The sequence below is a fragment of the Fictibacillus phosphorivorans genome, assembly GCF_001619875.1.
Classification (GTDB): Bacteria; Bacillota; Bacilli; order Bacillales; family Fictibacillaceae; genus Fictibacillus; species Fictibacillus phosphorivorans_B.
The window spans coordinates 1-57,671 of sequence record NZ_LRFC01000034.1; the positions used below are offsets into that span (position 1 = coordinate 1).

Sequence of the window (57,671 nt, forward strand, 5' to 3'; positions counted from 1 at the left end):
GTCTCCCCCTGTTAGAGTAGGACGTCGCTAGGCAAAGAAGGTGGGACGAACTTTATGTTCGTTCCATCTTTTTTTGTGTTTTAAAAAATAAAAATGAAATACTTATTTATTAGACTTACTCGAATCGCTTTTATAACGTAATAAGCAGCAGAATGACTTTCATACAATCAGAAAAGCCTTCATATTACTGCTCGTCCTCCTAAAAAACTTAATCCTATTTTAAATGCCTCATTAGCTGCAGCTACTTCCATCAAAATGCTAGGTAGGGTTCTTAACAATACCAACTAGCTGAACCTATCAAAATCGACTATAAACAAAGAGAAGGCGGAATATTACTAAAGGATAGCATTATAACTAGATATGTAACTGATTTTAGAAAGACAGATTTTTGTCTGGTGATTTCTTATTATTCTTATTCACTTAAAGCACCCGATTATAGAAATTACTACAACATCCTGTTTTACGGTACATGTTCTTTTATTTATTACACTTTCGCTCAATTGAATGGGGTTTTCGCTCAGTCAGGGGCCTGTTTCGCTCACAAACTTGCCATTTCCGCTCACAACACAGCTGTTTTCGCTCAATAACTTAAAATTGTTCTTTTCAACTAATAATGACAGGTTAATTACCAGTGAATTGCATACCAACTCGCAGCATGACAATAGTTAACGGCAATTTGCGAAAATATGTACGAAATAGGGTGATAATTAAGGTAATAAAAGTGGTGTTTTTTTAAAAAATCTTTTGCAAAGCAATAAAAAACGCAACGAATACCCATTGCGTTTTATAGTGCTAATTGTTATGGAATTTGGCTTGTACATTCTCCCTCAAAAGAACTCTCCCTCAAAAGAGAACCTTTAGAACATACCGCCTTCCGCCTGCTTCATTTACCTTTTTTATATCCTAAATCACTAGTTATTCAGGTCACTCAAGCCTGGACTATGCTCATTTGGCATATCTGGCATAGTTGGAACTGGATACCCTTTTGGTGGAGGTACCACTTGGAGCGTACCGCCGTCACGGCTTGGGGACTCTCCTTGGAAGACTTCTCCGATCAATGTGTCATCCAGCCTAAAGTTGAACTGGGCGTTATGAAAGCCCATATCTACATACTTCTTACATTCCGGGTATTTATTTAGATCGTAATTAGGTATAGGGAAAATTTTGCCCCAATCCACACCTAATGTTTCTAGAGCTTTTGCAAAGGCATTCTGATGCGCGTTGTCACGAACAATCAAGAAAGCAATCGTTTCACGCAAAGTTTTGTTTGAGCTCATCTCGTAGATCCTAGATTTTTGAAGAACACCTGTTGATTCCAAAACCACGTTATTTAAAAGATCCGCAACAAGGTTGCCGTGTGCATACACCCAAGAACCATTCCATGGATTACCTCCTGCATCAACAGGGAGCGATGCTTGTGCGCCCATGATATAGTGATGCGGGTTACCCGTCTTAACTGGATCATCTAAAGGTGCGCCGTCTGGGCTTGTATTTCCTGCCCCGCCATCTCCTGAGCCATTTAATAATTGGTTAATCGTACTTTGAACCAGTTCTACGTGGCTTAATTCCTCTAAAAAGATGCCACGGATTAAATCGCGGTATTTTTTATCTTTTCCGCGATAATTAGCACTTTGGAAAGAGAACTGCATCATTGTACGCATTTCACCAAATTGTCCGCCAAGAGCTTCTTGAAGGACTTTTGCAGCCTCGGGATCTGGCTTGTCGGGTTGTATTAAATTGATTAAATCTTCTCTGTAAAAATACATGTTGTAACCTTCTTTCAGTAAAATTCAATACATTTAATAGGTTTTAGCAGAGTGAAAGGTTTTATCCAGTTATCATTTGGCAGGATAACAAACCCCAGATGGGATTCACCATGGAAAAAGGGAAAATTCTTCAGGTTTCCAACTTGTCCAAAAAGTGTTATTCTTAACGAAGTATTTTTCACCTGGGGAGGCTTTCCATCATGTTAGATAACGCATTTGTTATGGTTGGGATTATCTTATTGATCAATATTGTGTACGTTTCGTTCTTTACGATCAGGATGATCCTGACGCTTAAAGGACAAAGGTACTTGGCTGCTTTTATTAGTGTGTTCGAGGTTATCATCTATGTGGTAGGCCTTGGGCTTGTTTTGGATAACTTAAACGAGATTCAAAATCTAATTGCGTATGCGGTTGGGTATGGAATCGGTGTTTTAGTCGGAATGAAGATTGAAGAAAAGCTTGCACTTGGATATACTACGGTTAACGTTATTACAACTGATCTTGCAGGCGGATTGCCGAACGAGCTTCGCAACAAAGGGTATGGAGTTACAAACTGGCTTGCAGAAGGTCGTGAAGGACAGCGTTTGATGATGGAGATCTTAACATCGCGAAAATCTGAAATGAACCTATATAACACCGTTAAAGATTTAGATCCAAAGGCGTTTATTATTTCACATGAACCGAAAGCGTTTCATGGCGGGTTTTGGGTCAAGGGCATCAGGAGGTAACAGATGGATAAGAAGCCTTCTAAGAAGAAGTTTTCTGTTGAAGCAGGGGAAACCATTTCCGATTGTCTGGATCGTATGGCCAATGAGGGTTATACACCAGTACGCCGTATGGAAGAGCCTGTTTTTCATGAAGTGAAGCGCAACGGAAGAATGGAACCAGAAGTTAAAGAACAACGAATCGTTTTTGAAGGTAAACGGATTAAATAAGAGCAAAACACGAACATTAACTATTTTATTATACATAATGTTCGATTTTTGTTGACAAAACAAAACATCCATTGCTACAATAAAATCAGAAGAATAAAGCCCTCATATAATTTCGGGAATATGGCCCGTAAGTCTCTACCTGATGACCGTTATTTCATCAGACTATGAGGGAAAGCATCTTTCTGTCTATTTTTATCGGATATGTATGTCCAGTTGGCTGCTTTCTCTCATATTTAGGGAGAAGCATACTAACTGGACTTTTTTATTTTTTCTGACAATAAGGAGGCTGCCATGGCTAAAGTTGGCGTGATCATGGGAAGTGTTTCAGATTGGGAAACAATGAAAGAAGCGTGTGACATATTAGATGAACTTGATGTAGCCTACGAAAAAAAGGTGGTTTCTGCGCATCGTACACCAGATCTTATGTTCCAGTACGCTGAAGAGGCGGAACAAAGAGGCATTGAAGTAATCATTGCTGGTGCTGGCGGTGCAGCTCACTTGCCGGGTATGGTTGCAGCGAAAACAATTCTGCCTGTAATCGGTGTTCCGGTTCAGTCAAAAGCGCTGAACGGCATGGATTCACTGTTATCCATCGTTCAGATGCCAAAAGGTGTCCCAGTTGCGACCGTTGCCATTGGCAAAGCCGGTGCAGCAAATGCAGGACTATTAGCTGCGCAGATGGTAGCGGTACATGATGAAGGGGTAAAACAGCGATTAAAACAACGCCGTGCATCAGCACAACAAATGGCGATTGAAAGTAGTGAGCAGCTTGTATAAAACAATACGACCACAACAAACAATCGGAATATTAGGCGGAGGACAGCTCGGCCGTATGATGGCTTTAAGTGCAAGAGAAATGGGCTTACAAGTCGTTGTGTTAGAGCCAGGTGAAAATTCACCATGCGGTCAAGTCGCAGATCAACAGATCATCGCAGCATATAACGACAGAGAAGGCATTAAAAAGCTTGCAGAACAAAGTGATGTAGTCACATACGAGTTTGAAAACATAGATGCAGTGAGTGCAAAATGGCTTGAAGAGAACGCGAACTTACCGCAGGGAAGCCGTCTTCTTGCTGTCACCCAGCACCGTTTAAGAGAGAAAGAAACGCTTCAAAAAGCGGGTGTACCTGTAGCTCCTTATCGACCAGTGAACGATTTTCATTCGTTAGAAACTGCGGTGGAAGAGTTGGGTTATCCTTGTGTTCTCAAAACGTGCAGAGGCGGTTACGACGGCAAAGGACAGTTTGTGATCAAGCAAGAAAGCGAACATGAGATTGCAGCAGCACTTTTAGAGAAAGAGACAGATTGTGTGCTGGAAGCTTGGGTTGACTTTGAAAAAGAAATATCTGTGATTATCACGAGAAGTGTGAGCGGTGAGGTTAAATCGTTCCCAATCGCAGAGAATATACACAAAGAGAATATTCTGCATAAAACGATTGCACCAGCACGCATCACAAAAGAAACAGTGGATCAAGCAAAGCTCCTAGCGGGGTCAATCGCAACGGAACTTGAGCTTGTTGGTACGCTTGCCGTAGAGATGTTCGCGGCAAAAGACGGTACGATTTATGTGAACGAACTCGCGCCGCGTCCGCATAACTCGGGGCACTACACAATCGAAGCGTGTGAGACATCACAGTTCGACCAGCATGTGCGCGCAGTGTGTAACTGGCCGCTTGGCAATACGGAATTAATAAAACCAGCCGTGATGATCAACATACTAGGGGAACATCATGAGACTGTGTTACGTGAGATAGGAAATTTAGGAGAAGCGAAACTTCATCTGTACGGTAAGAAAGAAGCGAAAGCGAAACGAAAGATGGGGCATATCACGGTTTTAGGTGATACCATTGAACAGGCACTAGAAAAAGCAGAAAGAGTGTCTGCACTATTTTTAAGTGATAACAAAACGGAGGTAACACAATGATTGAACGCTATACACGCCCTGAAATGGGAGCGATTTGGACGGACGAAAACAAATACCAAGCGTGGCTTGAAGTAGAGATCCTAGCATGTGAAGCTTGGGCAGAGCTAGGCGACATTCCAAAAGAAGACGTGAAGAAGCTTCGCCAAAATGCGTCATTTGATATCAACCGAATTCTAGAGATTGAAGAAGAAACACGCCACGATGTTGTTGCGTTCACTAGAGCGGTATCTGAAACACTTGGTGAAGAGCGCAAATGGGTGCATTACGGCCTTACTTCTACTGATGTAGTGGATACAGCACTTTCTTACCTTTTAAAGCAGGCAAACGATATTTTAGCGAAAGACCTTGATCGTTTCGTTGAGATTCTTGCAGAAAAAGCGAAGGAACATAAATATACAGTTATGATGGGACGTACGCACGGGGTTCATGCTGAGCCAACAACGTTCGGTTTAAAGCTTGCTCTTTGGCACGAAGAGATGAAGCGTAACGTAGAACGCTTCAAGCAAGCGGCTGATACGGTTCGTTTCGGAAAGATTTCTGGAGCGGTAGGAACGTATGCAAACATTGATCCTTTTGTTGAAAAATATGTGTGTGAAAAGCTTGGACTTGAAGCTGCACCGATCTCCACACAAACCTTGCAGCGTGACCGTCACGCACACTACATGTCAACGTTGGCACTCATCGCAACAAGCATCGAGAAGTTTGCTACAGAAGTGCGCGGACTTCAAAAGAGTGAGACGCGTGAAGTGGAAGAGTTCTTTGCAAAAGGTCAAAAAGGATCGTCTGCAATGCCGCATAAACGCAACCCGATCGGATCTGAGAACATGACAGGATTGGCGCGTGTAATCCGCGGATATATGATGACAGCTTATGAGAACGTATCACTTTGGCATGAGCGTGACATCTCCCATTCATCTGCTGAACGCGTGATCTTACCAGATGCAACGATCGCATTGAACTACATGCTGAACCGTTTCGGAAACATCATCAAGAACTTAACTGTGTTCCCAGAAAACATGAAGCGCAACATGGAGCGCACATATGGATTAATCTACTCGCAGCGCGTTCTGCTTAAACTGATCGACAAAGGCATGGCACGTGAGGAAGCATACGACACGGTACAGCCAAAAGCGATGCAAGCTTGGGAAGAAGGCGTTCAGTTCAGAACATTAGTAGAAGCTGAACACAAAATCACAGAAAAATTAACACCTGAAGAAATCTCTGAATGCTTTGATTACAGTTATCATCTGTCACACGTAGACACGATCTTCGACAGATTAGGGCTTTAAAGGGTTTTATATAAAAAGAATTGCTTTTATAAATGGTTAGTTGTAAATCTTTTATGTTTGAACATCACTGAAAAGTTGATTGTAGTGGAAGGTACGAGACTCCTGGGGGACGAGCGGGGCAGTCCGAAAAGCGAAAGCGGCTCGTCCAGCCCCGACAAGCAAAAGGCGAATGGGCTAAGAAGGCGTTTTTTGCCTTCATGACCGTTTGACTTTTGACCTCGAGGGGCTAGCCGCTGTAGCTGGACAGGTGAGACTCTTAACAGCGCAGAGCGCTAAGAGGCTCACCGCACGCCCCCCGGAAAGCGAGTACTTGGAGCAGAAATCAACCTCTTTCAAGCTACAAAGATTAAACAAGCTTATTTGCAGGACTTCAACTAAAAAGAGAGTGATATATCGAGCTCTCTTTCTCTTTGCCTTTTTTAAAAGATTGAATATTGGTAATCTTCACATAACGGAGGGGTCAGGATGGAGAAGTTAGAGCAGCTGTACGAAGGAAAAGCAAAACGCATCTACCGCACAACAGACGAAGAAGTGGTCTGGGTAAGCTACAAAGACTCAGCAACAGCATTCAACGGTGAAAAGAAAGCAGAAATCGCAGGAAAAGGCAGACTGAACAACGAGATCTCTTCTATTCTTTTTGAACTCTTGAAAGAAAAAGGCATTGAGTCTCATTTTGTAAAACGAGTATCCGAAACAGAGCAGCTCGTTAAAAAGGTGACCATCATCCCCTTAGAAGTGGTTGTTCGCAACATTGCTGCCGGTTCCTTATCAAAACGCACCGGGATTCCTGAGGGTCAGATCCTTCCACGAACAATCATCGAGTTTTATTACAAAAACGATGATCTTGGAGATCCGCTTATTACAGAAGAGCACATCGATATCATGAATTTGGCGTCGAAAGAACAGCTCAATCAGATAACAGAACAAGCTATACAGATCAACGAAGTGTTAACATCCTATTTTGCTCAGAAAAACGTAAAGCTCGTAGATTTCAAGCTGGAGTTCGGAACAGATGCAAACGGACACTTAATGCTCGCTGACGAGATCTCGCCTGACACATGCCGATTATGGGATGCAGAGACGAACGAGAAACTTGATAAAGATGTATTCCGCCGTGAATTAGGAAGTTTAACTGATGCTTATGAAAAAATACTACAACGTCTAGGAGGCCTATCATGTACAAAGTAAAGGTGTATGTAACATTAAGAGAGAGTGTATTAGATCCACAAGGTAAGGCAGTTATGAGCTCGCTTCACAAAATGGGACAGTCTGAGGTTGAAGATGTACGTATTGGTAAGTATCTGGAGTTAACACTTCAAAAAGGAAACTACGATCTAGATGAGAAAATCGTGAACATGTGCTCTAAACTTTTATCGAATCCGGTTATTGAAGACTACCGATACGAGGTGGAGGAGGTTGTCGCACAGTGAAGTTTGCTGTAATCGTTTTTCCAGGATCGAACTGTGACACAGATATGTATCATGCGGTAAAAGATGAGCTTGGTGCAGAAGTTGAGTACGTATGGCATGATACAACGAACTTAGATCAATTTGACGGTATTTTATTGCCTGGCGGTTTCTCTTATGGAGATTACCTTCGTACAGGCGCTATCGCACAATTCTCGAACGTGATGACAGAAGTGGTCAAAGCAGCACGTGAAGGAAAACCAGTTCTTGGTGTTTGTAACGGATTTCAAATCTTACTGGAAACAGGACTTCTTCCAGGAGCGATGCGCCGTAATGAATCATTAAAATTCATTTGTCAGCCTGAAGAGCTTGTCGTTGAGAACGCAGCGACAACCTTCACATCTCAGTACGAAAAAGGAGAAGTGATCTCCGTTCCAGTCGCACATGGTGAAGGCAATTACTATTGCGATGAAGAGACGTTAGAAGAATTAAAGGCAAACAATCAGATCGTGTTCACGTATAAAAATAATCCGAACGGATCGGTTGAAAACATTGCTGGCATCACAAATAAAGAAGGCAATGTACTTGGCATGATGCCGCATCCGGAACGCGCGGTTGATGAGCTTTTAGGAAGCAAAGATGGACTTAAATTATTTCAATCTATTGTGAAGAGCTGGAGGGAACGTTATGTCGCTGCAACATGAGCCAACAAGTTCACAAATTAAAGAGCAAAAATTATACCGTGAAATGGGTTTAAGTGATTCAGAGTTTGAACTCGTAGAAAAGATTATCGGCAGATCTCCTAACTGGACAGAAACAGGACTGTTTTCTGTTATGTGGAGTGAGCACTGTTCTTACAAAAATTCAAAGCCTGTTCTAAGCAAGTTTCCGACAAAGGGTGAGCGTGTACTTCAAGGTCCTGGTGAAGGTGCTGGAATCGTGGATATCGGTGACGGTCAAGCGGTTGTTTTCAAGATCGAATCACATAACCATCCTTCAGCGATCGAGCCTTACCAAGGAGCTGCAACAGGTGTTGGTGGGATCATTCGTGACGTCTTCTCGATGGGTGCACGTCCGATTGCGATGCTGAACTCCCTTCGTTTTGGGGAGCTAGAGTCACCACGCGTGAAATATTTGTTCGAGCAAGTGGTAGCAGGTATTGCAGGCTATGGCAACTGTATTGGAATTCCGACTGTTGGCGGGGAAGTTCAATTCGATTCTTCCTATGAAGGCAATCCGCTCGTTAACGCGATGTGTGTTGGTCTGATCGATCATAAGGATATTAAAAAGGGTCAAGCAAAAGGTGCAGGAAACTCTGTCATGTACGTTGGGGCGAAAACGGGCCGTGACGGAATTCACGGTGCAACGTTTGCATCTGAAGAGCTATCTGAAGCATCAGAAGAGAAGCGTCCAGCCGTTCAAGTTGGAGATCCTTTTATGGAAAAGCTTGTTATGGAAGCGTGCCTTGAGCTTATTCACAATTGCGATGCACTTGTTGGAATCCAAGACATGGGTGCAGCAGGTCTTACAAGTTCATCTGCAGAGATGGCGAGTAAAGCAGGAATGGGTATTGAAATGAACCTTGACCTGATTCCACAGCGTGAAACGGGAATGACAGCCTATGAAATGATGCTTTCTGAATCTCAAGAGCGCATGCTTTTAGTCGTTGAAAAAGGCCGAGAGCATGAAGTGGAGGCGATCTTCGCAAAATGGGACTTGGATTGTGTAACGGTTGGGACGGTAATCGAAGAAAAAGTACTGCGCCTCACTCATCAAGGTGAGATCGTAGCAGATGTACCGGTAGATGCACTTGCAGAAGATGCGCCAGTTTACCATAAACCTTCAAAAGAGCCAGCTTATTATGGCGAGTTCCAAGCACAAGAAGATTATATTCCAGAGATTACTAGCTTCAAATCAACTTTGCTGTCATTGTTGAAGCAGCCGACAATCGCGAGCAAAGAGTGGGTTTACAACCAGTATGACTACATGGTGCGCACGAACACGGTTGTAGCGCCTGGATCAGACGCGGCAGTTGTAAGAATAAGAGGGACAAAGAAAGCCCTTGCTATGACAACAGACTGTAACTCTCGCTATCTATACCTTGATCCTGAAGTGGGTGGCATGATTGCGGTCGCTGAAGCAGCTCGTAATCTCGTATGTTCTGGTGCACAGCCGCTTGCTGTGACAGATTGCTTAAACTACGGAAATCCTGAAAAGCCAGAGATCTTCTGGCAGCTTGAGAAATCAGCTGACGGTATGAGTGCGGCATGCAACAAGCTTGCAACGCCAGTAATCGGCGGAAACGTGTCTCTTTATAACGAAACAAATGGTGTAGCGGTTTACCCGACACCAGTAATCGGTATGGTTGGCTTGATCGAAGACACGAAGCACATCGTGACTCAAAGCTTTAAAGAAGCAGGCGACATCATCTATCTAATCGGTGAAAGCAAGCTTGAATTTGGCGGAAGTGAGCTTCAAAAGATGAAAGAGGGACGTATTTTCGGTAAAGCGCCTCACATCGACCTTGAAGTTGAAGAAACAAGACAGCGTGAGCTATTATCAGCGATTCAAAAAGGATTGATCGCATCTGCTCATGACGTGGCAGAAGGCGGGTTGTCTGTAGCACTTGCTGAGTCTGTGATGGACGGTAAAGTAGGAGCGAGCGTTACACTGACAGATGAGCCGATCGGAAGCCTATTCGGAGAATCTCAATCCCGTTTCTTAGTTACTGTAAAACCAGAACATCAAGATGAGTTCCAACAGTTAGTTAAAGACGCAAAAATCATAGGTTTTGTTCGTTCTGAGAGCGGTCTAGCGATCGATAATGAGCAGGGTGAAGAACTGTTATCCTGTACGCTCCAGGAGATGCAAGACGCCTGGAAAGGAGCGATTCCATGCTTGCTGACATCAAAGGCTTAAACGAAGAGTGTGGTGTGTTCGGGATCTGGGGTCACCCAGATGCCGCACAGCTAACGTATTATGGTCTGCACAGCCTGCAGCACCGCGGACAAGAAGGAGCAGGAATCGTTGTAACAGATGGTGAGCGTTTACGCATTCATAAAGGAAGCGGTTTAGTAAACGATGTGTTCAGCAAAGGTGAACTAGAAGGATTGATCGGACATGGTGCAATCGGCCATGTCCGGTATTCAACGGCTGGCGGCAATGAACTTGCGAACGTGCAGCCATTATTGTTCCGTTCCCAAACGAGTTCACTTGCACTTGCTCATAACGGTAATCTCGTAAATGCGAACGCGTTAAAGCATCAGCTTGAATCGCAAGGAAGCATCTTTCAGACAACATCTGATACAGAAGTTCTTGCTCATCTGATCAAACGGAGCGGTTATTTTACACTAAAAGAGAAAGTGCAAAACGCATTAACGATGCTAAAAGGCGCGTATGCATTCTTAGTGATGACAGAAAACGAGATGATGGTAGCACTCGATCCGAACGGATTGCGTCCATTATCACTAGGTATGCTTGGTGACGCTTATGTTGTCGCTTCTGAAACGTGTGCTTTTGATGTAGTCGGCGCGACATACGTGCGTGACGTGCAGCCAGGAGAGCTTCTCATCATCAACGAAGACGGTCTTACGGTTGATACGTTCTCAACGTCTGTACAGCGCTCGATGTGTTCGATGGAATATATTTATTTTTCACGACCAGACAGCAACATTGAAGGAATTAACGTTCATGCGGCTCGTAAAAGCCTTGGGAAAAAGATGTATGAAGAAGCTCCGATTGAAGCAGATGTTGTAACAGGTGTTCCTGATTCTAGTATTTCAGCCGCAATCGGTTATGCAGAAGCTTCTGGTATTCCATATGAAATAGGTTTAATTAAAAACCGCTATGTTGGCCGAACGTTTATACAGCCTTCTCAAGAGCTTCGCGAACTTGGTGTGAAGATGAAGCTTTCACCTGTTCGTGGGATCGTAGAAGGCAAGCGTGTCGTCATGGTGGATGATTCGATCGTACGTGGAACGACGAGCCGTCGCATTGTTAAAATGCTGCGTGCCGCGGGCGCGACAGAGGTTCATGTGCGGATTACCGCACCGCCGATCGCCCATCCGTGCTATTACGGCATCGATACATCAGAGCGTGCAGAACTGATTGCATCTAAGCATTCGGTTGATGAGATCCGTGAGATTATCGGAGCTGATTCTTTATCTTTTATTTCAGTTGAAGGGCTGATGGAAGGAATCGGGCGCTCCAATGAAGAGCCAAACTGCGGACAATGTTTAGCTTGTTTTACAGGACGATATCCAACGGAAATTTACCCGGATACCGTTTTACCATATGAAAAAGAGCTTGTTTAAAGGGGGAGAAGACGATGGCAGAAGCATATAAGCAAGCAGGAGTGAACATCGAAGCAGGTTATGAAGCGGTCGATCGCATCAAGAAGCATGCGCTCAGAACAAAGCGTCCAGAAGTGCTGGCAGGACTAGGCAGTTTTGGTGCGATGTTCGATCTATCAGGCTTCTCGCATAAAGAGCCTGTGCTCGTTTCAGGAACAGATGGTGTAGGAACAAAATTGATGCTCGCATTTGCTGCTGATAAGCATGACACGATTGGTGTTGATGCCGTTGCAATGTGTGTGAACGACATCGTAGCGCAAGGAGCGGAGCCGCTTTATTTTCTGGACTATATTGCTTGCGGCACACTTCTCCCTGAGAAGATTGAGCAGATTGTAAAAGGAATCGCAGATGGCTGCGAGCAGGCAGGCTGTGCACTCATCGGCGGTGAAACGGCGGAAATGCCTGGCATGTATAGCAGTGAAGAGTATGATCTTGCAGGATTTACAGTGGGGATTGCAGAAAAATCAAAGCTTATTAACGGGTCTTCAATCTCTGAGAACGATGTATTGATCGGACTTGCTTCAAACGGTCTTCATTCAAACGGTTTTTCTCTTGTTCGTAAAGTTTTATTAGAGGACGCTGGTCTTGACTTGAACGAGCAGATCGAGGGCTTCTCTAAGACACTTGGTGAAGAGCTTTTAACACCGACGCGTATTTATGTTAAACCATTGCTTGAAGTATTTAACCAGTTCGAAGTAAACGGTGTTGCACATATTACTGGCGGAGGTTTTATCGAGAACATTCCGCGTATGCTTCCTGAAGGTCTTGCAGCAGAAGTCGATTATGGTTCATGGCCGGTTCCTGCAATTTTTGATCTGATTGAAGAAAAAGGTAATCTGACACGTAAAGAAATGTTTACGACGTTTAACATGGGAATCGGTATGGTGCTTTCGGTTTCAGAAGAAAATATGCTTCCGATCATCCGTCTTTTAGAAGAAACAGGTGAAAAGCCTTATATCATCGGCCGTGTTAAACAAGGTGAAGGTGTGATCTTTGGTGGAGGAAGTATCGAATGAGAAAAATAGCTGTATTTGCTTCTGGAAGCGGAAGTAACTTTCAAGCGATCGTTGATGCGGTTGTTGCTGGAGAGCTTCAGGCAGACATTCAACTTTTAGTGTGTGATAAACCAGGAGCAAAAGTAGTGGACCGTGCACGAAAGCATGGCATTCCTGTTTTTACGTTCCTGCCAAAAACCTTTGCATCAAAAGCTGATTTTGAAAAAGAAATCGTAAGTGAGCTGCAAGCGTATGGGGTGGAGTTCATCGTATTGGCAGGCTATATGCGACTGATCGGAGAGGTTCTATTAGGCGCTTATGAAGGCAGAATCGTCAATATCCACCCTTCCTACCTGCCGGCTTTTCCTGGAAAGAATGCTGTTGGACAGGCGCTTGAAGCCAATGTTGCAGAAACAGGTGTGACCGTTCATTATGTAGACAGTGGGATGGACACAGGACCTATTATCGAACAAGTGAAGATTCCGGTCTTGCCTGGAGATACAGAGACAACGCTGCAGGAGCGTATACAGAAAGCAGAACATCAATTGTACCCAGCCATCATTAATAAACTAGTACAAAAAGACATCGTAGGAGGCATCGTACAATGACGATTAAACGAGCACTCATTTCCGTATCAAACAAAGAAGGATTACTTCCCTTTGCAGAAAAACTAGCAAGTCACGGTGTAGAGATCATCTCTACAGGTGGAACGAAAAAAGCGTTAAAAGAAGCTGGTATTCCTGTAATCGGTATTTCTGAAGTGACTGGTTTTCCTGAGATCATGGACGGACGTGTAAAAACACTTCATCCTAAGATTCACGGAGGCCTGCTAGCTGTTCGTGACAATGATACACATAAAGCCGCGATGCAAGAAAACGAGATTTCTCCGATTGATCTTGTTGTCGTGAACTTATATCCGTTTAAAGAGACGATCGCCAAAGAGGGAACAACTTTTTCTGATGCGATTGAAAACATTGATATCGGCGGACCGAGTATGCTTCGTTCTGCAGCAAAGAACCATGCCTATGTAACGGTTGTTGTAGATCCAAAAGATTACAGTACGGTCGCGAGTGAACTTGAAAGTGCAGGTGCTGTGAGCGAAGAGACACGCCGCAGACTTGCAGCGAAAACATTCCGTCATACTGCAGCATATGACGCGCTGATTGCTGAATATTTAACAACTGCAGTTGAAGAAGAGCATCCTGAATCCTTCACCGTAACATATGAAAAGAAACAGGATCTTCGTTATGGTGAGAACCCTCATCAAAAAGCAGCTTTTTATGCAACACCTTTGAGCTCAACCCTTTCCTTAACTGACGCTGAACAGCTTCATGGAAAAGAGCTCTCCTATAACAACATCAATGATGCGGATGCAGCTCTTTCTATCGTAAAAGAATTCACTGACCCTGCTGTTGTTGCAGTTAAGCATATGAATCCATGTGGAGTGGGAACAGGCACAACCATTCTTGAAGCTTATACAAGAGCTTTTGAAGCAGACCCTGTTTCAATCTTCGGAGGTATCATTGCCGCTAACACTGAAATTGATGCCGAAACAGCTCAGAAATTAAGCGAGATCTTCCTAGAAATCATTATTGCTCCATCGTTTACAGATGAGGCGTTAGAGATTCTGACGAAAAAGAAGAACATCCGTTTATTAAAATTAGATTTTACTGCTGGAAATGGCATCGCGAAAAAAATAACAACCGTTTCTGGCGGAATGCTCGTACAAGATGAAGATGTTTTCGGATTAGACGATGCAAATGTAACGATTCCTACAAAGCGTCAACCGACAGAACAAGAGTGGAAAGATCTGAAGCTTGCTTGGAAAGTTGTAAAGCATGTGAAATCAAACGCGATCGTTTTAGCGAAAGATGAAATGACAGTAGGCGTTGGGGCAGGTCAGATGAACCGTGTTGGAGCAGCTAAGATCGCTATCGAACAAGCGGGCGATCGTGCAAAAGGATCTGCACTTGGCTCAGATGCTTTCTTCCCAATGGATGACACCGTCGAAGCGGCGGCACGTGCTGGTGTAACGGCGATCATCCAGCCAGGCGGATCAATTAAGGACGAGGATTCGATCAAAAAAGCAGATGAACACGGCATAACGATGGTGTTCACGGGTGTAAGGCACTTTAAGCATTAATTCTTTACAGAAGGTTCTTTAGCTGAAAGTAGTTGATTTCCGCTTCAGGTTGCACGCTTTCCATGGGGCGAACGGTGAGCCTCCTGCCGCTTTGCGCCGTTAGGAGTCTCCACCTGACCGCTCGTCCCATAGGAGTCGGCAACCTTCCGCTACAATCAACTTGCTAGAAGAAGAAAAGAAAACACCTTAAAAGTATAAAAATTTTAGAATAGAGCTTTTTCTTTTCTTCGAAGATGGGTTGAATGGAGTGAAAGGTGCGAGACTCCTGCGGGACAGGTGGGCAGGTGAGACACTTATACGTGAAACGTACGAATGTGGCTCACCGTCTGCCCCGCGGAAAGCGAGTACCTGTAACGGAGATCAACAGCTTTCAAGAGCATCCTGCAGTTGTTTTAGATATTTTAAAAAGGAGGTAGCATCCATGAACGTTCTTGTAATCGGAAAAGGTGGACGTGAACATGCACTTGTGTGGAAGTTTGCGAACAGCCCGAGTGTTACACAAGTGTTTGCTGCACCAGGAAATCCAGGCATGGCAGAACAAGCAACGTGTGTTTCTATAAAAGAAAACGACATCGATGAGCTTGTATCTTTTGCAAAAACAAACACCATCGGATTGACTTTCGTTGGACCTGAAGTACCTCTTCTAGACGGTATCGTAAACCGTTTTACAGAAGAAGGTCTTGTGATTTTTGGTCCGTCAAAAGAGGCTGCGCAGATCGAAGGCTCAAAATCGTTTGCGAAAAACCTCATGAAAAAGTACGGCATCCCAACAGCGTCTTCTGAAACGTTTACGGATTACGATATGGCACTTTCTTATGTGCGGGAAAAAGGTGCTCCGATCGTATTAAAAGCGGACGGGCTTGCGGCGGGTAAAGGTGTTATCGTAGCTGCAACATTAAAAGAAGCTGAAGAAGGACTTTACGAATTAATGGTAGACAAACGCTTCGGCGCGTCGAGTGAAAAAGTCGTTGTTGAAGAATTTCTTGAAGGTGAAGAGTTTTCATTAATGTCATTCGTACATGATGAAATCGTACTGCCGATGGAAATTGCGCAAGATCATAAACGTGCCTATGATGGTGACAAAGGTCCGAACACAGGGGGAATGGGGGCATATTCTCCTGTACCGCAAATTCCTGAATCCGCTGTTCAAAAAGCGATTCAAGAAATTGTACAGCCAACGGTTTCTGCCATGAAACAAGAAGGAACACCGTTTACTGGAATTCTTTATGCAGGTTTGATTTTAACAAAGGAAGGTCCAAAGGTGATCGAATTTAACGCGCGTTTTGGTGATCCTGAAACACAGGTTATCCTGCCTCGCCTAGAAAACGATTTAGCGGAGCTTTTATTATCACTGTTAAACAACAATAATCCGGAACTTCAATGGTCTGAAGAATCCGTACTTGGCGTTGTTCTGGCATCTAACGGATATCCTGTCTCATCATCAGAACCAGAAGTGATCGAAGGACTCCAAAACATGCTGAACGAAACGAGCGTATTTCATGCAGGTACGAAATCTGCAGGTGATTCTCTAAAAACAGATGGCGGCAGAATACTATTAGTTGCTTCTAAAGGAAAATCGCTAAGTGAAGCACAAGAAAAGGTATACGCCGAAATGAAGAAGATTACGTGCGAAGGATCATTTTACCGAAAAGATATCGGGTTTAAAGCTATTTCACACGTTTCTTCTTAATAAAAACATACGAGATGGCGACAATACCGCCAATAAGCAAAATATAAAGAAATGCAGTGTCCATTAAGTATTCTGAGCTCATGGTTCTCTTGACCTCCTTTTTTAATTTTTGGCTGACTAACAGCGGACCTCAAACCCGCTTGTTTGTCAGCCTTCTTCTATTGGATTAGGATGTGATGTTGCTGCATCAATATTTGGCGCTGCTGTTGGTGTTAGTTTAGGCGGCTGGATGATGGACAATGGTTTCCAGCGACGCAACAGCTGCATGCCAACGAAGATTCCAACACCGGCTATAGCGTAAGTTACATAAGGTACGGCACTTTGACCGCCATCAGCAAATTCAAACAACCTGCCTCCTAAAGAGTTTCCGATCGCTTCACCAATACCAGTAAAAACACTTGCTAACCCAAAGAACATCCCAAGAAACTTCGCTGCTGCAAGCTGAGAAATAGAAGTATCCAATGTCGGCATGATCAGCATCTCACCTGTGATGAAGATTAGGCCGGCAAATACGAAGAAAAACAGTGTATTTGCAAAGTACAAACTTCCAAGTGATAAACCGATGCAGACCGTTCCAAGACCTACTGCAGTTAATGGGTGGATGTTTCGGATGATGTTTTTGGTAATAAGGGTCTGCACTAAGATAACCGTGATGCTATTAATGGTCCAGATAATGCTGATAGCCTTTCCATTTGCTAGCACATTTTCTGCTCGAAGCGGAAGCACTAAAGCGAACTGAACGTAAAGTGCCCAAACAAAGATCGTTGCGATAACAAACATGAGAAAGGGTATGTTTTTTAACGCTTGCCGGTATTCATTCCATTTCACCTCACCGCAATTTTCATCCCCGCAGCCCGCCGGTAAGAAGAACCAGCTGATCATGCTCGCGCCTAAATAGATAACAGCTGCCGTAATAAAAATTAGTCTCGAATTATTCGTAAACAAAGCAAACACGGTTAATCCTGCAATGGCCATACCGATATTTGCAAAAATACCCCGTAGTGAAAATGCAGTAGACCTCATGTCGGCTTTCACGAGGGATGAGATGAATGCTTTCGTTGAAGGGGCGTTAAGACCAAGCCCTAAACCACTAACCGCAGCAGTTAACAGAATAAGAGAGTATGTTGAAAAATAGGCGAAACCAATCAAACCACCGGCTCGTATAAGAGCACCTAAGGCAATGATAAAACGCCTGCCAGTACGGTCAGCGGATACGCCGCCAACCACACTTCCCACCTGCATGAAAACGGAGATAACTGCTAGCGTAAACCCGATCTGTGCCGCAGTTAAGCCAGTTTCTACTTTTAATAGGATGGGTAATACAGGCAGAACAAGATAAGAACCTAGGTGAGTAATAAAGACAACAACCAATAAGCTAAGAAGCGGCTTGTTGCCTTTTAAAATAGAATGAGTTGGCATATTGTGCCTCCTTCCGTTTAAGAAGGATTAAAAGGTGAACCTTCTTTTGCGATATTGCCTAGATCCATATCATTCATTTCTTTGCTTTTGTGAAGCAGATCTGTCATAGGGCAGTAGCGGACGATTCCTTCTGCTACTTTCATCGCCGCCATTAAAATCATTAAGATGTACGATTCTTTGTATGGTTTGCGAGTAAGTTTTGCCGTATATACCGATAACAATGTTAAGCCGGCAATAATTCGAATCATGCTATTAACTAAACCAATATTTTGTCTCATAAAGATACTCCTTTCGAATTTCACCAATTTGCTTGATGAATATGGTATTCTTGAAAAAACGAAATTTTCAGAGAAGACAGGTGATCCAACATGAACCAACACATCGCGTTTTGGACAAAAGCGCAAATGCGCAAACAAGTGGCTGTCATTCAAGGTGAATTGGCACCGTCACTTGTCTTAACAAACGCCGTTTATTTAAACACAGCCTTAAAAAAATGGGTAAAGGCTAATATTTGGATACTTCAAGACCGCATTGTCTATGTAGGCGATAAGCTGCCTGCAAAAGACTCCGGAACGGAATTTACGGATCTGGAAGGTAAGTTTGTTGTGCCTGGATATATTGAACCGCATTGTCATCCGTTTCAACTTTATAATCCCCAGACGCTCTCCCGATATGCATTGCAACGCGGTACATCTGTATTCTTAGCAGATAACTTCATGCTGCTTTTTGAAATGAGTATTTCGAAAGCGCTTTCTTTTATGGAAGATGTGAACGATATGCCGTCTAACTTCTTTTGGTGGTGCAGATATGACGCACAAACCGAGCTTTTAGAAGAAGAGAATCAATTCTCTGAAAAATCGGTAAGACAGCTCCTTGAAAGCCCCTATGTTCTTCAAGGCGGAGAATTAACGAGCTGGCCGCGTGTGCTGCAAGGTGATGATACGCTTCTCCATTGGATGCTGAAGACGAAGAAAGCGGGTAAAAAGATCGAAGGCCATCTGCCGGGTGCATCAGAGAAAACGTTAACGGCAATGACTTTGCTTGGGGTAGATTGCGATCACGAGGCGATGACAGGTACAGAAGTGATGGACCGGTTGAACGCTGGGCTTCAAGTATCGCTTCGCTATTCTTCGATTCGTCCAGATTTGCCTAAACTTTTGCGCCAGATGAAGGAAGAAGGCATCACGAACTTTGAACGGATTTTTTTCACAACGGACGGTTCAACTCCAGCATTTTATGAAGAAGGTGTAACAGATAAAATGCTGGAGATCGCACTCGACGCAGGAATCGATCCAGTTGATGCGTATATGATGGTTTCGTATAATGTGGCGAGATATTATGGACTTGATCACCTTTTTGGAATGGTGGCTCCTGGGCGCGTGGCGCATTTAAATATTTTGGATGATCCAAAAAATCCCCTTCCGGTATCTGTTTTGGCTAAAGGGAAATGGATGAAACAAAACGGTGAAGATGTTAGTGATGACAAAGATTTTGCGTTTGATTGGGAAGGGCACGGCATCCGAAAAAGAGAGATCGAATGGGATCTACATGATGAGGATTTTCAGTTTTCAGGGCTCGTTGGTATAGAAATGTACAATAGTGTCATCACTCGGCCATATAATGTATCGATCAATCCTTTTTCTGAAGAGATTAACGAAGAATCGGATGAGTGCTTCTTAATGCTGATCGATAAAGATGGAAAGTGGAGAACGAATACCATCGTAAAGGGATTTGCCAAAAATCTGTATGGCTTTGCGAGCTCCTATTCCAACACCGGAGATTTGCTCATAATTGGTAAGAGCAAAAAAGATATGGCAGTGGCGTTCGAGCGATTGAAAGAAGTGGGCGGGGGCATCGTACTCGCTGAGAAAGGCGAGATCGTTGCTGAAATAAAACTTCCTTTAGCGGGAGGAATGTCGAATCTTGGTATAGAAGAACTAGTGCAAGAAGAAAAAAGACTGACAAATGCCCTAAGAGAACGCGGGTATCAGTACGAAGATCCGATCTATTCTCTTCTGTTCTTTTCTTCTACACACTTGCCATACATCCGCATTACGCAAAGAGGCATTTACGATGTTAAAAAGAAAGGGTTACTCTTTCCTTCGATTATGCGTTAATATAGAAAAGGATTGGGCAAAATAATACGATACAAAGGTAGTGAGCCCAATGAAAAAGTGGTACATCATCTTGATGGCGATCATCACAGTATTAACGCTGTCTGCCTGTAAAGACGCAAAGAATAAGGTGCTAGAGGACGGTAAAGTAGATAAAGCCGAAGCATCTGATTCAAAAAAAGATAAACCAAAAGAAACGTACACTTCTGTTTTTCCACTGACTGGATTAGGAACAAATAACGAGGTCGACCACCGAGCGGTTGCTGTTATGGTAAACAACCACTGGAAAGCAAGACCTCAATCAGGACTTCATAAAGCAGACATTGTGTACGAAGTATTAGCTGAGGGAGAACTGACTCGTTTTCTAGCGATTTTCCAAAGTGAGATGCCTGACGTGGTTGGTCCTGTCCGGAGTGCAAGAGACTATTATATTGAACTCTCAGAAGGCTATAACTCGTTATTCGTAGCACATGGCTTCAGTCCAGAAGCAAAAGAGATTCTTTATAGCGGCAGAGTCGACCAATTGAACGGAATGGACTATGATGGCAGTCTTTTTAAACGGGCCGACTTTAGAAAAGCACCTCACAATTCTTACATCACCTATGAAAATATCGTAAAAGGGATGCAGAAAATTGGAGCTGAAGAATCTGATGATCTAGACATGCTTCCGTTTCTTACGAGTAAGAGTGCTTCAGATATAGAGGGGAAATCAGTCAATGAAGTAACGATTTCGTATAAAGGTGGAGAAACGGTAGGTTTTACGTACTCTGATAAAAAGAAGACGTACGCGAGAAGCAGCAACAATGAGCCGACAATAGACCGCGAGACCGAAATGCCAATCACAGTCAGCAATGTATTCATTGTTGAAGCAGCGCACAAGGTAATTGATGATGCCGGCAGGCGAGAAATCAATTTAACGTCTGGCGGAGATGCTATTCTGATTCAGAATGGTGTCGCACAAAACATTTCGTGGAAAAACGAAAACGGAAGGATCGTTCCTGACGGCGGAGCGTTTGTTCCGGGTAAAACATGGATCAACATCGTACCCATTGGTATGGCTGATTCGGTTAAGATGCAATAAAAAGGAGTGCATGTTACATGCAAATTGATAAACTGCGAGGAAAAGCGCTAGATCAGCTGTTTGAATCTGTTCTATCGCTAAAGGATATGGAAGAATGCTATCGCTTTTTTGATGATCTTTGTACCATGAACGAGATTCAATCTCTGGCGCAAAGACTTGAAGTTGCACGCATGCTTCGTGAAGGAAAGACGTATCACAAGATCGAGAGTGAAACAGGAGCAAGCACAGCAACCATCTCACGCGTAAAACGCTGTTTGAATTTCGGAAACGACGCTTATGCAATGGTGCTCGATCGCGTTCATGAAGAGGAAGAAGCGAAATAATGAAAAAAACCTGCCTGCGGGCGGTTTTTTTTCGTTTTGGTGGTCGGTGACTGACTGGTGTAAGTGCTGTATTGTTTGGAAGGTTGGATCGCGGTGTCGATAGGTGTCGAGGATTGTAGACTCGTGGTTAAATGGCCCAAATTTGTGGATTGAAGGCCGAAACTCGTGGATTGAACAGTAAAACTCGTGGATTCAACGCCAAAACTTTTTGATTCACGACTTAAATTTATGGATTCAAGCTCTATACGCTAGTTTCAAACCCTGTAAAGCTACTTAAACGAATGATAATTAAGCTTGGCATCAGCCAAGCTACCTAATTTGCTTGTAGTTGAACTACCATTACAGCTTATATTTTTTTACGCTGTTTTTTAGCGGAAAGTGTTCAGATCGTTGTATTTTTATTGACTTCTTACTCTACAAACACTATAGTTGTATGTACAAACAACAATTAAAACGTAAAAGAGGTGCTACATATGCCCGAAAAGTATCTAGAAAACTGCTTATATTTTACCGTGAACAAACTATCTCGCGTTATCACGAAAATGGCAGAGGAATCGTTTAGGCCGACTGGGATATCTCCTACACATGGTTTTCTGATGATGCTTGTGAACAACAAGCCTGGAATTACACAATCGGAACTGGCGGAGGAACTTCACATGACACCTAGTACGATTACGCGTTTTGTAGATAAGCTTGTCGTTAAAGGACTTGCAGAGCGCAAAGTGCAAGGAAAGATGTCTCACATCCATCCAACAGAAGCTGGCACTGAGATCCAGAGAGAACTCGAAAAAGCGTGGAAGGACTTATTCCGAAACTACTCGGATATTTTAGGTGAAGAAGAAGGAAAAGCACTAACAAAAGCTACGCATCTTGCAGCAGGGCAGCTCGATTCTTAAATGAGCTCTCTTTACAGTTATAGTTGTTTGTACAACCAAATGTAATTACTACTAAATAATTATTTCATAAAGGAGACTTACAAATGAAAAAAACACTAGTTATCATCGCGCATCCAAACCTTGAAACATCAACGGTAAACAAACGCTGGGCTGAAGAAATCGAAAAGCAAGAGCATGTAACAGTACGCAAACTTTATGATCTATATCCGGATGGAAAAGTAAATGTTGAAGAAGAACAGCGCATGCTTTTTGAGCACGATCGCATCGTACTTCAATTTCCGTTCTACTGGTACAGCTCACCGTCACTATTAAAAGAATGGCAAGATGCAGTGCTTTTATATGGATGGGCATATGGTCCAGGCGGGGATAACCTTCACGGAAAAGAGTTTGTCATTGCCATTTCTACGGGAGGTCCAGACTTCTCTTATCAAGCAGGTGGCTACAATCATTATACGATTAGTGAGTTGCTGCGTCCTTTTCAAGCGACTTCTAATTTAATCGGAACGCGTTACATTACTCCATTCGTATTTCATAGTGCAATTCGCGCATCAGAGGATTCAGTGCAACAAAGCGCAAAGAATTACGTTTCTTACGTTTTAAATCCTGAAATCTAATTTAATTAAATTCATTTTTCATCAAGCTCATTTGGACTTGGTCGCGGCAGTTTCCGCGAATCCATTCAGCCTGCCGGACTACGCCTTCTGCCTGAAAGCCTAGACGGTGGGCGAGCTTGATGCTTTTTTCATTTTGAACGGCTGCCCTGAGCTCTATGCGGTTCAGCATTAACGTATAATACGCATACATAAGCATTCCTCTTACTGCACGCTGAGCGATTCCGTGCCCCTCAAACCCTGCGCCGACCCAATAACCGAGCATGCCTGACTGGTTGTGCCATTTTATATCATACAAAGCGACAGATCCTGCTACTTGTCCGCGATACCAAATAAACAGAACTACATCTGTTTGTTCTTTCATCTTTTTATTTACTGTTTTAATAAACTGTTTCATTTCACTTTGTGACTGTGTATAATCCACCCAGCTGATCCACGGGCCAAGATGCCGCCGAGAATGCTCGAGCAGTCTATAAATGTTCGCTGATTCTTTAATGTCTGCTTGCTTTAGCATGATTTCATCGTCAATATGCCACATAAGCACAGGCATTCCTCCTAAAAACGAGTATGAACTTCACAATCTTTCCACATGATGAATCATAGAGTGAGAACTTTATTTTTGATATAATGCAGAAGTACAGAATCGGCCTGTTGTAATAGCAGGCACGGGTTGTTTTAAATAGGAAAGGAAGAACACAATGTTTGATTATCAAAAATGGAAGCATGTGTTTAAGCTTGACCCAGATAAAGAGCTCTCTGACAGCGACCTTGAATTGATTTGTGAGAGCGGAACAGATGCTGTTATCGTTGGCGGATCTCTTGGGGTTACGCTTGATAATACTTTGGACCTTATGTCTCGCATACGCAGATATGCGGTTCCTTGTGTGCTTGAAGTCTCCAACATTGAATCACTTACACCAGGATTCGATTTTTACTATATACCTACTGTATTAAATGCGAAGGATCCTAACTTCATAACAGGTCTTCACATGCAGGCGTTAAAAGAATTCGGTGACATTATGAACTGGGACGAGATCCTTACTGAAGGATACTGCATCTTAAACCCGGATTGTACGGCAGCTGAGCGTTCGAATGCTGATGCGAGTCTATCAGCAGATGATGTTGTAGCATATGCCCGCTTGGCCGAGAAAATGTTTAAGCTTCCGATCTTTTATTTGGAATACAGCGGTACGTATGGTGATGTTGATCTTGTAAAAAAAGTTAAGCGCGTGCTTGAACATACGGTTCTCTATTATGGCGGCGGAATCACATCAGCTGAGCAAGCGGGTGAGATGGCAGAATACGCTGACACGGTAGTTGTCGGAAACATCATCTATGACGATCTAAACGCAGCTATTGAAACGGTTCATGCAGTTAAGGATAAAAGTTGATAAAAACCCCAAAATGAGTGAAAATAAAATAAGAATATACGTTCGGGCGGTGAAGAGGAAATGAGTATGCATCAAATGATTGAAAAGCTGTTAACAGGACTGAATCCTGAGCAAAAAGCAGCGGTAAAACATACAGACGGGCCATTGCTATTGATGGCTGGAGCGGGAAGCGGCAAGACGAGAGTGTTAACTCATCGCATCGCTTATTTAATGATGGAAAAAGAAGTGGCACCATGGAACATCTTGGCAATCACGTTTACGAATAAAGCAGCACGAGAGATGAAGGAAAGGGTTGCGAAGATCACTGGACCAGTAGCAGAAGAGATTTGGATCTCTACGTTCCACTCCATGTGTGTTCGTATTTTACGACGCGATATCGATCGAATCGGAATTAACCGTAACTTTACGATTTTGGATGCAACAGATCAATTGTCCGTTGTAAAGGCGGTGTTGAAAGATCTTAACTATGATCCGAAAAAGTACGAGCCTCGCGGGATCTTAAGTGCCATCTCCTCACTAAAAAATGAACTGAAAACGGCAGCGGATTTTGCAAAGGTGGCAAACGGCCATTTTGAGGGTGTTGTGAGTGAAGTTTATGAAGGCTATGAAAAGCGTTTAAGAAAGAATCAGGCCTTGGATTTTGACGACCTGATTATGACAACGATCCACCTTTTTGCAAAAGTTCCTGAAGTGCTTGAGTTTTACCAGCGCAAGTTTCAATATATCCACGTGGATGAGTATCAAGATACGAACCGCGCGCAATATATGCTTGTTAAGATGCTCGCTGACCGATTCCGTAACCTTTGTGTTGTAGGGGACTCTGATCAGTCGATCTACGGCTGGCGCGGTGCTGATATCGCGAACATCCTATCGTTTGAAAAAGATTACAACGATGCTGAAGTGATTCTTTTAGAGCAAAACTATCGTTCTACAAAAAAGATACTTCAAGCCGCAAATAAAGTAATCGAAAACAATATGAACCGTAAGCCGAAGAATCTATGGACAGATAATACGGATGGGGCGAGTATCACGTATTATCAAGGTGACGATGAACAAGGCGAGAGCTATTACGTAACAGGCAAGATTCGTGAAGCTGTAACTTCTGGTAACCGCTCGTATAATGACATTGCCATTTTGTATCGTACGAATGCTCAGTCCCGTGTTATCGAGGAAGTTTTGATCAAGTCAAACATTCCTTACAACATCGTCGGCGGCACAAAGTTCTATGACAGAAAAGAAATCAAAGATATCTTGGCCTATCTGCGTCTTATTTCGAATCCTGACGATGACATTTCACTTCAGCGTATCGTAAATGTACCGAAACGTGGTATTGGTGCATCCTCCATGGATAAAGTGGCGCAATATGCAGCAAATAATGATTTATCCATGTATCAAGCCTTGCAAGAAGTCGAGCAGATCGGTTTAAGTGCTCGTGCAACGAATGCTTTACGAGAGTTCTCTGAATTTGTAACGAACTGGACACGTCAGCAGGAGTATCTATCTGTAACAGAACTGACAGAAGAAGTGCTAACGAAGACTGGCTATCGTGACGCACTAAAAGCGGAGAAAACGATTGAAGCACAAAGCCGTCTAGAGAACATCGACGAGTTTATTTCCGTAACACAAGACTTTGAAAAAAAGCAGGAAGACAAATCGCTGATTGCTTTCTTAACAGACTTAGCACTTGTTGCGGATATCGATAAGCTTGATGAAGATGCAGCAGATGATAAGCCTAAGGAATCGGTTGTGCTTATGACCCTTCACTCGGCAAAAGGTTTAGAGTTCCCGGTTGTTTTCTTAATGGGACTTGAAGAAGGCGTATTCCCTCATAGCCGTGCACTTTTTGAAGAAAATGAGATGGAAGAAGAACGCCGCCTAGCTTATGTTGGAATCACGCGTGCCGAAGAAGAGCTCTTCTTAACCAATGCTAGAATGCGTACGCTCTATGGTCGTACGACGACGAATCCGGAATCCCGTTTTATCGCTGAAATTCCTAGCGATCTTATTGAGTCAGAAGTAAAAGAAAGACCTTCTGTTCCTTGGGGTGCCGGTGCCCGCTCAGGCGGAGGATCAACGCCTTCATTCATGGCACCAAAAAAGAAAATGGTTACACCTGTCTACCAATCTTCTGGAGGGGAAAAACTGGAATGGAGAGTAGGCGACAAAGTCAAACACCGTAAGTGGGAAACAGGAACGGTTGTGAGCATGCGTGGTGAAGGCGACTCACTCGAACTTGATATTGCATTCCCTCAACCGGTTGGTGTGAAAAGACTGCTTGCTAAATTTGCCCCGATCGAAAAAGCATAAGAAGAGAAGGAGTGGAACGGGTTGAACGAAGAACATGCAAAGAAACGCATCCTGGAACTCCGGGACATGCTTGAAAAATACAATTACGAATATCATGTACTCGACAAACCGTCAGTACCTGATGCTGAATATGATCAGCTGATGAAAGAGCTGATCGAACTTGAAAACAATCATCCAGAACTTCATGACGAGCATTCGCCTACATCCCGTGTAGGCGGTGCTGTTTTGGACTTTTTTGAAAAAGTGGAGCATACGGTACCCATGTTGAGTCTCGGCAATGCCTTTAACGATCAGGATCTTCGTGATTTTGACAGACGTGTGCGAGATGGCGTTGGTTCTAATGTTTCCTATGTGGCTGAATTGAAAATTGATGGATTAGCCGTTTCTCTTACTTATGAAGATGGCCGATTTATAAGAGGTGCTACGCGCGGTGACGGCACAATCGGTGAGGATATTACGAATAACTTAAAAACGATCCGCTCTATTCCCTTTAAGCTGAAAGACCCGGTGATGCTTGAAGTGCGCGGTGAGGCCTTCATGCCGAAAAAGTCTTTTCAAAAGCTGAATGCCCACAGAGAAGAAGAAGGACAAGAGCTTTTTGCGAACCCAAGAAATGCCGCAGCTGGCTCATTGCGTCAGCTTGATCCAAAAATTGCTGCAAGCCGTAACCTTGATATTTTTCTTTATGGTGTTGGAAGACTCGAAGGCCATTCGGTCGATTCGCATGACGAAAGCTTAACGTACTTAAGCCAATTAGGTTTTAAAACAAACCCTGAGTGGAAAAAGTGTAATACTATTGAAGAAGTGATTGAGTATGTGAACAGCTGGCAGGAGAAGCGTCCAGACCTTCCGTATGAGATCGACGGGATCGTAATTAAAGTCAATTCATTGTATCAGCAAGAGGAATTAGGCTTTACTGCGAAAAACCCGCGATGGGCGATTGCGTATAAGTTTCCTGCTGAAGAAGTGGTGACTAAGCTTGAAGGAATCGAGTTGAATGTCGGCCGAACAGGTGTTGTAACCCCGACTGCATTGCTGCAGCCTGTTTTAGTAGCGGGAACGACGGTTAAGCGTGCTTCCTTACATAATGAAGACTTGATTCGCGAAAAAGATATCAAGATCGGTGATTATGTAGTCGTAAAAAAAGCAGGAGACATCATACCTGAAGTCGTTAATGTGATCACGGAGCGCCGTACGGGTGAAGAAACTGACTTTAATATGCCGACAGAGTGTCCAGAATGCGACAGCAAACTCGAGCGATTAGACGGTGAAGTAGCATTGCGATGCTTAAATCCACAGTGTCCGGCACAGATTCGAGAAGGATTTATCCATTTCGTTTCCCGCAATGCGATGAACATTGACGGACTTGGTGAAAAGGTAGTCGCACAGCTTTTTAAAGAAAAATTAATTGAGAACTTTGCAGATTTATTCAAGCTAAAGCGAGATAAACTGTTAGAATTAGAACGTATGGGTGAGAAGTCAGTTGACAATCTGCTTGCTGCCATTGAAAAGTCGAAGGAAAACTCTTTAGAGCGCCTTCTTTTCGGCCTAGGGATCCGACATGTTGGAGCAAAAGCCGCAAAAACAATCGCACAGCGTTTTGAATACATGGATGCTTTGATGACAGCTTCTAAAGAAGAGCTTCTAGCAGTAGAAGAGATCGGTGAAAAGATGGCTGACTCGATTGTCCTTTATTTCTCAAAGCCCGAAGTAAAAGAACTGATGGAAGAATTGCGTGACCTCGGCATGAACATGGAGTATAAAGGGCCAAAGCTCGTAAAGGTTGAGGATTTGGATACACCGTTCGCGGGGAAAACAGTCGTATTAACAGGTAAGCTTTCGATATTAACCCGTAATGAGGCGAAGGAGCAACTAGAGCGATTAGGAGCAAAAGTGACCGGAAGCGTAAGTAAGAATACAGATATGCTGATCGCTGGAGAAGATGCAGGTTCTAAGCTTGATAAAGCGAAGACACTAGGCATTGAAATATGGGATGAGCAAAAATTGGTGGACGAGCTTAACAAATAAGATTGGCGAGAGCTAACCAACAATATTAGAGGAGTGTCCGTAATGATGAAACGGGTTGGACTCCTTTTCTTAAGCACTGTACTTGTTTTAACTGGCTGTTTGGGGAAAGATGAGCTGGAAAAAGAAGAAAAAGTCGTGCAGGAAAAGGGGAAGAAAGAAGAGAAAGCGATTATTACAGGGGAGATTAACACTGGTGAAAAGTACTATCGCAGTATTTTTCCGTTCGAACCAGGTGGAGCCCGTGGTGTAATTCGCTTTGGTGTTGATAACCGTCTAGATATTAACGAATTTGAAATGGGCTTAATGCGCATCGCACAAGACACGTTCAACACGGACAAATATTTTTTCCAAGAAGGACAGTTTCTCAATGAGCCAACAGTAACAAACTGGCTGAGAAGAGCTGATGAGAAACCAGGCAAAAGCAAGAGCGAGTTTGAGCAAGAGGGTCTAAATCCTAAACTAAGTGCAAACGTGGACGAAAGTGATAGTGCATATGTGGATAAGATGCTTGAAGCAAACAAAAATAGCCCAAAGTATCTTTCTTATGTGCTTGAGCATAATTATCTTGTTCAAAGCGGTGACGGCAAAGTTAAGCTTGGCGGTGTCGTGATCGGTTTGTCGTTTAACTCAACGTATTATTACAATGTAAACAAAGATGGCTTGATCTATCCTGGTGAAATAAAGCTAGAACGGGCAAAGGTAAAACAAGAAGCGCAGAAGATTGCTGGACAAGTGGCTAGCCGTTTGCGTACAGATCCAAAATTAAAGGATGTGCCGATCGTTTTTGCTCTTTATCAAGAAGAAGAGCGTGACTCTGTAACTCCAGGAAACTTTTTTGCCTCAGGTGTTGTGAAAAAAGGAAGCAGCTCGATCAGTTCATGGGAAGACGTGGATGAAGACTACGTGTTATTCCCGTCAGATACGGCTTCTAAAAAGAAACGAAATGACTATGAGAAGTTCACGACTTTTAAATCAAAAGTTCAAGAATACTTCCCGAACTTTATCGGTGTAATCGGAAAAGGATTTTACAAGAACGGAAACTTAGAGCGTATGACGATCGAAATTCCCGTCCAGTTCCGCGGTAAGGCAGAAATTATCTCCTTTACCCAGTTTGTTGCCACTTCCGCGCTGGGAGAGCTGCCGAACGTTCCAGTAGAAGTGTATATTGGCTCAGCTGTTGATCAGCCAGAAGCACTTATCGTGAAAGATCAATCAACGCAAGAAGAGCCGTTCGTGCATATTTATCGTAAATAAGTTTATGGAAAGCCCGCTGATCTAGAGGTCAGTGGGTTTTCTAATAAGCAGATGATTCCCCATGGTGCATGAAAAACACCTGGATGTGCGTACAACCTTTATACAGCTTGGCGAATGTGTAACAAATAAACGATCTTTTCTAAAAGATTGTTACTTTCAAATGTTGTCTTCAATGATTAATGATTGTAGTGGAAGGTGTGAGACTCTCGGCTAGGACAGGCGGGCAGGTGAGACACTTATACGTGAAACGTACGAATGTGGCTCACCGCCTGCCTCGCGGAAACCGGCAGCCTGAACGGAAATCATTCACTGTCAAAAGAAGTTGCAATGTAAATTGGCAAAAAACTTCCCATAGAAGGCAATTTATATTTATTCGTCCTTCACCTCAAATTTCATCTTAAAACGCACAAAAATATACTAATCATTCATCATAAAGAAAGAAGATGCAAAAGGGGTCTCATCCGTTGAAAATAAAGAATTCTGACTATTGTCAGTTTGTTTGAACTATACGTCATGTTCATGTAGAATGAACGTGGGAAACCCAATAATGAAAACGCTTTAATAGGAGGGGAATTTATTATGACACGTGAATACCGTCATGAACCATTTATGGATTTTTCAGTTTCTGCAAACAAGGAAGCTTATGAAGCAGGCTTAAAGCTTATTAACTCAAAGCTTGGTACAGAGTTTCCACTTGTTATCGGCAGTGAAAAAATCACAACAGATGAGAAGATTGTTTCTATAAATCCAGCTAACAAAGAAGAAGTGATTGGATCTGTTTCTAAAGCGACTCAAGATCATGCTGAGCAAGCGATGCAAGCTGCATTAACTGCTTTTGAATCTTGGAAAAAGTGGGATCCTGAGCACCGCGCGAACATCTTGTTCCGTGCAGCAGCGATCATCCGCCGCCGTAAATATGAATTCTCCGCTATGCTTACAAAAGAAGCAGGTAAGCCATGGAAAGAAGCAGACGCTGATACAGCTGAAGCAATCGACTTTTTAGAATACTATGCACGCCAAGCGATCAAGCTTAAAGCTGGACAACCAGTAGTAAGCCGCGAAGGCGAAATCAATAAATTTAACTATATTCCACTTGGAGTAGGTATCGTTATCTCTCCATTCAACTTCCCGTTTGCCATTATGGCAGGTACAGCGGCAGCTGCGTTTGTTTCTGGTAACACAGTATTGTTGAAGCCAGCAAACTCAACTCCAATTATCGCAGCGATGTTTGTTCAAGTTATGGAAGAAGCAGGACTTCCTGCAGGCGTACTTAACTTCGTACCAGGAAGCGGTGCAGAAATCGGTGACTACCTAGTAGACCACCCGAAAACACGTTTCGTATCCTTCACAGGTTCTCGTGAAGTTGGCTGCCGTATCTATGAGCGTGCAGCGAAAGTACACCCTGGCCAAATCTGGCTGAAGCGTGTAATTGCTGAAATGGGCGGAAAAGATACAGTTGTGGTTGACCGTGATGCTGATCTTGAACTAGCAGCTAGCTCAATCGTTTACTCTGCATTTGGATTCTCTGGACAAAAATGTTCTGCTGGATCTCGTGCAGTTATCCACCAAGACGTGTATGACGAAGTGTTAGAAAAAGCTGTAGCTCTTACTAAGACTTTAACAATGGGCAACCCTGAAGAAGTTGGAACTTACATGGGGCCAGTAATCGATCAAGCTTCTTTCAACAAAATCATGAAATATATTGAAATTGGTAAAGAAGAAGGCCGTCTGATGACTGGTGGAGAAGGCGACGACTCTAAAGGTTACTTCATCCAGCCGACAATCTTTGCAGATGTTGATGAAAAAGCTCGCTTGATGCAAGAAGAAATCTTTGGACCAGTTGTAGCTGTGTGTAAAGCGCGTGACTTCGATCACATGATGGAAATTGCGAACAACACAGATTACGGTCTTACAGGGGCACTTCTTTCTAACAACCGTGAGCACATCGAACGCGCACGTGAAGAGTTCCACGTAGGTAACTTCTACATCAACCGTGGATGTACGGGTGCGATTGTTGGATACCAGCCGTTTGGCGGATTCAACATGTCTGGAACTGACTCAAAAGCAGGCGGACCAGACTACCTGACACTGCACATGCAAGCAAAAACAACTTCAGAAACACTTTAATTGCAAAATATGTGGCCCTTTCTCGACTGAGAAAGGGTTTTTTATGTGGAGAAACTTTATTTATAACTCTTCTTCAGAATTTATAAGTCTTGAAAACATTTTATAAGTCATGAAATTTGTTTATAAGTCCTCAAAAATATTTATAAGTCTTCACCCAATCGGCAAACAAAAAATGGATTATACAGCCCGCTTCAGGAGAAGTTAATCGTATAACGATATGGAAGCAGGTGTGAAGATGTCAAAAGATAAAAAGCAAAAGAAGAGTCTTCCCGAAGTCGATCTTGATGAAACGATGCCCCATCAGATCAGTTCTCCAGACTTCAAGGAGACAGATATGAAGATGCAAAAGCCTTTTATAAACGAACATGGTGTAGTAATCGGAGATAGCTTCTACGATTCGTCTAACTCTCCTCTAAACAACTGGAGCACGGACACGGATCCTGAAGTTATGGCAGGTGAAGAGTGGGTGCATCCGACCAACGATATCGGCTGGAACACGAACATGAACCGCGATCTCATTGAGAAGAAGGCACCGCCAAAAGAAGCCATGCTCCGGCATCCGACAAAAGATTCGAGCTACGGAAAAGACTAAAGCATTCGGTCAAGCTACCGGGTGTTTTTCTTTTGGTGTTCCACACGATGTAGTAAGATGAACATAACAAATAAGGAGGGAACACACATGGGATATTTTGCAGCAATTTTACATATGGAAAAGCCTGAGCTTAATCAAGAATTTCGTCAGGCACACCTAGATTACTTAGCGGAACTTGTGGCACAAGATAAGGTTCACTTAAAAGGACCATTCTTAGACGGAGCAGGCGGCATGGTGGTTTACAAAGCAGAGTCACTGGACGAAGCCCAAAACCTAGCACAAGAAGATCCCTACGTAAAAGAAGGAGTTCGACGCTTAGAGCTTCATGAGTGGGGAATTTAAGTACATTTAGAAAGAATCTGCTATTATGAGTAGATTCTTTTTTCATTCCCCATAAAAACCACCTAAAAATAACTCAATTCCGTGAATCTTTCCTCCTCAAGTTGCTTACAGGGCAAGCTTTTTGTTATCATCAGAATAATACTTTTCGTATAAGAAAGTCTTGGAGGTGGCATGCTTGTCTCGAATTTCAAAAGAACAAGTGAAGCACGTGGCTCATTTAGCCCGGTTGGCCGTTACGGAAGAGGAAGCCGAACTGCTGACTGAACAATTAGATAAAATTATCGGGTTTGCCGAAGAATTAAACGAACTTGACACAGATAACGTGGAGCCGACTACACACGTATTGGAACTGAAGAATGTCCTTCGTGAAGATGAAGTAAGAAATTCTGTATCTGTAGATGAGGCGATGAAAAATGCGCCAGCACAAAAGGACGGCCAGTTTAAAGTTCCGAACATTTTGGAGTAGGAGGAAAGACCACGTATGTCGATTTTAGATAAAAAGATCTCAGAACTGCATCAGTTATTACATACAAAAGAATTGAGTGTAACTGACATTTTGGATGCAACATTTGATCGCATTCATCAAGTAGATGGCAAGGTAAAAGCATTTTTAACATTAAATGAAGAATACAGCCGCATTAAGGCTAAACAATTAGATGAGAAGCTTGTTTCCGGTGCTGACAGAGGACTGTTATTTGGTATGCCGATCGGAATTAAGGATAACATCGTAACAAAAGGAATCCGTACAACATGTGCGTCTCGAATTCTAGAAAACTTTGAACCCATTTATGATGCAACCGTTGTTGAGCGTCTAAATCAAGCAGACACGATCACGATCGGGAAATTGAACATGGACGAGTTTGCGATGGGATCATCGAACGAAAACTCAGGATTCCACCCGACACATAACCCATGGGACCTCTCTTGTGTACCAGGCGGTTCTTCAGGTGCGTCTGCGGCGTCCGTTTCTGCGGGAGAAGTTCTTTTCTCACTAGGGTCTGATACAGGCGGATCCATCCGTCAGCCAGCTGCATTCTGTGGTGTTGTTGGATTGAAGCCAACATACGGACTTGTTTCTCGTTACGGATTAGTCGCGTTTGCGTCTTCTCTAGACCAGATCGGTCCGGTAACGCGAAACGTTGAAGACAATGCATACTTGCTGCAAGCTATCGCAGGAAATGACCCGATGGATTCGACTTCTGCAAAAGTAGATATTCCGGATTACCTTGCTTCTTTTACAGGTGATGTAAAAGGGCTTAAGATTGCTGTGCCAAAGGAATATCTTGGGGAGGGTGTAGAGCCTGGCGTTAAAGAACGCATCATGGAAGCGTTGAAGGTGCTAGAAGGGCTTGGTGCAACATGGGAAGAAGTATCTCTTCCGCACTCGCGTTATGCACTTGCAACGTATTACTTGCTCTCATCATCTGAGGCATCTGCTAACCTTTCTCGCTTTGATGGTGTTCGTTATGGCTTGCGTTCAGACAATAGCGATAACTTGATCGAGATGTACAAGCAGTCCAGAAGTGAAGGGTTTGGTGAGGAAGTAAAACGCCGCATCATGCTTGGAACATTTGCGTTAAGCTCTGGCTACTATGATGCTTATTATAAAAAAGCACAAAAAGTACGCACGCTTATTAAAGAAGATTTTACGAACATTTTCGAAAAATACGATGTCATTATTGGGCCTACAACACCATCTGCATCGTTTAAGTGTGGTTCTATGACAAAAGATCCGTTAACCATGTACATGAACGATATCTTAACCATTCCAGTTAACTTAGCAGGTGTGCCGGCGATTTCCGTACCATGCGGTTTCTCTGACGGGTTGCCGATCGGTCTTCAGATTATTGGGAAACACTTTGACGAGAGCACGATTTATCGTGTGGCACATGCGTTTGAACAGGCAACAGATCATCATAAAGAAAAGCCGAAGCTGTAGGGGGTGCAGAAAATGAGCGGATTTGAAACGATAATTGGATTAGAAGTACACGTAGAATTAAAAACAAACTCTAAGATTTTCTGCGGCTGTTCTACAAACTTTGGTGCTCCGCCGAACACGAATGTATGTCCGATCTGCTTAGGACATCCTGGTGTGCTGCCTGTTGTGAACCACCAAGCAGTAGATTTTGCAATGCGTGCTGCACTTGCACTTAACTGCGAAATCAATAGAGAAACAAAATTTGACCGTAAAAACTACTTTTACCCAGACAATCCGAAAGCGTATCAAGTGTCACAGTTTGATAAGCCAATCGGTGAACACGGCTGGATTGAGATTGAAGTTGGCGGTAATAAAAAGAAGATCGGCATCACGCGGATCCACATGGAAGAAGATGCTGGAAAGCTGACGCATACAGCAGACGGCTCCCTCGTTGACTTGAACCGTCAGGGAACACCACTTGTTGAGATCGTATCGGAGCCCGATATTGGTACGCCTGAAGAAGCTTACGCGTATTTAGAAAAGCTAAAAGCGATCATTCAATATACAGGTGTGTCGGATTGTAAAATGGAAGAAGGTTCGTTGCGCTGTGACGCGAACATCTCGATCCGTCCAGTTGGACAGGAGAAGTTCGGAACAAAGGCAGAGCTTAAGAACTTAAACTCATTTGCTTTTGTTCAAAAGGGACTGGAGCACGAAGAAAAGCGCCAGCGTGAAGTGGTTTCTGCTGGAGGAGAGATCCTTCAAGAGACTCGCCGATATGACGAAGCGACCAAAACGACAATCTTGATGCGTGTAAAAGAAGGATCTGACGACTATCGCTATTTCCCAGAGCCTGACCTTGTGTCCATTTTTATTGATGAAGAGTGGATGGACCGTGTGAAGTCTGACATTCCTGAACTTCCGGATGCACGCCAAAAGCGTTATGTAGGTGACTTCGGACTGCCAGAGTACGATGCGAAGGTTCTAACGATGACGAAAGAGATGGCAGATTTCTTTGAAGCAACGATTACAGCTGGTGCAGATGCGAAGCAAGCATCCAACTGGATCATGGGTGAAGTGAGTGCATACTTAAACAACGAAGGCAGAGAGCTCTATCAAACGGCTCTAACTGCTGAAGGGCTTGCTGGCATGATCAAGCTGATCTCAAACGGAACAATCTCGAATAAGATTGCGAAGACTGTTTTCAAAGAATTGATTGAAAACGGTGGAGAAGCAGAGAAAATTGTAAAAGAAAAAGGTCTTGTACAGATTTCAGACGAAGGCGCAATCCGTGAAATCGTCGTGAAGATTCTGGATGCAAACGAGCAATCTGTTGCCGACTATAAAGACGGCAAAGAGAAGGCAGTTGGCTTCCTTGTTGGACAAGTGATGAAAGAAACAAAAGGGAAAGCAAACCCGCCGTTAGTCAATAAACTAATCGTTGAAGAACTTAAAAAGAGATAAAACAAAAATCCTCCTGTAACGGGAGGATTTTTTCCGTCTATAGCTCCAGATATTGCTGAAGCAAATATGAAATCTGTTTACATTCTGCATGATTTTTTAGGTTTAAGGTCAACCCTTTTGCAATTGCCGGACTGAGGTTAGGTTCGATTACATGCTGTTTTAGAAGAATGAAAGATTCTTTTATTGTTGGATCATTGATTTCTTCTAACTTTTGGTCAATCATTTCAAGTAGCTGCTCTTTATTTTGGATTTCATTTACCGGTTCGTTAAACGTATGGTATAGCTCATCTGTTATAAAAGTCGTCTCAGCATGTTTGGCAAGCAATGCTGTTTTTTCTGCAAGTGAACGACTTAATCTCGTTATATCCTGAGGGACGTTAAAGAACAAAAATAAGTGTGAATACGTATGGAAAAAGCCTTTAACACAATAAATGAGATCATATTTTGTATGTCTGACTTCCTCGCCATATAACCGTTCTAACATTCCTAATATGATTTTATCAAATAGTTTGTCATAGTGATGCATTTTAGTTAGGAGTTCTTCGTTAACGGTTTGAGATTGCTCTTTAATAAAAATTTTGGCGAAATCAGAATGCTTTTGAAAAGAATGAAACGCTGCTTTATAAAATTCACTTAATAGGTTTTTATTATTGCTATGATTTTTGACTACATGGTCAATATTTGAGATGAATTCCAGCATAAAGTGATCAATCAGTCCGATGATCAATTCGTCCTTTGACTTGAAAGATAAGTAAAAAGCACCTTTGGATATACCCGCATGCTCGGTTATCTGCTGTACAGAAGTTGCTTCGAAACCTTGCTTTGCAAAGAGTTCAAGGGAACTTTCCATAATCAATTGTTTCTTACTCATTTCTATCGCTCCTAATATATTTCATTGACAAATGACCAATCAGTCATTAGTATAAGTAATTGAGTTTGATAAGTCAATTAGGGGTTGGTGGACTAATGAAAGGTTTAGTTAATTTTGTCCTGATGAATAAATTAGCCGTATGGCTGCTTACTATCATTATAACAGTTTCAGGGATTTATTCAGGGACACGAATGAATATGGAAACAATACCGGATATTTCAATACCATATCTGATGGTTATGGATGTTTATCCTGGTGCAACTCCAGAGAAAGTGATGGAAGACGTTTCGATGCCGATAGAAAAAGCGGTAGAAGGTCTTGAAGATGTAAAAGCCGTTTATTCTAATTCCTATTCAAACATGTCAAATATCCAAGTGGAATATGAATATGGGATTGATATGGATGAAGCAAAACGTAAATTGCAATCTGCTTTGGATGCTGTAGAATTACCGGAAACAGCACAGGAGCCGACAATTACAGCGATCAGCATGAACATGATGCCAGTAGCTGCACTTAGTGTTAGTAGTACGAAAGAAAATATTGTTGAATTGACTTCAACAGTTGAAGAGATCATTCTTCCTAAGATCGAAAAAATCGATGGAGTTGCATCTGCTAAAATTACGGGCCAGCACATTGAAGAAGTAGATCTTACATATAAAAAAGATGAAATGTCTGAATATGATCTAACAGAAGATAAAGTGAAAGAAATGATTCAGGCAAGCAACATGGCCGTCTCATTAGGACTTTATGAGTTCGAACAAGGTGAAGAAGCGGTTGCAGTAGATGGAAAGTTCATGACATCAGATGAATTGAAGAACATGATGATACCCGTCACACCATCTGCAACAAATCCGAATCCATTTGTAAAGCTGAGTGAGATTGCTGAGATCAAAACGGTTGGGAAAGTAGAATCCGTCTCCCGTACAAATGGAGATGACGCCATTGCGATTCAAATCGTAAAAGAGCAGCAGGCTAACACAGTTGATGTTGTAAATCGTGTGAAGGATTTAATTAAAGAAGAGAAATCAAAAATAGATGGTCTTGTTATTGATGTATCGCTAGACCAAGGGAAACCAATCGAAGAATCAGTAGCAACCATGATTGAAAAGGCAGTGTTCGGCGGTTTGATAGCCGTATTGATCATCCTTTTATTCCTAAGGGATTTTAAATCGACAGTTATTTCGATCATCTCTATCCCAGTTTCAATATTTATGGCATTATTGATCCTTAACTGGATGGATATCACGCTAAACATCATGACGCTCGGTGCCATAACGGTAGCGATCGGCCGTGTTATCGATGACTCCATCGTAGTAGTTGAGAATATCTACCGCCGTCTACATTTAAAAGATGAGAAATTAACTGGACGTGCGCTTATTCGTGAAGCAACGATTGAGATGTTTAAGCCGATCCTCTCATCAACACTCGTAACCGTTGCCGTATTCGCGCCGCTTATTTTTGTTGGAGGTATGGTTGGAGAGCTGTTCGCACCATTCGCGTTAACCATGACGTTTGCGCTAGGCGCTTCATTGATTGTTGCGATTACAATCGTACCTGCATTATCCCATTTCTTATTCAGAAAGAAATTATATAGTGAAAAGACAGAGGGGAACCATAAAGAAGCTGGTAAGCTATCAAATTGGTACAAAGGGATTCTTAACAAGTCACTTAACCATAAGATCATCACTTCACTGTTAGCCGTCCTATTATTAGCGGGAAGCTTAGCATTAACCCCAATTATCGGCTTCAGCTTCATGGGCAGTGAAGAAGATAAAGTCATGTATTTAACATACACACCAAAAGCTGGTGAGCTTAAGGAAGAAACACTAGAGAACGTTAAAGAATTAGAAGAAGAAATGCTTAAGCGTGACTATATTGATATCGTTCAAATCTCTGTTACGGAAAACGCTGATCCGATGATGGCTATGGCTGGCGGCGGAGCAGGCGGTGGATTAATGTACCTGATCTTTGACTCGGAAATGGAGAACTTCCCAGAGGTGAGAGAGGAAATCGAAGACTATGTCGCTGACCTTGGTCAATCAGGTGAATGGAAGAGCCAGAACTTCGCTGCATCGACTGGTCCAGAGAATGAGGTCAGTTATACGTTTTACAGTGAGGATTTAAACAAGCTTAATAAAGCGGTAAAAATGGCAGAAGATACCATGAAGAAGAACGATCAATTGGAGGATGTTACATCAAGCGCGAAGGATGCGTTTGTTGAACACACTTTTAACGTCGACCAAAATGAAATTCTGAAATATGGACTGACAACCGGTCAGATTGTAATGATGCTAAATCCTGTAAAAACGGAGGATGTATTAACGACCATTGAAAAAGACGGTGATACACTAGATGTTATTGTTCAGCAGGAGCAAACAAAACAGCCCAAATCGGTAGATGATATTTTGGCAAGGCAAGTACCGACAGCGCTTGGTACAACAATGCCGTTATCTGAGCTTGTAACAGTTAAAAAAGGAACTACGCTTAATACACTTGCTCGAAGCAAAGGAGAGTATTTTGCTACTGTATCAGGTAAAGCAATCGGTGATGATCTTTCCAAGGTAACGTCAAAAGTTCAAAAAGACATTGATAAATTAGATATGCCAAAAGGGGTAACAGTTGGGGTCGCAGGTGTTCAAGCAGATATGACCGAAACCTTTACCCAGCTAGGAGCTGCTATGCTTGCAGCAATTGCAATCGTGTATTTCATTCTTGTTGTAACATTCCGTGAAGGTGTTGCACCATTTGCGATCCTATTCTCGCTTCCGTTTGCCGTAATTGGTTCGTTTGTTGGTCTATTGATTGCAGGTGAAACCATCTCTGTATCGGTTATGATGGGGCTGTTAATGTTGATCGGTATTGTTGTAACAAATGCCATCGTTCTCGTAGACCGCATCATTCACATGGAACGTGAAGGAATGAGTATGCGTGAAGCCATTCTAGAGGCAGGAGCAACGCGTCTTCGTCCGATACTCATGACTGCTATTGCAACAATTGGAGCATTGATTCCGTTGGCAGTGGGTTCAGGCGGAGGAGGACTAATCTCAAAAGGCCTTGGTGTTACAGTAATTGGCGGCTTAGCAAGTTCTACATTATTAACACTGATTATCGTGCCAATCGTGTATGAAGTTTTATCCAAGATCTTTAAAAAGAACCGTAAAGAAGTAGAAGAAAATTAATGAATAAGCCCTGCAAGATGAATTGTCATCAGGCAGGGCTTTTGTTTGTGTGTGTTCCAGAGTTCATCTTTTGTACCCTAACTGCTTCCGCACCCACTTCCGCAACTGCTTCCACAGCTGCTATCACTTCCGCTGCTACAGCTGCTGTCATGACCGCCGTTATCATCACGATGATTGCCGTATCCACTTCAGCACGCAGTCGTATTTCCAGAGTAATAGCTGGATGCTGGATTTAATTTTCCCATGTACATCTCAAATTGTTCTGAATGGTAATAAGAATAATAAAGCATTGCTCCTGCTAGTATAGGTACACTATCAATGGAATGAGGGGATACTTTTAATCCTTTGTAGGGATCGTTTTCTTTAGAGAGGCGATTAATATCTTCTTTAATATTCGTCAAGAGTGCATGAATCGCATCCTGATCTGCGTTTTCTCTAAAATATCTTTTTCCTAGCTCTTCAACAGATAATGTATGTAGTTCATGTAAAAGGCCATGGTGAAGAGGATTTTGGAAAAAAGTTCCCCAAGCGATAGGAGTAAAATCAGTAAACGTAAAAAGTTTAGCGTACAGAAGGTCAAACCATGCTCTTCCGTACGGATCTGGTTCCACCACATCATTAGGAGCATGATGAATGTGCTCTTTGCAAAGTTCAGACGAAAACTTTTCGTATTCCTTTGTATACATCAACATCTCGTGCCAGATATCATCGACTTTTTTACCGAACATCGGTACATTATTTAAAAGCGAGCACATGATAAAAAACCGTTGAAGTTCGTAAAATATGGCTTCAAAATAAGCTTCTGTAGCCTTTGGGTGTTCAGCTAGATATCTGCGCTTCATTTTTTCTTTAAACTCATACGGAAGAGCTCTCTCCATTTTTCCTACTGTTTCATCTAATGATAAGTTATCTCGAATTCCCAGTTGAGGCGGAAGCACCGTCTTTTCCGCAACCTTTTGGTAGTTCGGTTTTGTTGTGTATTTCAGCACAAGTGGAGCAATTACGACAATCGCTATAAATAATATAAGCAGTTCAAACATCGTTGGCGCCTCCTTTACCTTCTCCTACCAAACAGCTATATTCTTAATCTCACTTTTCATGATAATATAAGTTGTAATAATTGTAAAAAAGTGGGTGGATTTAATATGACGATCATCTTGTTAGCTGGAATTGTTTTTACCATCATACTGCTTACGAAACAAAGAGAGTTTGCTTCTGTGAGTTTTGTAACGAACATTAGCGGTAAATTTCAAAGAAGCACCTTAAGCAATAATTATTGGATAGCCGGTGGATTCTTATTCTCTGCAAACGCAGCTCTCTTTGCTCTTGCATTTGTTATTCTGTTTTTCTTGCCATATGGTTCAACTTTTGGGTTGCTGCTGTGCATACCATTAAGCTTAATCACATGGCTTGTTTTTAATGAAATGTGGAATGGGTCGTTTAAAGATAAGGTGAAGATGGTATGTATCGGAAATTCGTTCTTTCTCTTCTTCATTGGATGGATGACTTGGTATTATTTGAACCTTGAGCCAGCCTATCCAGGAGACGACATGTTCATGGCGTGGATTGGATTCATTTTTGGAATTATTTTTACGACAGGGGCAATGGGAGTAAGTATGTTTGTTATTTTAAGAAAAAATAGGTGAATATAAATGAAAAATGAAGCGGTTCTGATCAACAGCACCGTTTTTTTTATGTTATTCTGCGCCTTTTTCTTAGTTTGTGGGTATAAGTAGGCGTGAATCTAGCTGTGGAGGGTGTAGCTTGTTTGTATTTGAGCGAAAGTCGAGCTTAACTGAGCGAAACGAGAGCTAACTGAGCGAAACGGATACTTAACTGAGCGAAACGAGAGCTTAACTGAGCGAAACAAGTCCCTAACTGAGCGAACGTGTAATCGAAAAAAGAACACGTACCGTAAAAACGAACAAAAAGAAAAGACTAGCCATCAGCCAGTCTTTCGCTTAAATATAGCTTACTTGTTTTTTAGTATTTTCAATCTCAAAATCTTTAATATTGATCATATTCGCAGATACATAATGCTCGTTCCCGACGTGGACCAACTGAGGTGGATAGAGCGGCTTATCAGGCAAGACGATCGGCTCGCGATATGGATTGCGCCGTTCTGGGTCTGGAACGGGTATGGAAGACAACAGTGACTTTGTATAAGGGTGTATCGGGTTGCGATACAACTCTTCTTTTGGAGCTAATTCTATTAAATGCCCTAGATACATAACTGCAACACGGTCACTCATGTAATGAACAACGCTTAAGTCATGCGAGATAAATAGACATGTTAGATTCAGTTCGGCCTGCAGATCTTTTAATAGATTCAAAACTTGAGCTTGAACGGAAACATCGAGTGCCGAAACGGGTTCATCTGCTATTACAAACTTTGGTTCTAAAATCAACGCACGCGCAATCCCAATCCTTTGGCGCTGACCACCGGAAAACTCGTGAATCTTTCTTTGATAAGAGTTCCGAGGCAGTCCTACTTTCTCAAGCATACTCAGTGCTTTATCCATCCGCTCTTTTTTTGTCCCTATTTTTTGAATATATAATGGTTCTTCAAGAATTTCTCCAACAGTTAAACGCGGACTTAAAGATTCATATGGATTTTGAAATATCATTTGAATTTCTCTTCTGTATGGTCTGAGCTTTCTGTCATTTAAATTCGTTATTTCTTTACCATCAAACCAGATCTGTCCGTGTTCTGGTTTATATAAACGCATGATGGTACGTCCAAGCGTTGTTTTTCCTGATCCTGATTCCCCAACGACGCCAAGCGTTTCTCCGCGATGAATGTTTAGTGAGACACCATCAACTGCTTTATGAACGCTAGTGCTGTCGGAAAAATATTTTGATAAATTCTGAGCTCTTACAAGTAGATTATCCAATTGCAACCACCTTCCTTTCTACATCATAAAACCGGACATAATGCATCGGTTCTACTTCAACTAATGAAGAGGGTGCATCAAAAGAACTGCTATCATACGTATACGTTGCAGGGGCGAATTTTTTTCCGTTATAGCTCGTATCTTCAAATGTATAATCTTGAATACTCTTCAATCGTTCCTGTCCGTTCTCGGGATTAGGGATGCTTCCGATCAAAGCTTTTGTATAAGGGTGTACGGGATTTTTAAAGATCGTATATACATCTGCCGACTCTACTATATGACCGCCTAACATTACATATACCCAGTCAGCATATTCCGCAACTACACCAAAATCGTGGGTGATCAGCAGAACAGAGGCATTTAAATCAGTTTTATAATAATCGATTAAATCGAGTACCTGTCTCTGAATGGTAACATCCAGGGCAGTAGTCGGTTCGTCAGCGATAAGAAGTTTTGGTTTGCATGAAATAGCCATCGCGATCAAGATACGCTGTTTCATCCCGCCAGAAAGCTGATCAGGGTATTGGTTATAAACTTGTGCTGGATTTTTAAAACCGACCTGTTCCAGCAATTGAAGTGCCTCAGTTTTAAGTTCTTCTTTTGGAACTAACTTATGATATTTAAGTCCTTCTGTAATCTGTACCCCAACTTTCATGCTAGGATTTAGAGACGCTATGGCGTCCTGAAATATCATGGAGATCTCATTGCCTCTGATTTCAAGCATCTCTTTTTCAGGCATCTTGAGAAGTTCTTTTCCATTAAAGGTGATAGAGCCCTTCTCTACCTGGCCATTTGAAGGGAGGAGCTGCAGGACGGAAAGAGAAGTTATACTTTTTCCTGAACCCGATTCACCGATTAGAGCCACTGTCTGTCCTACTTCAATTTGAAGACTTACATCATTAACAGCTGTGGTCTTTTGCTTACTTTTATTAAAAGAAACTCTTAAATTCTTAATCTGTAAAATATGCTGATCCATAATCATTCACCTCACTTTATGACTTGTGTGTTTCTAGACAGTTCTGGATTCCTTGTATGATTAAATTTAATGCAAAAATTAACAAAGCAAAGAAAGTTAGAGGAGTTAGAATTGCCCAAGGAGCAGCTTTTATTTTTGCAAAATTCATTCCAATAATACCCGCCCACTCACCTGCTAATGGAATGGCTACTGGCATAGGAGAGAAAATATCTCCCAAAACGACGATCGCCGAACCTCCAATAAATATGGCAAGAACACCGAGGTGGGCCATAAGGATTAATGTCTGTACGACTTGCTGAGCAAATAAGAGTACTAGTTTTGTGGAAAGTTCAGGCAATACGTGTTTGTGATACACATAAACTTTCTTTGAGCCTAATGCGAATGTGTTTGTAATGTAATCTTTGTTTAAAATGGCTCTAATTTCACGTGAGAATGTAGAGATTAAAGGTGGTACACCGACACCAATTAAAATGAGGCACTGAAGCATGATTAGTTTAATCGTACTCATTGGCTCCATTGACTGCTTCATTATTAATGAATTCATTAAGATATAGGCTAAAATAGCAGTTGGGAGATAAAGTGTTGCTTGAACAATATCGTTTAAGAACGAAAAGCTGGATCTAGGATTGAGCAGAGTGATGCCTACAGAAAACAGAATTCTAAACAAAGCGATTCCCAGTGCGATCAGAATGGTATACTTTGCTCCATCGATTGCCTGATAAAAAATATGCTTCCCAAACATATCCGACCCTAAAGGGGGAACTTGTGAGGGAGAATAGGGAGGAGCATCTATTATTCTTCCTTCATCGTCATATAAAAAATCCTGAAGTTTAAGTGATTCTGTCTTATCAACATCCAGCAAGCTGGGCCAATAAAAACTAAAAACCAGTAAGCCAGTAATAAAAAGAAACCCTATTATAGCCTGAGGCTGCTTTAATAGTTTGATAATCATGCGGCTTCCTCCTCTTCTTGTTTATTTAGCTTGATGGTATTGCTTTCCGCAATTTCAAATAGAAGAGAGAAAGGGATTGCGATCATGAGTGCGGTTACCATAAAGGCCACACCCTTCGTATTCAGTAACACATTCATAATTCCATTCAAATTAAACACATATTCTACAATAAAGAGATTAGAAAGCATAAATACAAAAATTGTTTTGTAATACTGGACAAGACTCGTAAGGATGTTTCTAAAAACGTGTACGATTGTAATGTAAAAACGGCTAAGACCCATCGCTCTCCCTACTGTTACGTAAGGTTTATGCTGTTCATCCTTCATCAGCAGCAAAGCGATCTTAAACAACTGAATCGCAGGCAATATGGAAAGAGTAAGGATAGGCAAGAGATAGATTGGATTGTTATAAACGTTTGAAATATTAGCTACTAGAACTCCAGTAGATTGATAAATGTAAATAACGGTAAACTGCAGGACGACTACAATAAATAGATCAGGCAGTGATTCCAAGAATGTTAATAAGCCATATGTAACGCGTTGAAGGAATCTTGGCAGAAGTGTTGTAAGAAAAGTAAGAATTAGGGCGACCGCTAAGCCAGTAAATAAAGCAGCGAAGAAAATAGTCATGGAATATTGATATTTTTCAAATACGTCAGGAAAAAGCGGGTATTTAAGGTTTTTAATTGAGTATTCCCAAACGTTTTGTTCAACCTGAGTATTGGTTCCAAATAAAAGAGCGGGCAGTATGCTAATTATTAAGATCCCAATTATAATAGACCTAAGTCTTTTTAAATAACTCCCCAATGAAAAATTCATAATGTACCTCAATTCTTAAAGGATGTTTGAAATAATTGCAAACTAATTGACATTTATTTGAAATAACTCCTCCTAAAAAACATCTTTATTTAATTTGACGGATAACCCACCTTAAATTCTTCAAAAAAAATACTGGATCTGATCCAGTATTTGCAAAATTTATGAAATTAGCTTAATTAACGGCAGCAAGGCTAGTTGTGTTGCCACATGCAGCATCATATGCGCGATCATCGCATATTCCAGACCTTTCTTCCAAAAAAGATATCCAAAGAAAACAGCGAGTACACCATTTAAGATGAAAGCACGGGTTATGATTATGTTATTGAGCTCTCCAAATAAAGCCTCTGTAGCTGGAAGGTGTCCTGCTGAAAAAAGAAGGGCTGCTACTATAATTCCAATCCAGTAAAAAAAGGTAGGAATGGTTTCTCTAGATTTTTTAAATAGGATGGCCAGTAGCCATACAATAAGGGTCATTAAGAAGAGTCGCATCAGAACTTCTTCAACAATACCTCCATACAATACTCCTGCAAGTGTGGCTTTCCACCATACGGCACCTTCACCATTTCCAAGCTTTGGCATGTGAGGTTGAAATAGAAAAAGGTCAGTTATCACCAAAAATAGAGATCCACTTGCACCTCCTATAAGAGCGAGTTTTAAAGCAGACTTGTTGATAACAGGTTTCTTTTTCTCAATAAGCCATGAGTGCAAAAGGGGCAGTGCCAGATCAGTACGTTCTGTTAGTTTTAGACCGATCCAGCTTAAAATAAAACTTAAAAATCCGATTTGTAGAGCAGCTACGCTAATCATAACTGGCATTGGAAAAGGAATGGTGTCTATTATTTTTGCATATTCAGCAGCTGTTAGTGCATTTTTTAGCGATTCCAGCTGAAAAGGAACTACAAAAGCTCCTGCAAGTAAACCCAATAAACCGAGAAATAAGGCAATTTTAAAATGCTTCATCTGTTGCATCCTCCATATTTGCTACTGTCTTTCTTTTTTAAGCTTGAAAAAAGACAGGATAATGAGATCCCATCTTTTACAAACCTCCGCTGCCTCCAGAATGGTGATTTTGCTGTGAAGCGTTCCAGGCAGCCGCATTATTAATCTTGTTATTTTCGCTCAGATTCTGCTCTGCTTCATAGTTCAGGTTATATCTTTTGTAGCGCTGTTTCGTTCTCCAATGAACAAAAGCGGCTATAAAAAGAACAGCTCCAATGGGAGCGAAAAGATAAAGCCAAATCATAAACAATACCTCCTGAAAAAAGTTTAAAGTACTGTTGTAATCGTATGAAGGTAAAAGCTAGATATGCTTATAAAGCAACAAATCATCTACAAACTGACCATTCAAATAAAATTCTCCAACAAGTCGTCCTTGCTCCAAATAGCCGCATTTTTTGTAAAAGCGTATGGCCTTTTCATTCGTTGATAACACCCGCAGCGACAGCTTTGATTTACCCTTATCTTTTGCTGATTTTTCAACAGCCAGCATAAGCTCTGTTCCAATGTTCTGTCCATGAAAATCAGGATGAACGGCCATCGCAACATCTGCTACATGCAGGTTAGACGGGATGGGAAATACATCTTTATAAAAGATATAACCGCACACTTTTCCGTTGCAGCGTGCAACAATTTGACTGCCTGCAGGGAACTGCCGCCCGTAATCCTGAGGTGAATCCCATCGGATATCTGGAGCAGGTGTTGTCTGTTCATTCCAAACAAGATGATCGATTTCAACTAGGCCCGCGTAATCATCTGGGGTTGATAGCGAAATTTCTAACGTGGTTTTTTCCATCGTACACTCTCCTTAAATAGAAAGTTCCCTATTGTGAGGCGAAAATCCTTTTAGGGGTCTGTCCCCGGGACAGACCCCCTACAATTTAGACACAATTTTAACACATACTGGCATATTCCTTCTTTGCAATTTAAGACACGTATTACTATAATATAAGAGGAATCGGGAGAAGCAGTCCAAGTACGGGCTGTTTTTTGTGGTTATACAGAAAATGAATTTAGGTTAAAACGTTTAAGAGAAGTCTTAGAGAAGTCAAATAACGAAGGTGAAAGATATGAAACGAGCTAGACTGATATATAATCCAAGTTCCGGAAGAGAAACGGTTAAAAAACAGCTTCCCTATATACTCGATAGACTAGAGAATGCAGGCTATGAAACATCATGTCATGCAACAACTCCAGAAGATGGATGCGCTACACGTGCGGCACGCTTAGCGGGAGAAAGAGGATTTGACCTCGTCATTGCAGCTGGTGGAGACGGCACGATCTATGAAGTGGTAAATGGACTGGCAGGTCTTGAAAAACGTCCGATGCTAGGGATTATTCCGGCGGGTACAACAAATGACTTTGCGCGTGCAGTAGGTGTACCACGTACGATTGAAGGCGCATGTGACGTTCTGTGCGGAGGCGTCCATATGCCGGTTGATATCGGTAAAGTAAATGAGAAGTTCTTTATTAATATCGCGGGTGGCGGACGAATTACAGAACTTACTTATGAAGTTCCCAGCAAGCTAAAAACAATGATTGGACAACTGGCTTATTTCTTAAAAGGCATTGAGATGCTACCATCAATCCGTCCAACTTATGTAGATATTGAATTTGATGATCACGAGAAATACGAAGGGGAGATTATGCTGTTCTTAGTAGCAAACACAAATTCTGTTGGTGGTTTTGAAAAGCTTGCACCAACATCAGAGTTTCATGATGGCCTTTTCGATGTGATCATCTTAAAGAAAACAAACTTGGCTGAGTTTGTTCGTATTGCTTCTCTTGCAATACGGGGTGAACACATTCACGATGATCACGTAATCTATAAAAAAGCGAAGAGAGTTAAAGTAACGCCTCGCGAAAAGATGCAGATCAACTTAGATGGAGAACTAGGCGGCATCTTGCCTGGTGAGTTTGAAAATCTGCACCATCACTTTGAATTATTAGTGCCAAAAGAAAGAATTAAACCAGAATAAACACAACAAGAACGAACACCTAAGGCAAAGAAAAGCTGAAGGTGTTCTTTTTTTATGGGGGAATACAGGTGAAGAACCGTACAAACATTACTAAATACAAAATGCTCGCACCACTTTATGACATGTTTATGGGAAACCAGATTTTTCGAAAAGCACGACAGCAAGCCTTTTCAGAAATTGATAGTAAAAGAAGAGACTCGATTCTTTTAGTAGGGGTCGGAACAGGAGAGGATTTTCCATATCTTCCACCCCTTGCCTCCATTACAGGCATTGACCTTTCTCCAGATATGCTAAGAATAGCCAAAACGAAAAAAGGAAACCAGGACATAAATTTGATGAAGATGAATGCAGAAACGATGGATTTTCCTAACCAAAAGTTTAATGTCATCGTCTTGAACTTAATTTTAAGTGTTGTTGAGCATCCTGAAAAAGTACTAGAGAGAAGCTTGAAGTATTTAGAGCCTGGAGGAACCCTATTAATCTTTGATAAATTCGTAGAATCCAATGTGAAGCCAAATCTAATAAGAAGGGCGTTAAACGTTATTACATCAGCGATTGGTACAGACATTAACCGTGATTTTGATGTGATAAAAAGCAACTTGCCTATTGAAATTCAAAAACAATATCAGACGGTATCTGGGTTGTATACGATTATAGTGGCGCGTGAAGCGTATACAACCAATGATATATCGGTATAGTCCTTTAACAGTAACTGATTTTATCCCTTTGGAGGATTGTCTCTTCCTTTATTATGTTAGAAAATTAAAACAATTCATAATTTAGGAAGCGGAGGGGTTTGAAGTCATGAAAAAAATTCTGTCGTTGTGTTTAACGGTAATGCTTGCCGCTGCATTTTTCTTGCCGCAGCATAATGCTAAAGCCGTTGCTGGTTTAGAGGTAGATAAAGAGCTTACTAAAGTACTAGGCGATCTTACATCTAACGCGCTTGTTGAAGCGGTTGTTACGTACGATACGCTCCCAAGCTCTGGTGATGTATTAGCATTAAAAAATCTTGGACTTGAAACAAAAACGTTCAGCAAACTGCCTATGGTTGCTGTAAAAGGAACGAAGCTGGAGCTAACTTCTCTTTTATCAACCAGCTTAAATGCTAAATCGGTCTACTATAATAAAGATTTAAACTTCTTGATGAAAGACAGCAGAAAGTTAATTGGTGCAGAACGAGTATGGGAAGAGTTGGGTTACACAGGTAAAGGCACAAAAGTTGCTGTAATTGACAGTGGTATTGATGCAACACATGCTGATCTTCCTTTTGGCGAAGAAAAAGTTATACAAAACGTGAAGTTCCTAGCAGGAGACCTGTTCTCAAATGAGCCATTGTATGTTGAAAATGTTCAAAACACAGATACTTCATCAGGTCATGGCACACATGTTGCAGGTACCATTGCAGGACTTGGGACCGCGAGTGAAGGGTTATATAAAGGGATTGCACCAGACGCAAAGCTCGTTGGACTCGGTACTGGTGAAGGAATTAATGTCTTCTGGGCACTTGAAGCGTTCAACTATGTTTTAGAAAATCATGAAAAATACGGAATCAATGTTATTTCAAACAGCTGGGGAACAACAGGGGACTATTCCGAAAAAGATCCAATCAACATTGCAAGTAAAGCTGCACATGATGCTGGAATGGTCGTAACATTTGCCGCAGGTAACGAAGGACCAGACGATAACACATTAAATCCATACTCAGCAGCACCTTGGGTTATCTCTGTTGCTGCAGGTACGAAAGATAAGCAGTTAGCAGACTTTTCATCTCGCGGGGTAGAAGGCGATAACCTGCTTCATCCGGATATTACAGCTCCAGGTGTAGACATCGTTTCAACAAAATCAAAAACAGGTCTTGTCATGAACAGTCTTGGAACAGTTAAAGACAAAGATTATATCGCACCTGAACATTTGTTGAGCTACACGACTGCAAGCGGAACGAGTATGGCAACTCCGCACATATCAGGAGTTGCGGCATTAATGATTGAGGCGAATCCAACGATCACGCCAGATCAAGTACTGCAAGTGCTGGAATCAACGGCGGATCCGATGGCAGGATACAAGCTTCATGAAGTCGGAGCAGGTTACGTAAATGCGTATGAAGCGGTAAAAGCTGCAAGTAACTAAAAAAACAAGAACAGACCTATTCTCTAGGGTCTGTTCTTTTTGCTTATTGCCATTTGGTGTCCACTAGCAGTTATGCTACAATCAGAAAAGCATAATGGACAAAAAGGGACGATGAAAATGACAAAGGCTGATTTGCCTGTTCATAAAAATGAGAGCTATGAAGTAGATATTGTAGATTTAACCCATGAGGGAGCCGGTGTAGCTCGTGTAAATGGGTTTACTTTGTTTGTGCCAAATACACTTCCTGGTGAGCGGGCGAAAATTAAGGTTGTTGGAGTGAAAAAAGGATTTGGTTTTGGACGTTTGGAAGAACTCATTGAAGAAAGCCCTGAACGCGTTGACCCGCCTTGCCCGATCTATAAATGGTGTGGAGGCTGTCAGCTGCAGCACTTATCATACGAAGGACAGTTAGAATACAAACGCAAGCAAGTAGAAGATGTGCTCACACGAATTGGAAAACTAGAAGGGGTACCCGTTCTGCCAACTCTTGGAATGGGTGACGAGCCTTGGCGCTATCGCAACAAAGCGCAAGTACCTGTTGGCGAACGCAACGGACGACTCATCACAGGATTTTATCAAAAGAGAAGCCATGAGATCGTAGAGATGGATAGCTGCATCATTACAGGCGATACGAACGATGATGCCGTTCAAGCGGTAAAAGAAATCGTAAACAAGTACAATATAACGGCGTATAACGAAGAAAAACATAAAGGCATCCTGCGTCATATTATCTCGCGATATGGAAAAACGACAGGCGATTTAATGATTGTTCTCGTAACAAATGGAAAAGATTTGCCGCAGCGTAAAAAGATTATTGAAGAGATTTGCCACGCACTTCCTGAAATAAAATCCATTGTGCAGAACGTCAACTCAAAACGCACGAATGTGATTTTTGGTGAAGAAACAAGAGTACTCTGGGGAGCTGAGTACATTTATGACTTTATCGGTGACATCAAGTTTGCCATTTCAGCTCGCTCATTTTATCAAATCAATCCGGACCAAACAAAAGTGCTGTATGATCAAGCGTTACAGTACGCTGAGCTGAATGGAGACGAAACAGTCATTGATGCGTATTGCGGAATTGGAACGATCTCACTTTTCCTCGCTCAGCAAGCAAAGAAAGTGTATGGTGTTGAAATCGTTCCGGAAGCAATAGAAGATGCGCGACGAAACGCGGAGCTGAACAACATTACAAACGCTGAATTTGCTGTTGGAAAATCAGAAGATGTAATTCCTGAGTGGAAGAAACAAGGCATCACGCCAGATGTAATCGTCGTCGATCCACCGCGAAAAGGGTGCGATGAGGAGTTATTAAAAACCATTATCGAGATGAAGCCGAAGCGTGTTGTCTATGTGAGCTGCAACCCATCAACACTAGCACGGGATCTGCGCGTATTAGAAGATGGCGGATTCAAAACACATAAAGTACAGCCGGTCGATATGTTTCCGCAGACAACACATGTTGAAACTGTCGCATTGCTTGAGCTTAATAATCATAAAAAATGACAGTGGTTGTGGTTATATGGATGCAAATAAAAAATGGCTTTCTATTCCTAAAGAAACAAGAAGCCTGCTTAAAAGTAATGTTTACTGTTCGAATTGCAAGGATGCCGTAGAGATTAAAAATTTTACGGTTGAGGACGATAATTTAGGCATTGTTTTGAAGGGGAAGTGTAAGCAGTGCGGACAAGACGTGGCAAGATTGATTGAAAATGAGTAGTGATCATAACAGTAAGTGAGCCTTCATGAGGGCTCACTTTATTTTTTTATTTTCTGCGTTTTTATATATCCTTAGTGGAGTTTTTACTGAGAGGTTGTTCAATTTACTGAGAATGTAATTGGTGATGAGAAAGGTGATTTTGAAGGTCGGATACCGAATTTTAACAGTTTGCCAGTTATTGTTTTTCAAAAGGCGATATGCTAGAATCATGGTTGGGAATGATAATTATTATCAATAAGAGATTTTAATAGTTGTGTCTCAATGAAAATCAAATAATATTAAAAAAGTTTTCTGCAAGCGAGAGTGCTTTTTTGACTACATAAGAACTCAAGATGAAGTTCGGTTCTTTGACAGAAAATGATAATAAGAGAATTGATAGATATATAGTATTGTTTCTTCCCCAAGCAGAGACAGTCATTATGGAAAGGGTGTATATGATGAGAAATATCGAAAAATATAGAAATGCCTTTATTAATGTGTTGGAACTAGAGGAAGATGATGTAGTTGAGAATGTAGTATTAGGTGAAACGGCAGAATGGGATTCAATTGCACATATGGGGCTCATTTGTGAAATTGAGGATGTATTTGATGTCTCATTAGATTCAGAATGGATGACTGAATTCAATACTTATCAGTCGGGAATTGAGCTATTGAAACGTTTGGGAGTGGACTTCAGTAATGAATAGCTTCAAAAAAATGGAGCAGTTTGGGAACCGCACCGCAGTATATGCTGACCGAGAATATTCTTACTCTGAAATGGTAGAAATATCTGATGGGATCTGCGGTAATGTGGGTGAAAGAACGCTCGTTTTTTGTTTGTGCTCAAATAATAAAGAGTCTTTATTTGGCTACGTGGGCTTTATTCGAGGTGGCGTAGTTCCTGTGCTCTTAGATGCATCCATTCATATGGATCGGTTACGCAGACTGATTAACCTTTATAAGCCAGCATACATCTGGGCGAATAGTGATAATCAAGATCTTTTAAAGACAATGGATCGTTCATTTGTATATGGAGATTACACCTTGTTTAAATGTCCGAACTATTTCCAACATAATCTTCATGAACATCTTGCCCTCCTCTTAACAACCTCTGGAAGTACGGGGAGCCCCAAGTTTGTTCGTTTAAGCTATGAAAATATTTTTGAAAACGCTAAATCAATAGCAAAGTACCTTGATATCCATGAAAATGATAAACCGATCACCACACTACCAATGAATTACTCTTACGGGCTTTCTATTATTAACAGTCATTTCATATGTGGAGCCACCATCGTTGTAACGGGCGCATCTGTCATGAGTAAGGAGTTTTGGAATTTGTGTAAGGAACAGCAAGTCACAACTTTTGGTGGAGTTCCTTTTGTGTATGAGATGCTGGACAGGCTGAAGTTTGAAGAGCTTCTTCTTCCAAGTTTAAAAAAACTAACTCAGGCAGGTGGGAAATTGAGCGAAACGCTATCCCGCAAATTTGCTAATGTGTGTAATCAGAAAGGGATTCAGTTTTTTTCAATGTACGGTCAAACTGAGGCGACAGCGCGGATGACCTATTTACCATATGAAAAAAATCTTGAGAAAGCGGGAAGTATTGGTATCGCTATTCCAGGTGGAGAGCTGATCCTTCAAGATGACAAAGGAAACAAAATTACAGCACCTCATTTGACAGGCGAATTGATATACCAAGGGCCGAATGTTTCCTTAGGGTATGCTGAGTCGTTATTCGATCTTTCGAAAAAAGATGAGAATAACGGGGTTTTGCGTACAGGAGATATGGCCTACTTTGATGAGGATGGGTATTTCTTTATATCGGGGCGCATCAAAAGAATGATTAAAGTTTATGGAAACCGTATCAGTCTTGATGATGTAGAAGCGTTTTTACTTGAGCATGGCCACGATTGTATCTGTGCTGGAACGGATGACCATATGTATATCTACACATTAAGAGATGATTATGTTCAGATAAAAAAAATAGTCAAGGAAAAATTAAACTTAAAGGGCTTTAAGATTATGAGAATTGAGGAAATTCCACGTAATCATTTCGGAAAAATCCTCTATTCAAGCCTTCCTAAACATGGCTAATTTAGTTCTTTAGTGTTGTTCAACACGTTGTACGGTTTACTGCATGCTGACAACTTGTGCATGATTTCAAGTTCGTTCGAGTTTTCAAAAAAACTATATGTTGATTTATGATCAGGTGATTGGATGTCTTTTATATCAATTGAGTTTCTTCTATTTCTCGCAATAATCGTTTACTTGAATTATTTAATCCCCCATCGATTGAGATGGGTTCTTTTATTGGCTGCGAGTTACGTTTTTTACGCTAGTTTAAGTTTTCAATTTATACTATTACTCTTTACAAGCACAGCTTTTACTTATTTTACTGGAATTCTAATTGAAAAACAGGAGACCAAAAAACAGAAGAAAAAAGCCATGATCGTTGGTATTTCCGTATTGTTGTTTTTTCTCGGTTGGTTTAAATATTTTAACTTTGTAAATGAATCGCTTCGGTCGTTGGCAACATTCATGGATAGGGGCTATGCCATACCTTACCAGGACATTGTTCTGCCATTAGCCATTTCATTTTATACATTTCAGGCTGTAAGTTATCTTGTGGATATTTACTATGGAAAGCAAAAAGCTGAAAGACATTACGGTTATTTTTCGGTATATTTTGCATTTTTTCCACAGTTGGTCGCTGGACCAATTGAACGTGCCAAAAAATTAATACCACAATTGAAAGTCGAACAGCGTTTAAACTATGAAAATTTAGTCTATGGGATGAAGCGGATCGCATGGGGTTTTTTTAAAAAGACATTAATTGCAGATCGATTAGCTCCAATCGTTTCAAGTGTTTACGATAGTCCTAACCCGACTGGTTCAGAAATCGTACTAGCTACAATTTTATTCTCGATACAATTGTTCGCTGATTTTTCAGCATGTAGTGACATTGCCATCGGTAGTGCAAGAATGCTGGGAATAAAATTGACAGAAAACTTTAAGCAGCCGCACTTTGCCGTTTCGATTTCAGATTTTTGGAGTAGGTGGCATATAACGCTCTCAACATGGCTTAGGGACTATATTTTTTTCCCGTTATGTAAGAGGAAAAAGAAGAGAAGTGAAATTTATTTCGCCATTGTGATTACTTTTTTAGTAAGCGGAATATGGCACGGAGCCGCTTGGACTTTTGTTATATGGGGTCTCATTCATGGGTTTTATCGCGTGTTTGGAGATGCAACGAAATCTTATCGTGAAAGCATTGCTTCGTTTATTCGACTGGATAGAAGCCCAGTGCTCCATACGTGGTTGAAAATCGCAACAACCTTCCTGCTAGTTTGCTTTTCCAGAGTTTTTTTTCGGTCGGATTCCGTAGCACAAGCATTTGATTATGCAAAACTTTTCTTAAGCATCAGCTCCTGGAGCCCGGTGGGAATGATTAACGCTTTTGAAATTTTTCCGTTATTAGATTTACTACTTTTCATTTTTTACTTTATTATCTTTCAAATGTTCCAGTATATCGAAAGAAACAATGGTTCAACATGGGCATTTTTATCAAAGCACACCATATACACTAGATTGGCATTTTATATTTTTCTCATTTTTTCAGTCCTTGTATTCGGTATTTCAGGTAATGGATTTGTTTATGGTGGTTTTTGATGCGGACTCAAATTCCATGTGAAGTTTAGGTATGGTAAAAGAAACACGGTGTTGAAAGGATTTGCTATGGGACGATTATTCATCAAGTTAACAATTATCATCGGTGTTGTAATCCTGCTATTTATGCCAGTAAATAAATTTGTTAAGGATTCATATGATTACAATATCGACCATGAGATACTGGCATTTAAAAAACATCCATATCCTGTTGATATCATCAATTTAGGTGCATCTCATTCCATGTATGGTTATTATTTTAAGCCTACTGGTCTGTCCCATCTGGACTTAGCGCTTCCTTCTCAGACCATTCAATACGATTATAAATTGTTGAAAGAGTATGGCGAGCATCTTAAACCGGGTGGTGTAGTACTCGTTTCCATCTCTCAAATGACTTTCGCCAACTCTGAGGCTAAAAACATCGGAAATTATTATAAAGTTTTAGACCGTAGTGATATTGAACCGTTTCATTTAATTGATTATTACAGTTACTTGTACCTACCCGGGACAAATACGGGGAGTCTAACCTCTGCGGTCGCGGGTAAATTAAAAAACTTAAGGTGGGATTCCCATCAACCCTGGGCAAATAACGGTAAAAATTATTCGGGTAGAAAGTATATGAAAATAGAGGACCAGTACCGAGAAGCCGAAGAAAACAATAGCATTGAACCAAATGTAAAGCAGTTAAGAGAAATTGTAGATCTATGCAGCGAAAAAGGCTACAAAGTAGTACTGACCATAGAGCCAGTACATCAGTCTTACTTAGATTATTTTGATGAAAACGTAATGAATAGACTTGTTTTTCAGCATATAGAAGCCCTTAATTTAGATGTTCCATTATTAAATTATATGAGTGATCAAAGATTCGTGGACAAAAAAGAATATTTTATTGATCCCGATCATTTAAACAGTGAGGGAAGAAAAAAGTTCTCTTGGATCGTATACGAGGAACTGAAGAGAATGGGCTATCTATGATAAGTTAATCGTAAATGAAAGCATTCAATAATAGTTGATTCCCTCAGACTTATAGTTTGGGGGATTTTTGCTTATTATGTTCGTTTTCGCGTATTTGTTAGTAGTTGGAGGAAGACGACTGCCCTTGCAGAATACATACAATATTGTAAAAGCAAGGAGGAGTTACATT

General features: G+C 41.7%; 56 protein-coding genes and 1 riboswitch. Of the genes, 41 read left to right on the top strand and 15 right to left on the bottom strand.

Going from position 1 to position 57,671, the window contains the following annotated elements:
• Nucleotides 1-911: 911 nt before the first annotated feature.
• Entirely contained in the window at nucleotides 912-1,766 is an 855-nt protein-coding gene (locus AWM68_RS13685) for a manganese catalase family protein (RefSeq protein WP_066242778.1), read from the bottom strand.
• A gap of 200 nt (nucleotides 1,767-1,966) precedes the next feature.
• Between AWM68_RS13685 and AWM68_RS13690 the strand changes: the two genes are divergently transcribed.
• The 15 genes from AWM68_RS13690 to purD all read left to right on the top strand — a co-directional run bounded on the left by AWM68_RS13690 (nucleotide 1,967) and on the right by purD (nucleotide 16,500).
• Complete coding sequence (locus AWM68_RS13690; protein ID WP_066242783.1) at nucleotides 1,967-2,494, top strand: DUF2179 domain-containing protein; 528 nt, start codon at nucleotides 1,967-1,969, stop codon at nucleotides 2,492-2,494.
• Nucleotides 2,495-2,497: 3 nt separating this feature from the next.
• Nucleotides 2,498-2,701 (top strand): NETI motif-containing protein, encoded by a 204-nt coding sequence (locus AWM68_RS13695; protein ID WP_066242784.1) that lies wholly within the window; start codon nucleotides 2,498-2,500, stop codon nucleotides 2,699-2,701.
• 82 nt (nucleotides 2,702-2,783) lie between these two features.
• Nucleotides 2,784-2,886: riboswitch (purine riboswitch) on the top strand.
• Between the two features lie 106 nt (nucleotides 2,887-2,992).
• Nucleotides 2,993-3,478, top strand: a complete 486-nt coding sequence (purE, locus tag AWM68_RS13700; protein WP_066242786.1) for a 5-(carboxyamino)imidazole ribonucleotide mutase — start codon at nucleotides 2,993-2,995, stop codon at nucleotides 3,476-3,478.
• Nucleotides 3,471-4,625, top strand: coding sequence for a 5-(carboxyamino)imidazole ribonucleotide synthase (gene purK / locus AWM68_RS13705; protein WP_066242789.1), 1,155 nt, complete (start codon nucleotides 3,471-3,473; stop codon nucleotides 4,623-4,625). Before purE ends, purK begins: the two co-directional genes overlap by 8 nt.
• Nucleotides 4,622-5,914 carry an adenylosuccinate lyase gene (purB, locus tag AWM68_RS13710; protein ID WP_066242792.1) on the top strand — a complete coding sequence of 431 codons (1,293 nt, stop codon included), beginning with the start codon at nucleotides 4,622-4,624 and terminating at the stop codon, nucleotides 5,912-5,914. Before purK ends, purB begins: the two co-directional genes overlap by 4 nt.
• A gap of 465 nt (nucleotides 5,915-6,379) precedes the next feature.
• Nucleotides 6,380-7,102: a phosphoribosylaminoimidazolesuccinocarboxamide synthase gene (purC, locus tag AWM68_RS13720; RefSeq protein ID WP_066242798.1), complete on the top strand. Its 723-nt coding sequence runs from the start codon at nucleotides 6,380-6,382 to the stop codon at nucleotides 7,100-7,102.
• Nucleotides 7,090-7,344, top strand: a complete 255-nt coding sequence (purS, locus tag AWM68_RS13725; protein WP_066242802.1) for a phosphoribosylformylglycinamidine synthase subunit PurS — start codon at nucleotides 7,090-7,092, stop codon at nucleotides 7,342-7,344. Before purC ends, purS begins: the two co-directional genes overlap by 13 nt.
• Nucleotides 7,341-8,024 carry a phosphoribosylformylglycinamidine synthase subunit PurQ gene (purQ, locus tag AWM68_RS13730; RefSeq protein ID WP_066242805.1) on the top strand — a complete coding sequence of 228 codons (684 nt, stop codon included), beginning with the start codon at nucleotides 7,341-7,343 and terminating at the stop codon, nucleotides 8,022-8,024. The genes purS and purQ overlap by 4 nt, the downstream gene beginning before the upstream one ends.
• Nucleotides 8,008-10,239 (top strand): phosphoribosylformylglycinamidine synthase subunit PurL, encoded by a 2,232-nt coding sequence (purL, locus tag AWM68_RS13735; protein WP_066242808.1) that lies wholly within the window; start codon nucleotides 8,008-8,010, stop codon nucleotides 10,237-10,239. The genes purQ and purL overlap by 17 nt, the downstream gene beginning before the upstream one ends.
• Nucleotides 10,215-11,633 (top strand): amidophosphoribosyltransferase, encoded by a 1,419-nt coding sequence (purF, locus tag AWM68_RS13740; protein ID WP_066243348.1) that lies wholly within the window; start codon nucleotides 10,215-10,217, stop codon nucleotides 11,631-11,633. The genes purL and purF overlap by 25 nt, the downstream gene beginning before the upstream one ends.
• A 14-nt stretch (nucleotides 11,634-11,647) precedes the next feature.
• A complete protein-coding gene (gene purM, locus AWM68_RS13745) occupies nucleotides 11,648-12,688 on the top strand; it encodes a phosphoribosylformylglycinamidine cyclo-ligase (protein ID WP_066242812.1) in 1,041 nt (346 codons plus the stop codon).
• Nucleotides 12,685-13,275, top strand: a complete 591-nt coding sequence (gene purN / locus AWM68_RS13750) for a phosphoribosylglycinamide formyltransferase (RefSeq protein ID WP_066242815.1) — start codon at nucleotides 12,685-12,687, stop codon at nucleotides 13,273-13,275. The genes purM and purN overlap by 4 nt, the downstream gene beginning before the upstream one ends.
• Complete coding sequence (purH, locus tag AWM68_RS13755) at nucleotides 13,272-14,810, top strand: bifunctional phosphoribosylaminoimidazolecarboxamide formyltransferase/IMP cyclohydrolase (RefSeq protein WP_066242818.1); 1,539 nt, start codon at nucleotides 13,272-13,274, stop codon at nucleotides 14,808-14,810. The genes purN and purH overlap by 4 nt, the downstream gene beginning before the upstream one ends.
• A 284-nt stretch (nucleotides 14,811-15,094) precedes the next feature.
• On the top strand, nucleotides 15,095-15,226 hold the full coding sequence (locus tag AWM68_RS22035) for a hypothetical protein (protein ID WP_269446795.1): 132 nt from the start codon (nucleotides 15,095-15,097) through the stop codon (nucleotides 15,224-15,226).
• A gap of 5 nt (nucleotides 15,227-15,231) precedes the next feature.
• On the top strand, nucleotides 15,232-16,500 hold the full coding sequence (purD, locus tag AWM68_RS13760; protein ID WP_066242820.1) for a phosphoribosylamine--glycine ligase: 1,269 nt from the start codon (nucleotides 15,232-15,234) through the stop codon (nucleotides 16,498-16,500).
• On the opposite strand, the gene AWM68_RS22065 is transcribed toward purD, so the two are convergent.
• The 3 genes from AWM68_RS22065 to AWM68_RS13770 all read right to left on the bottom strand — a co-directional run bounded on the left by AWM68_RS22065 (nucleotide 16,478) and on the right by AWM68_RS13770 (nucleotide 18,197).
• Complete coding sequence (locus AWM68_RS22065) at nucleotides 16,478-16,582, bottom strand: EYxxD motif small membrane protein (RefSeq protein ID WP_331710051.1); 105 nt, start codon at nucleotides 16,580-16,582, stop codon at nucleotides 16,478-16,480. The two genes, purD and AWM68_RS22065, sit on opposite strands and share 23 nt — an antisense overlap.
• 65 nt (nucleotides 16,583-16,647) lie before the next feature.
• On the bottom strand, nucleotides 16,648-17,919 hold the full coding sequence (locus tag AWM68_RS13765; protein WP_066242822.1) for an MFS transporter: 1,272 nt from the start codon (nucleotides 17,917-17,919) through the stop codon (nucleotides 16,648-16,650).
• Between the two features lie 17 nt (nucleotides 17,920-17,936).
• The gene (locus AWM68_RS13770) at nucleotides 17,937-18,197 is read right to left on the bottom strand and encodes a YgaP family membrane protein (protein ID WP_066242825.1); all 261 of its coding nucleotides are present in this window, start codon (nucleotides 18,195-18,197) and stop codon (nucleotides 17,937-17,939) included.
• Between the two features lie 90 nt (nucleotides 18,198-18,287).
• Between AWM68_RS13770 and AWM68_RS13775 the strand changes: the two genes are divergently transcribed.
• From AWM68_RS13775 to AWM68_RS13795, 5 genes are all read left to right on the top strand, one after another.
• Nucleotides 18,288-20,036 (top strand): adenine deaminase C-terminal domain-containing protein, encoded by a 1,749-nt coding sequence (locus AWM68_RS13775; protein ID WP_066242828.1) that lies wholly within the window; start codon nucleotides 18,288-18,290, stop codon nucleotides 20,034-20,036.
• A 49-nt stretch (nucleotides 20,037-20,085) separates the two neighbouring features.
• Nucleotides 20,086-21,114, top strand: a complete 1,029-nt coding sequence (locus AWM68_RS13780) for a DUF3048 domain-containing protein (RefSeq protein WP_066242831.1) — start codon at nucleotides 20,086-20,088, stop codon at nucleotides 21,112-21,114.
• A gap of 17 nt (nucleotides 21,115-21,131) precedes the next feature.
• Nucleotides 21,132-21,437: a YerC/YecD family TrpR-related protein gene (locus AWM68_RS13785; RefSeq protein WP_066242834.1), complete on the top strand. Its 306-nt coding sequence runs from the start codon at nucleotides 21,132-21,134 to the stop codon at nucleotides 21,435-21,437.
• A 473-nt stretch (nucleotides 21,438-21,910) separates the two neighbouring features.
• Nucleotides 21,911-22,333 carry a MarR family winged helix-turn-helix transcriptional regulator gene (locus AWM68_RS13790; RefSeq protein ID WP_066242837.1) on the top strand — a complete coding sequence of 141 codons (423 nt, stop codon included), beginning with the start codon at nucleotides 21,911-21,913 and terminating at the stop codon, nucleotides 22,331-22,333.
• Between the two features lie 83 nt (nucleotides 22,334-22,416).
• Nucleotides 22,417-22,947, top strand: a complete 531-nt coding sequence (locus AWM68_RS13795) for an NAD(P)H-dependent oxidoreductase (protein ID WP_066242842.1) — start codon at nucleotides 22,417-22,419, stop codon at nucleotides 22,945-22,947.
• Nucleotide 22,948: 1 nt separating this feature from the next.
• Here AWM68_RS13795 and AWM68_RS13800 read toward each other — a convergent pair whose 3' ends face one another.
• Complete coding sequence (locus AWM68_RS13800; protein ID WP_156488422.1) at nucleotides 22,949-23,482, bottom strand: GNAT family N-acetyltransferase; 534 nt, start codon at nucleotides 23,480-23,482, stop codon at nucleotides 22,949-22,951.
• 160 nt (nucleotides 23,483-23,642) lie between these two features.
• Here AWM68_RS13800 and AWM68_RS13805 point away from each other — a divergent pair, with 160 nt between their 5' ends.
• The 10 genes from AWM68_RS13805 (at nucleotide 23,643) to gatB (ending at nucleotide 36,367) form a co-directional block, all read left to right on the top strand.
• Nucleotides 23,643-24,335 (top strand): heptaprenylglyceryl phosphate synthase, encoded by a 693-nt coding sequence (locus AWM68_RS13805; protein WP_066242848.1) that lies wholly within the window; start codon nucleotides 23,643-23,645, stop codon nucleotides 24,333-24,335.
• Between the two features lie 66 nt (nucleotides 24,336-24,401).
• Nucleotides 24,402-26,642 carry a DNA helicase PcrA gene (gene pcrA, locus AWM68_RS13810; RefSeq protein WP_066242851.1) on the top strand — a complete coding sequence of 747 codons (2,241 nt, stop codon included), beginning with the start codon at nucleotides 24,402-24,404 and terminating at the stop codon, nucleotides 26,640-26,642.
• A 21-nt stretch (nucleotides 26,643-26,663) separates the two neighbouring features.
• Nucleotides 26,664-28,670, top strand: coding sequence for an NAD-dependent DNA ligase LigA (ligA, locus tag AWM68_RS13815; protein ID WP_066242856.1), 2,007 nt, complete (start codon nucleotides 26,664-26,666; stop codon nucleotides 28,668-28,670).
• A 42-nt stretch (nucleotides 28,671-28,712) separates the two neighbouring features.
• Nucleotides 28,713-29,924 (top strand): CamS family sex pheromone protein, encoded by a 1,212-nt coding sequence (locus AWM68_RS13820; protein ID WP_066242861.1) that lies wholly within the window; start codon nucleotides 28,713-28,715, stop codon nucleotides 29,922-29,924.
• Nucleotides 29,925-30,503: 579 nt separating this feature from the next.
• Nucleotides 30,504-32,051 carry an L-glutamate gamma-semialdehyde dehydrogenase gene (gene pruA, locus AWM68_RS13825; RefSeq protein ID WP_066242865.1) on the top strand — a complete coding sequence of 516 codons (1,548 nt, stop codon included), beginning with the start codon at nucleotides 30,504-30,506 and terminating at the stop codon, nucleotides 32,049-32,051.
• A 235-nt stretch (nucleotides 32,052-32,286) separates the two neighbouring features.
• Entirely contained in the window at nucleotides 32,287-32,643 is a 357-nt protein-coding gene (locus AWM68_RS13830; RefSeq protein ID WP_066243352.1) for a DUF3905 domain-containing protein, read from the top strand.
• A gap of 87 nt (nucleotides 32,644-32,730) precedes the next feature.
• Nucleotides 32,731-32,985, top strand: coding sequence for a YciI family protein (locus AWM68_RS13835; protein ID WP_066242867.1), 255 nt, complete (start codon nucleotides 32,731-32,733; stop codon nucleotides 32,983-32,985).
• A gap of 175 nt (nucleotides 32,986-33,160) precedes the next feature.
• On the top strand, nucleotides 33,161-33,451 hold the full coding sequence (gene gatC, locus AWM68_RS13840; RefSeq protein ID WP_066242870.1) for an Asp-tRNA(Asn)/Glu-tRNA(Gln) amidotransferase subunit GatC: 291 nt from the start codon (nucleotides 33,161-33,163) through the stop codon (nucleotides 33,449-33,451).
• Between the two features lie 15 nt (nucleotides 33,452-33,466).
• Entirely contained in the window at nucleotides 33,467-34,924 is a 1,458-nt protein-coding gene (gatA, locus tag AWM68_RS13845; RefSeq protein WP_066242873.1) for an Asp-tRNA(Asn)/Glu-tRNA(Gln) amidotransferase subunit GatA, read from the top strand.
• A 12-nt stretch (nucleotides 34,925-34,936) separates the two neighbouring features.
• Nucleotides 34,937-36,367 carry an Asp-tRNA(Asn)/Glu-tRNA(Gln) amidotransferase subunit GatB gene (gatB, locus tag AWM68_RS13850; protein WP_066242874.1) on the top strand — a complete coding sequence of 477 codons (1,431 nt, stop codon included), beginning with the start codon at nucleotides 34,937-34,939 and terminating at the stop codon, nucleotides 36,365-36,367.
• 37 nt (nucleotides 36,368-36,404) lie between these two features.
• Here the strand turns inward: gatB and AWM68_RS13855 are convergent, their stop codons facing one another.
• Nucleotides 36,405-37,238, bottom strand: a complete 834-nt coding sequence (locus tag AWM68_RS13855) for a TetR/AcrR family transcriptional regulator (protein WP_066242878.1) — start codon at nucleotides 37,236-37,238, stop codon at nucleotides 36,405-36,407.
• Between the two features lie 95 nt (nucleotides 37,239-37,333).
• On the opposite strand from AWM68_RS13855, the gene AWM68_RS13860 reads away from it, so the two are divergent.
• Nucleotides 37,334-40,417 (top strand): efflux RND transporter permease subunit, encoded by a 3,084-nt coding sequence (locus AWM68_RS13860; protein ID WP_066242880.1) that lies wholly within the window; start codon nucleotides 37,334-37,336, stop codon nucleotides 40,415-40,417.
• Between the two features lie 28 nt (nucleotides 40,418-40,445).
• Here AWM68_RS13860 and AWM68_RS21485 read toward each other — a convergent pair whose 3' ends face one another.
• Entirely contained in the window at nucleotides 40,446-40,604 is a 159-nt protein-coding gene (locus AWM68_RS21485; protein WP_156488411.1) for a hypothetical protein, read from the bottom strand.
• A 1-nt stretch (nucleotide 40,605) separates the two neighbouring features.
• A complete protein-coding gene (locus tag AWM68_RS13865; RefSeq protein WP_066242884.1) occupies nucleotides 40,606-41,457 on the bottom strand; it encodes a hypothetical protein in 852 nt (283 codons plus the stop codon).
• Nucleotides 41,458-41,562: 105 nt separating this feature from the next.
• Between AWM68_RS13865 and AWM68_RS13870 the strand changes: the two genes are divergently transcribed.
• Nucleotides 41,563-42,063 carry a hypothetical protein gene (locus AWM68_RS13870; protein WP_066242887.1) on the top strand — a complete coding sequence of 167 codons (501 nt, stop codon included), beginning with the start codon at nucleotides 41,563-41,565 and terminating at the stop codon, nucleotides 42,061-42,063.
• A gap of 315 nt (nucleotides 42,064-42,378) precedes the next feature.
• Here the strand turns inward: AWM68_RS13870 and AWM68_RS13875 are convergent, their stop codons facing one another.
• From AWM68_RS13875 to AWM68_RS13905, 7 genes are all read right to left on the bottom strand, one after another.
• Entirely contained in the window at nucleotides 42,379-43,311 is a 933-nt protein-coding gene (locus tag AWM68_RS13875) for an ABC transporter ATP-binding protein (protein ID WP_197468178.1), read from the bottom strand.
• On the bottom strand, nucleotides 43,304-44,287 hold the full coding sequence (locus tag AWM68_RS13880; protein WP_066242892.1) for an ABC transporter ATP-binding protein: 984 nt from the start codon (nucleotides 44,285-44,287) through the stop codon (nucleotides 43,304-43,306). The genes AWM68_RS13875 and AWM68_RS13880 overlap by 8 nt, the downstream gene beginning before the upstream one ends.
• A 16-nt stretch (nucleotides 44,288-44,303) precedes the next feature.
• Nucleotides 44,304-45,239: a hypothetical protein gene (locus AWM68_RS13885; RefSeq protein ID WP_066242895.1), complete on the bottom strand. Its 936-nt coding sequence runs from the start codon at nucleotides 45,237-45,239 to the stop codon at nucleotides 44,304-44,306.
• Nucleotides 45,236-46,057 carry an ABC transporter permease subunit gene (locus AWM68_RS13890; protein WP_066242898.1) on the bottom strand — a complete coding sequence of 274 codons (822 nt, stop codon included), beginning with the start codon at nucleotides 46,055-46,057 and terminating at the stop codon, nucleotides 45,236-45,238. The genes AWM68_RS13885 and AWM68_RS13890 overlap by 4 nt, the downstream gene beginning before the upstream one ends.
• A 159-nt stretch (nucleotides 46,058-46,216) precedes the next feature.
• Nucleotides 46,217-47,017 (bottom strand): CPBP family intramembrane glutamic endopeptidase, encoded by an 801-nt coding sequence (locus AWM68_RS13895; RefSeq protein ID WP_066242900.1) that lies wholly within the window; start codon nucleotides 47,015-47,017, stop codon nucleotides 46,217-46,219.
• 76 nt (nucleotides 47,018-47,093) lie between these two features.
• A complete protein-coding gene (locus AWM68_RS13900) occupies nucleotides 47,094-47,300 on the bottom strand; it encodes a hypothetical protein (protein ID WP_066242904.1) in 207 nt (68 codons plus the stop codon).
• A 57-nt stretch (nucleotides 47,301-47,357) separates the two neighbouring features.
• Complete coding sequence (locus AWM68_RS13905; protein WP_066242906.1) at nucleotides 47,358-47,849, bottom strand: GNAT family N-acetyltransferase; 492 nt, start codon at nucleotides 47,847-47,849, stop codon at nucleotides 47,358-47,360.
• 274 nt (nucleotides 47,850-48,123) lie between these two features.
• On the opposite strand from AWM68_RS13905, the gene AWM68_RS13910 reads away from it, so the two are divergent.
• The 9 genes from AWM68_RS13910 (at nucleotide 48,124) to AWM68_RS13950 (ending at nucleotide 57,502) form a co-directional block, all read left to right on the top strand.
• Nucleotides 48,124-49,032 (top strand): diacylglycerol kinase, encoded by a 909-nt coding sequence (locus AWM68_RS13910; RefSeq protein ID WP_066242909.1) that lies wholly within the window; start codon nucleotides 48,124-48,126, stop codon nucleotides 49,030-49,032.
• Between the two features lie 68 nt (nucleotides 49,033-49,100).
• Nucleotides 49,101-49,730, top strand: a complete 630-nt coding sequence (locus tag AWM68_RS13915; RefSeq protein ID WP_066242911.1) for a class I SAM-dependent methyltransferase — start codon at nucleotides 49,101-49,103, stop codon at nucleotides 49,728-49,730.
• Nucleotides 49,731-49,836: 106 nt separating this feature from the next.
• Entirely contained in the window at nucleotides 49,837-51,162 is a 1,326-nt protein-coding gene (locus AWM68_RS13920) for a S8 family serine peptidase (protein WP_066242914.1), read from the top strand.
• Between the two features lie 117 nt (nucleotides 51,163-51,279).
• Nucleotides 51,280-52,668 (top strand): 23S rRNA (uracil(1939)-C(5))-methyltransferase RlmD, encoded by a 1,389-nt coding sequence (rlmD, locus tag AWM68_RS13925; RefSeq protein ID WP_419865589.1) that lies wholly within the window; start codon nucleotides 51,280-51,282, stop codon nucleotides 52,666-52,668.
• A 16-nt stretch (nucleotides 52,669-52,684) separates the two neighbouring features.
• Nucleotides 52,685-52,882, top strand: coding sequence for a hypothetical protein (locus AWM68_RS13930; RefSeq protein ID WP_066242916.1), 198 nt, complete (start codon nucleotides 52,685-52,687; stop codon nucleotides 52,880-52,882).
• Nucleotides 52,883-53,316: 434 nt separating this feature from the next.
• Entirely contained in the window at nucleotides 53,317-53,568 is a 252-nt protein-coding gene (locus AWM68_RS13935) for an acyl carrier protein (protein ID WP_231868432.1), read from the top strand.
• The gene (locus AWM68_RS13940; RefSeq protein ID WP_066242918.1) at nucleotides 53,561-54,955 is read left to right on the top strand and encodes an AMP-binding protein; all 1,395 of its coding nucleotides are present in this window, start codon (nucleotides 53,561-53,563) and stop codon (nucleotides 54,953-54,955) included. The genes AWM68_RS13935 and AWM68_RS13940 overlap by 8 nt, the downstream gene beginning before the upstream one ends.
• A 351-nt stretch (nucleotides 54,956-55,306) precedes the next feature.
• Complete coding sequence (locus AWM68_RS13945) at nucleotides 55,307-56,530, top strand: MBOAT family O-acyltransferase (RefSeq protein ID WP_066243361.1); 1,224 nt, start codon at nucleotides 55,307-55,309, stop codon at nucleotides 56,528-56,530.
• A gap of 66 nt (nucleotides 56,531-56,596) precedes the next feature.
• Nucleotides 56,597-57,502 carry a hypothetical protein gene (locus AWM68_RS13950; RefSeq protein ID WP_066243363.1) on the top strand — a complete coding sequence of 302 codons (906 nt, stop codon included), beginning with the start codon at nucleotides 56,597-56,599 and terminating at the stop codon, nucleotides 57,500-57,502.
• Nucleotides 57,503-57,671 lie beyond the last annotated feature (169 nt).

Coding starts and splice junctions, on each gene's coding strand:
- AWM68_RS13685 (WP_066242778.1), bottom strand. CDS start 1,766: ATGTATTTTTACAGAGAAGATTTAATCAATTTAATACAACCCGACAAG.
- AWM68_RS13690 (WP_066242783.1), top strand. CDS start 1,967: ATGTTAGATAACGCATTTGTTATGGTTGGGATTATCTTATTGATCAAT.
- AWM68_RS13695 (WP_066242784.1), top strand. CDS start 2,498: ATGGATAAGAAGCCTTCTAAGAAGAAGTTTTCTGTTGAAGCAGGGGAA.
- purE (WP_066242786.1), top strand. CDS start 2,993: ATGGCTAAAGTTGGCGTGATCATGGGAAGTGTTTCAGATTGGGAAACA.
- purB (WP_066242792.1), top strand. CDS start 4,622: ATGATTGAACGCTATACACGCCCTGAAATGGGAGCGATTTGGACGGAC.
- purC (WP_066242798.1), top strand. CDS start 6,380: ATGGAGAAGTTAGAGCAGCTGTACGAAGGAAAAGCAAAACGCATCTAC.
- purS (WP_066242802.1), top strand. CDS start 7,090: ATGTACAAAGTAAAGGTGTATGTAACATTAAGAGAGAGTGTATTAGAT.
- purL (WP_066242808.1), top strand. CDS start 8,008: ATGTCGCTGCAACATGAGCCAACAAGTTCACAAATTAAAGAGCAAAAA.
- purF (WP_066243348.1), top strand. CDS start 10,215: ATGCTTGCTGACATCAAAGGCTTAAACGAAGAGTGTGGTGTGTTCGGG.
- purM (WP_066242812.1), top strand. CDS start 11,648: ATGGCAGAAGCATATAAGCAAGCAGGAGTGAACATCGAAGCAGGTTAT.
- purN (WP_066242815.1), top strand. CDS start 12,685: ATGAGAAAAATAGCTGTATTTGCTTCTGGAAGCGGAAGTAACTTTCAA.
- purH (WP_066242818.1), top strand. CDS start 13,272: ATGACGATTAAACGAGCACTCATTTCCGTATCAAACAAAGAAGGATTA.
- purD (WP_066242820.1), top strand. CDS start 15,232: ATGAACGTTCTTGTAATCGGAAAAGGTGGACGTGAACATGCACTTGTG.
- AWM68_RS22065 (WP_331710051.1), bottom strand. CDS start 16,582: ATGAGCTCAGAATACTTAATGGACACTGCATTTCTTTATATTTTGCTT.
- AWM68_RS13765 (WP_066242822.1), bottom strand. CDS start 17,919: ATGCCAACTCATTCTATTTTAAAAGGCAACAAGCCGCTTCTTAGCTTA.
- AWM68_RS13770 (WP_066242825.1), bottom strand. CDS start 18,197: ATGAGACAAAATATTGGTTTAGTTAATAGCATGATTCGAATTATTGCC.
- AWM68_RS13775 (WP_066242828.1), top strand. CDS start 18,288: ATGAACCAACACATCGCGTTTTGGACAAAAGCGCAAATGCGCAAACAA.
- AWM68_RS13780 (WP_066242831.1), top strand. CDS start 20,086: ATGAAAAAGTGGTACATCATCTTGATGGCGATCATCACAGTATTAACG.
- AWM68_RS13785 (WP_066242834.1), top strand. CDS start 21,132: ATGCAAATTGATAAACTGCGAGGAAAAGCGCTAGATCAGCTGTTTGAA.
- AWM68_RS13790 (WP_066242837.1), top strand. CDS start 21,911: ATGCCCGAAAAGTATCTAGAAAACTGCTTATATTTTACCGTGAACAAA.
- AWM68_RS13795 (WP_066242842.1), top strand. CDS start 22,417: ATGAAAAAAACACTAGTTATCATCGCGCATCCAAACCTTGAAACATCA.
- AWM68_RS13800 (WP_156488422.1), bottom strand. CDS start 23,482: ATGTGGCATATTGACGATGAAATCATGCTAAAGCAAGCAGACATTAAA.
- AWM68_RS13805 (WP_066242848.1), top strand. CDS start 23,643: ATGTTTGATTATCAAAAATGGAAGCATGTGTTTAAGCTTGACCCAGAT.
- pcrA (WP_066242851.1), top strand. CDS start 24,402: ATGCATCAAATGATTGAAAAGCTGTTAACAGGACTGAATCCTGAGCAA.
- AWM68_RS13820 (WP_066242861.1), top strand. CDS start 28,713: ATGATGAAACGGGTTGGACTCCTTTTCTTAAGCACTGTACTTGTTTTA.
- pruA (WP_066242865.1), top strand. CDS start 30,504: ATGACACGTGAATACCGTCATGAACCATTTATGGATTTTTCAGTTTCT.
- AWM68_RS13830 (WP_066243352.1), top strand. CDS start 32,287: ATGTCAAAAGATAAAAAGCAAAAGAAGAGTCTTCCCGAAGTCGATCTT.
- AWM68_RS13835 (WP_066242867.1), top strand. CDS start 32,731: ATGGGATATTTTGCAGCAATTTTACATATGGAAAAGCCTGAGCTTAAT.
- gatA (WP_066242873.1), top strand. CDS start 33,467: ATGTCGATTTTAGATAAAAAGATCTCAGAACTGCATCAGTTATTACAT.
- gatB (WP_066242874.1), top strand. CDS start 34,937: ATGAGCGGATTTGAAACGATAATTGGATTAGAAGTACACGTAGAATTA.
- AWM68_RS13855 (WP_066242878.1), bottom strand. CDS start 37,238: ATGAGTAAGAAACAATTGATTATGGAAAGTTCCCTTGAACTCTTTGCA.
- AWM68_RS13860 (WP_066242880.1), top strand. CDS start 37,334: ATGAAAGGTTTAGTTAATTTTGTCCTGATGAATAAATTAGCCGTATGG.
- AWM68_RS13865 (WP_066242884.1), bottom strand. CDS start 41,457: ATGTTTGAACTGCTTATATTATTTATAGCGATTGTCGTAATTGCTCCA.
- AWM68_RS13870 (WP_066242887.1), top strand. CDS start 41,563: ATGACGATCATCTTGTTAGCTGGAATTGTTTTTACCATCATACTGCTT.
- AWM68_RS13880 (WP_066242892.1), bottom strand. CDS start 44,287: ATGGATCAGCATATTTTACAGATTAAGAATTTAAGAGTTTCTTTTAAT.
- AWM68_RS13885 (WP_066242895.1), bottom strand. CDS start 45,239: ATGATTATCAAACTATTAAAGCAGCCTCAGGCTATAATAGGGTTTCTT.
- AWM68_RS13890 (WP_066242898.1), bottom strand. CDS start 46,057: ATGAATTTTTCATTGGGGAGTTATTTAAAAAGACTTAGGTCTATTATA.
- AWM68_RS13895 (WP_066242900.1), bottom strand. CDS start 47,017: ATGAAGCATTTTAAAATTGCCTTATTTCTCGGTTTATTGGGTTTACTT.
- AWM68_RS13900 (WP_066242904.1), bottom strand. CDS start 47,300: ATGATTTGGCTTTATCTTTTCGCTCCCATTGGAGCTGTTCTTTTTATA.
- AWM68_RS13905 (WP_066242906.1), bottom strand. CDS start 47,849: ATGGAAAAAACCACGTTAGAAATTTCGCTATCAACCCCAGATGATTAC.
- AWM68_RS13910 (WP_066242909.1), top strand. CDS start 48,124: ATGAAACGAGCTAGACTGATATATAATCCAAGTTCCGGAAGAGAAACG.
- AWM68_RS13920 (WP_066242914.1), top strand. CDS start 49,837: ATGAAAAAAATTCTGTCGTTGTGTTTAACGGTAATGCTTGCCGCTGCA.
- rlmD (WP_419865589.1), top strand. CDS start 51,280: ATGACAAAGGCTGATTTGCCTGTTCATAAAAATGAGAGCTATGAAGTA.
- AWM68_RS13930 (WP_066242916.1), top strand. CDS start 52,685: ATGGATGCAAATAAAAAATGGCTTTCTATTCCTAAAGAAACAAGAAGC.
- AWM68_RS13935 (WP_231868432.1), top strand. CDS start 53,317: ATGATGAGAAATATCGAAAAATATAGAAATGCCTTTATTAATGTGTTG.
- AWM68_RS13940 (WP_066242918.1), top strand. CDS start 53,561: ATGAATAGCTTCAAAAAAATGGAGCAGTTTGGGAACCGCACCGCAGTA.
- AWM68_RS13945 (WP_066243361.1), top strand. CDS start 55,307: ATGATCGTTGGTATTTCCGTATTGTTGTTTTTTCTCGGTTGGTTTAAA.
- AWM68_RS13950 (WP_066243363.1), top strand. CDS start 56,597: ATGGGACGATTATTCATCAAGTTAACAATTATCATCGGTGTTGTAATC.